The sequence below is a fragment of the Pseudalkalibacillus berkeleyi genome (assembly GCF_021608225.1).
Lineage (GTDB): Bacteria > Bacillota > Bacilli > Bacillales > Fictibacillaceae > Pseudalkalibacillus > Pseudalkalibacillus berkeleyi.
Genome location: NZ_JAKIJS010000002.1, coordinates 115,343 through 172,519 on the forward strand (window position 1 = coordinate 115,343; position 57,177 = coordinate 172,519).

Annotated in this window: 65 protein-coding genes, 1 riboswitch and 1 other annotated feature (2 of these 67 only partly in view); of the genes, 48 read left to right on the forward strand and 17 right to left on the reverse strand. The window is 39.6% G+C overall.

The window, feature by feature from the left end:
• The 3 genes in view from L2716_RS16025 to thiE are tightly spaced (at most 15 nt apart) and all read left to right on the forward strand, a layout consistent with a single transcriptional unit that may run on beyond the window.
• Window positions 1-663, forward strand: partial view of a thiazole biosynthesis adenylyltransferase ThiF gene (locus L2716_RS16025; protein WP_236338011.1) — the 3' portion only. 357 nt of this gene lie to the left of the window's left edge; only the last 663 of its 1,020 coding nucleotides appear in the window; its start codon lies beyond the left edge, outside the window; the stop codon is at window positions 661-663.
• A gap of 15 nt (window positions 664-678) precedes the next feature.
• Window positions 679-1,488, forward strand: a complete 810-nt coding sequence (thiD, locus tag L2716_RS16030) for a bifunctional hydroxymethylpyrimidine kinase/phosphomethylpyrimidine kinase (RefSeq protein WP_236338012.1) — start codon at window positions 679-681, stop codon at window positions 1,486-1,488.
• Window positions 1,485-2,159 (forward strand): thiamine phosphate synthase, encoded by a 675-nt coding sequence (gene thiE, locus L2716_RS16035; protein ID WP_236338013.1) that lies wholly within the window; start codon window positions 1,485-1,487, stop codon window positions 2,157-2,159. Before thiD ends, thiE begins: the two co-directional genes overlap by 4 nt.
• Window positions 2,160-2,274: 115 nt before the next feature.
• Here thiE and rarD read toward each other — a convergent pair whose 3' ends face one another.
• Both rarD and L2716_RS16045 read right to left on the reverse strand, forming a co-directional pair.
• Window positions 2,275-3,216: an EamA family transporter RarD gene (rarD, locus tag L2716_RS16040; RefSeq protein WP_236338014.1), complete on the reverse strand. Its 942-nt coding sequence runs from the start codon at window positions 3,214-3,216 to the stop codon at window positions 2,275-2,277.
• 85 nt (window positions 3,217-3,301) lie between these two features.
• On the reverse strand, window positions 3,302-4,048 hold the full coding sequence (locus tag L2716_RS16045) for a YwaF family protein (RefSeq protein ID WP_236338015.1): 747 nt from the start codon (window positions 4,046-4,048) through the stop codon (window positions 3,302-3,304).
• A gap of 98 nt (window positions 4,049-4,146) precedes the next feature.
• Between L2716_RS16045 and L2716_RS16050 the strand changes: the two genes are divergently transcribed.
• The 10 genes from L2716_RS16050 to L2716_RS16095 all read left to right on the forward strand — a co-directional run bounded on the left by L2716_RS16050 (window position 4,147) and on the right by L2716_RS16095 (window position 10,293).
• Window positions 4,147-4,557 (forward strand): hypothetical protein, encoded by a 411-nt coding sequence (locus tag L2716_RS16050; RefSeq protein WP_236338016.1) that lies wholly within the window; start codon window positions 4,147-4,149, stop codon window positions 4,555-4,557.
• 50 nt (window positions 4,558-4,607) lie between these two features.
• Window positions 4,608-5,123, forward strand: a complete 516-nt coding sequence (locus L2716_RS16055) for an LURP-one-related family protein (protein WP_236338017.1) — start codon at window positions 4,608-4,610, stop codon at window positions 5,121-5,123.
• Between the two features lie 98 nt (window positions 5,124-5,221).
• Complete coding sequence (locus tag L2716_RS16060) at window positions 5,222-5,644, forward strand: pyridoxamine 5'-phosphate oxidase family protein (protein ID WP_236338018.1); 423 nt, start codon at window positions 5,222-5,224, stop codon at window positions 5,642-5,644.
• Window positions 5,645-5,764: 120 nt separating this feature from the next.
• Window positions 5,765-6,136 (forward strand): DnaJ family domain-containing protein, encoded by a 372-nt coding sequence (locus L2716_RS16065; RefSeq protein WP_236338019.1) that lies wholly within the window; start codon window positions 5,765-5,767, stop codon window positions 6,134-6,136.
• A 10-nt stretch (window positions 6,137-6,146) separates the two neighbouring features.
• Window positions 6,147-6,929 (forward strand): carbon-nitrogen hydrolase family protein, encoded by a 783-nt coding sequence (locus L2716_RS16070; protein ID WP_236338020.1) that lies wholly within the window; start codon window positions 6,147-6,149, stop codon window positions 6,927-6,929.
• A gap of 71 nt (window positions 6,930-7,000) precedes the next feature.
• Complete coding sequence (locus tag L2716_RS16075) at window positions 7,001-7,246, forward strand: hypothetical protein (protein WP_236338021.1); 246 nt, start codon at window positions 7,001-7,003, stop codon at window positions 7,244-7,246.
• 83 nt (window positions 7,247-7,329) lie between these two features.
• Window positions 7,330-7,607 (forward strand) — a binding site (T-box leader).
• A 50-nt stretch (window positions 7,608-7,657) separates the two neighbouring features.
• Window positions 7,658-9,280 carry a methionine--tRNA ligase gene (gene metG / locus L2716_RS16080; protein WP_236338022.1) on the forward strand — a complete coding sequence of 541 codons (1,623 nt, stop codon included), beginning with the start codon at window positions 7,658-7,660 and terminating at the stop codon, window positions 9,278-9,280.
• 6 nt (window positions 9,281-9,286) lie between these two features.
• Window positions 9,287-9,655 (forward strand): HAD-IIIA family hydrolase, encoded by a 369-nt coding sequence (locus tag L2716_RS16085; protein WP_329610145.1) that lies wholly within the window; start codon window positions 9,287-9,289, stop codon window positions 9,653-9,655.
• A gap of 97 nt (window positions 9,656-9,752) precedes the next feature.
• Window positions 9,753-9,986: a helix-turn-helix transcriptional regulator gene (locus tag L2716_RS16090; protein WP_236338023.1), complete on the forward strand. Its 234-nt coding sequence runs from the start codon at window positions 9,753-9,755 to the stop codon at window positions 9,984-9,986.
• A 19-nt stretch (window positions 9,987-10,005) separates the two neighbouring features.
• On the forward strand, window positions 10,006-10,293 hold the full coding sequence (locus tag L2716_RS16095) for a DUF3796 domain-containing protein (protein WP_236338024.1): 288 nt from the start codon (window positions 10,006-10,008) through the stop codon (window positions 10,291-10,293).
• On the opposite strand, the gene L2716_RS16100 is transcribed toward L2716_RS16095, so the two are convergent.
• Entirely contained in the window at window positions 10,277-10,507 is a 231-nt protein-coding gene (locus L2716_RS16100) for a hypothetical protein (protein ID WP_236338025.1), read from the reverse strand. The two genes, L2716_RS16095 and L2716_RS16100, sit on opposite strands and share 17 nt — an antisense overlap.
• A gap of 564 nt (window positions 10,508-11,071) precedes the next feature.
• Here L2716_RS16100 and L2716_RS16105 point away from each other — a divergent pair.
• From L2716_RS16105 to L2716_RS16125, 5 genes are all read left to right on the forward strand, one after another.
• Window positions 11,072-11,848, forward strand: a complete 777-nt coding sequence (locus tag L2716_RS16105) for an alpha/beta fold hydrolase (RefSeq protein ID WP_236338026.1) — start codon at window positions 11,072-11,074, stop codon at window positions 11,846-11,848.
• A complete protein-coding gene (locus tag L2716_RS16110; protein WP_236338027.1) occupies window positions 11,841-13,430 on the forward strand; it encodes a UDP-N-acetylmuramoyl-tripeptide--D-alanyl-D-alanine ligase in 1,590 nt (529 codons plus the stop codon). The genes L2716_RS16105 and L2716_RS16110 overlap by 8 nt, the downstream gene beginning before the upstream one ends.
• A gap of 12 nt (window positions 13,431-13,442) precedes the next feature.
• Window positions 13,443-14,663, forward strand: a complete 1,221-nt coding sequence (locus tag L2716_RS16115) for a D-alanine--D-alanine ligase family protein (RefSeq protein WP_236338028.1) — start codon at window positions 13,443-13,445, stop codon at window positions 14,661-14,663.
• 205 nt (window positions 14,664-14,868) lie between these two features.
• On the forward strand, window positions 14,869-15,591 hold the full coding sequence (locus L2716_RS16120; protein ID WP_236338029.1) for a M15 family metallopeptidase: 723 nt from the start codon (window positions 14,869-14,871) through the stop codon (window positions 15,589-15,591).
• A 227-nt stretch (window positions 15,592-15,818) separates the two neighbouring features.
• Window positions 15,819-17,933, forward strand: a complete 2,115-nt coding sequence (locus tag L2716_RS16125; protein WP_236338030.1) for a peptidoglycan D,D-transpeptidase FtsI family protein — start codon at window positions 15,819-15,821, stop codon at window positions 17,931-17,933.
• A gap of 39 nt (window positions 17,934-17,972) precedes the next feature.
• Here the strand turns inward: L2716_RS16125 and L2716_RS16130 are convergent, their stop codons facing one another.
• The gene (locus tag L2716_RS16130) at window positions 17,973-18,236 is read right to left on the reverse strand and encodes a hypothetical protein (protein ID WP_236338031.1); all 264 of its coding nucleotides are present in this window, start codon (window positions 18,234-18,236) and stop codon (window positions 17,973-17,975) included.
• Between the two features lie 268 nt (window positions 18,237-18,504).
• On the opposite strand from L2716_RS16130, the gene L2716_RS16135 reads away from it, so the two are divergent.
• Entirely contained in the window at window positions 18,505-19,818 is a 1,314-nt protein-coding gene (locus L2716_RS16135) for a lysine N(6)-hydroxylase/L-ornithine N(5)-oxygenase family protein (RefSeq protein WP_236338106.1), read from the forward strand.
• Window positions 19,819-19,843: 25 nt separating this feature from the next.
• Here L2716_RS16135 and L2716_RS16140 read toward each other — a convergent pair whose 3' ends face one another.
• Window positions 19,844-20,215, reverse strand: a complete 372-nt coding sequence (locus L2716_RS16140; protein ID WP_236338032.1) for a cytochrome-c oxidase — start codon at window positions 20,213-20,215, stop codon at window positions 19,844-19,846.
• A 178-nt stretch (window positions 20,216-20,393) separates the two neighbouring features.
• Here L2716_RS16140 and L2716_RS16145 point away from each other — a divergent pair, with 178 nt between their 5' ends.
• Entirely contained in the window at window positions 20,394-20,864 is a 471-nt protein-coding gene (locus L2716_RS16145) for a redoxin domain-containing protein (RefSeq protein WP_236338033.1), read from the forward strand.
• A 33-nt stretch (window positions 20,865-20,897) separates the two neighbouring features.
• The gene (locus L2716_RS16150) at window positions 20,898-21,491 is read left to right on the forward strand and encodes an HD domain-containing protein (protein ID WP_329610144.1); all 594 of its coding nucleotides are present in this window, start codon (window positions 20,898-20,900) and stop codon (window positions 21,489-21,491) included.
• Window positions 21,492-22,220: 729 nt separating this feature from the next.
• Here L2716_RS16150 and L2716_RS16155 read toward each other — a convergent pair.
• From L2716_RS16155 to L2716_RS16170, 4 genes are all read right to left on the reverse strand, one after another.
• Window positions 22,221-23,171 (reverse strand): metal ABC transporter substrate-binding protein, encoded by a 951-nt coding sequence (locus L2716_RS16155; RefSeq protein ID WP_236338034.1) that lies wholly within the window; start codon window positions 23,169-23,171, stop codon window positions 22,221-22,223.
• Window positions 23,172-23,189: 18 nt separating this feature from the next.
• On the reverse strand, window positions 23,190-24,047 hold the full coding sequence (locus L2716_RS16160) for a metal ABC transporter permease (RefSeq protein ID WP_236338035.1): 858 nt from the start codon (window positions 24,045-24,047) through the stop codon (window positions 23,190-23,192).
• Window positions 24,044-24,793 (reverse strand): metal ABC transporter ATP-binding protein, encoded by a 750-nt coding sequence (locus tag L2716_RS16165; RefSeq protein WP_236338036.1) that lies wholly within the window; start codon window positions 24,791-24,793, stop codon window positions 24,044-24,046. Before L2716_RS16165 ends, L2716_RS16160 begins: the two co-directional genes overlap by 4 nt.
• A gap of 468 nt (window positions 24,794-25,261) precedes the next feature.
• On the reverse strand, window positions 25,262-27,031 hold the full coding sequence (locus tag L2716_RS16170) for a metallophosphoesterase family protein (protein ID WP_236338037.1): 1,770 nt from the start codon (window positions 27,029-27,031) through the stop codon (window positions 25,262-25,264).
• Window positions 27,032-27,268: 237 nt separating this feature from the next.
• Between L2716_RS16170 and L2716_RS16175 the strand changes: the two genes are divergently transcribed.
• The 13 genes from L2716_RS16175 (at window position 27,269) to L2716_RS16235 (ending at window position 37,493) form a co-directional block, all read left to right on the forward strand.
• Window positions 27,269-27,793, forward strand: a complete 525-nt coding sequence (locus L2716_RS16175; protein WP_236338038.1) for a GNAT family N-acetyltransferase — start codon at window positions 27,269-27,271, stop codon at window positions 27,791-27,793.
• A gap of 320 nt (window positions 27,794-28,113) precedes the next feature.
• Window positions 28,114-28,202, forward strand: a riboswitch (cyclic di-GMP riboswitch).
• Between the two features lie 89 nt (window positions 28,203-28,291).
• On the forward strand, window positions 28,292-28,654 hold the full coding sequence (locus L2716_RS16180; RefSeq protein WP_236338039.1) for a DUF192 domain-containing protein: 363 nt from the start codon (window positions 28,292-28,294) through the stop codon (window positions 28,652-28,654).
• The gene (locus L2716_RS16185; protein WP_236338040.1) at window positions 28,651-28,839 is read left to right on the forward strand and encodes a Flp family type IVb pilin; all 189 of its coding nucleotides are present in this window, start codon (window positions 28,651-28,653) and stop codon (window positions 28,837-28,839) included. Before L2716_RS16180 ends, L2716_RS16185 begins: the two co-directional genes overlap by 4 nt.
• A gap of 70 nt (window positions 28,840-28,909) precedes the next feature.
• Complete coding sequence (locus L2716_RS16190; RefSeq protein WP_236338041.1) at window positions 28,910-29,425, forward strand: A24 family peptidase; 516 nt, start codon at window positions 28,910-28,912, stop codon at window positions 29,423-29,425.
• Window positions 29,422-29,805: a TadE/TadG family type IV pilus assembly protein gene (locus L2716_RS16195; RefSeq protein ID WP_236338042.1), complete on the forward strand. Its 384-nt coding sequence runs from the start codon at window positions 29,422-29,424 to the stop codon at window positions 29,803-29,805. Before L2716_RS16190 ends, L2716_RS16195 begins: the two co-directional genes overlap by 4 nt.
• 14 nt (window positions 29,806-29,819) lie before the next feature.
• Window positions 29,820-30,746 (forward strand): pilus assembly protein TadG-related protein, encoded by a 927-nt coding sequence (locus L2716_RS16200; protein ID WP_236338043.1) that lies wholly within the window; start codon window positions 29,820-29,822, stop codon window positions 30,744-30,746.
• Window positions 30,747-30,752: 6 nt separating this feature from the next.
• A complete protein-coding gene (cpaB, locus tag L2716_RS16205) occupies window positions 30,753-31,436 on the forward strand; it encodes a Flp pilus assembly protein CpaB (RefSeq protein ID WP_236338044.1) in 684 nt (227 codons plus the stop codon).
• Window positions 31,426-32,268: a CpaE/TadZ family protein gene (locus L2716_RS16210; protein ID WP_236338045.1), complete on the forward strand. Its 843-nt coding sequence runs from the start codon at window positions 31,426-31,428 to the stop codon at window positions 32,266-32,268. Before cpaB ends, L2716_RS16210 begins: the two co-directional genes overlap by 11 nt.
• 11 nt (window positions 32,269-32,279) lie before the next feature.
• The gene (locus tag L2716_RS16215) at window positions 32,280-33,719 is read left to right on the forward strand and encodes a TadA family conjugal transfer-associated ATPase (protein WP_236338046.1); all 1,440 of its coding nucleotides are present in this window, start codon (window positions 32,280-32,282) and stop codon (window positions 33,717-33,719) included.
• Entirely contained in the window at window positions 33,716-34,678 is a 963-nt protein-coding gene (locus L2716_RS16220; protein ID WP_236338047.1) for a type II secretion system F family protein, read from the forward strand. The genes L2716_RS16215 and L2716_RS16220 overlap by 4 nt, the downstream gene beginning before the upstream one ends.
• Before the next feature lie 150 nt (window positions 34,679-34,828).
• Entirely contained in the window at window positions 34,829-35,599 is a 771-nt protein-coding gene (locus L2716_RS16225; protein WP_236338048.1) for a type II secretion system F family protein, read from the forward strand.
• Window positions 35,600-36,039: 440 nt separating this feature from the next.
• Complete coding sequence (gene rsgA / locus L2716_RS16230; RefSeq protein ID WP_236338049.1) at window positions 36,040-37,089, forward strand: ribosome small subunit-dependent GTPase A; 1,050 nt, start codon at window positions 36,040-36,042, stop codon at window positions 37,087-37,089.
• Window positions 37,090-37,091: 2 nt separating this feature from the next.
• Window positions 37,092-37,493: a secondary thiamine-phosphate synthase enzyme YjbQ gene (locus tag L2716_RS16235; protein ID WP_236338050.1), complete on the forward strand. Its 402-nt coding sequence runs from the start codon at window positions 37,092-37,094 to the stop codon at window positions 37,491-37,493.
• A gap of 107 nt (window positions 37,494-37,600) precedes the next feature.
• On the opposite strand, the gene L2716_RS16240 is transcribed toward L2716_RS16235, so the two are convergent.
• Entirely contained in the window at window positions 37,601-37,858 is a 258-nt protein-coding gene (locus L2716_RS16240; protein WP_236338051.1) for a GlsB/YeaQ/YmgE family stress response membrane protein, read from the reverse strand.
• 164 nt (window positions 37,859-38,022) lie between these two features.
• Here L2716_RS16240 and L2716_RS16245 point away from each other — a divergent pair, with 164 nt between their 5' ends.
• From L2716_RS16245 to L2716_RS16260, 4 genes are all read left to right on the forward strand, one after another.
• Complete coding sequence (locus L2716_RS16245; RefSeq protein WP_236338052.1) at window positions 38,023-38,490, forward strand: YtxH domain-containing protein; 468 nt, start codon at window positions 38,023-38,025, stop codon at window positions 38,488-38,490.
• 29 nt (window positions 38,491-38,519) lie between these two features.
• Window positions 38,520-39,350 carry a YihY/virulence factor BrkB family protein gene (locus L2716_RS16250; protein WP_236338053.1) on the forward strand — a complete coding sequence of 277 codons (831 nt, stop codon included), beginning with the start codon at window positions 38,520-38,522 and terminating at the stop codon, window positions 39,348-39,350.
• Between the two features lie 314 nt (window positions 39,351-39,664).
• Entirely contained in the window at window positions 39,665-41,281 is a 1,617-nt protein-coding gene (locus L2716_RS16255; protein WP_236338054.1) for an acetolactate synthase large subunit, read from the forward strand.
• Between the two features lie 270 nt (window positions 41,282-41,551).
• Window positions 41,552-42,028, forward strand: a complete 477-nt coding sequence (locus tag L2716_RS16260) for a VanZ family protein (RefSeq protein ID WP_236338055.1) — start codon at window positions 41,552-41,554, stop codon at window positions 42,026-42,028.
• Between the two features lie 158 nt (window positions 42,029-42,186).
• On the opposite strand, the gene L2716_RS16265 is transcribed toward L2716_RS16260, so the two are convergent.
• On the reverse strand, window positions 42,187-42,627 hold the full coding sequence (locus L2716_RS16265) for a redoxin domain-containing protein (protein ID WP_236338056.1): 441 nt from the start codon (window positions 42,625-42,627) through the stop codon (window positions 42,187-42,189).
• 302 nt (window positions 42,628-42,929) lie between these two features.
• Window positions 42,930-44,099, reverse strand: a complete 1,170-nt coding sequence (locus L2716_RS16270; protein ID WP_236338057.1) for an MFS transporter — start codon at window positions 44,097-44,099, stop codon at window positions 42,930-42,932.
• Between the two features lie 171 nt (window positions 44,100-44,270).
• On the opposite strand from L2716_RS16270, the gene L2716_RS16275 reads away from it, so the two are divergent.
• The 5 genes from L2716_RS16275 to L2716_RS16295 all read left to right on the forward strand — a co-directional run bounded on the left by L2716_RS16275 (window position 44,271) and on the right by L2716_RS16295 (window position 48,298).
• Complete coding sequence (locus L2716_RS16275) at window positions 44,271-44,657, forward strand: OsmC family protein (protein ID WP_236338058.1); 387 nt, start codon at window positions 44,271-44,273, stop codon at window positions 44,655-44,657.
• Window positions 44,642-45,253, forward strand: a complete 612-nt coding sequence (locus L2716_RS16280; protein ID WP_236338059.1) for a YitT family protein — start codon at window positions 44,642-44,644, stop codon at window positions 45,251-45,253. Before L2716_RS16275 ends, L2716_RS16280 begins: the two co-directional genes overlap by 16 nt.
• Before the next feature lie 38 nt (window positions 45,254-45,291).
• Window positions 45,292-46,647, forward strand: coding sequence for an MATE family efflux transporter (locus tag L2716_RS16285; protein WP_236338060.1), 1,356 nt, complete (start codon window positions 45,292-45,294; stop codon window positions 46,645-46,647).
• 59 nt (window positions 46,648-46,706) lie between these two features.
• Entirely contained in the window at window positions 46,707-47,309 is a 603-nt protein-coding gene (locus tag L2716_RS16290; protein ID WP_236338061.1) for an abortive infection system antitoxin AbiGi family protein, read from the forward strand.
• Window positions 47,310-47,503: 194 nt separating this feature from the next.
• Complete coding sequence (locus tag L2716_RS16295) at window positions 47,504-48,298, forward strand: YfkD famly protein (RefSeq protein ID WP_236338062.1); 795 nt, start codon at window positions 47,504-47,506, stop codon at window positions 48,296-48,298.
• A gap of 102 nt (window positions 48,299-48,400) precedes the next feature.
• On the opposite strand, the gene L2716_RS16300 is transcribed toward L2716_RS16295, so the two are convergent.
• Entirely contained in the window at window positions 48,401-48,718 is a 318-nt protein-coding gene (locus tag L2716_RS16300) for a winged helix-turn-helix transcriptional regulator (RefSeq protein ID WP_236338063.1), read from the reverse strand.
• Between the two features lie 176 nt (window positions 48,719-48,894).
• Between L2716_RS16300 and L2716_RS16305 the strand changes: the two genes are divergently transcribed.
• From L2716_RS16305 to rlmD, 4 genes are all read left to right on the forward strand, one after another.
• Complete coding sequence (locus L2716_RS16305) at window positions 48,895-49,083, forward strand: SE1561 family protein (protein ID WP_236338064.1); 189 nt, start codon at window positions 48,895-48,897, stop codon at window positions 49,081-49,083.
• A 148-nt stretch (window positions 49,084-49,231) separates the two neighbouring features.
• Window positions 49,232-50,779 (forward strand): fumarate hydratase, encoded by a 1,548-nt coding sequence (locus tag L2716_RS16310; protein WP_236338065.1) that lies wholly within the window; start codon window positions 49,232-49,234, stop codon window positions 50,777-50,779.
• Window positions 50,780-51,093: 314 nt separating this feature from the next.
• The gene (gene pdaA / locus L2716_RS16315) at window positions 51,094-51,879 is read left to right on the forward strand and encodes a delta-lactam-biosynthetic de-N-acetylase (RefSeq protein ID WP_236338108.1); all 786 of its coding nucleotides are present in this window, start codon (window positions 51,094-51,096) and stop codon (window positions 51,877-51,879) included.
• Window positions 51,880-51,969: 90 nt separating this feature from the next.
• Window positions 51,970-53,349, forward strand: a complete 1,380-nt coding sequence (gene rlmD / locus L2716_RS16320; protein WP_236338109.1) for a 23S rRNA (uracil(1939)-C(5))-methyltransferase RlmD — start codon at window positions 51,970-51,972, stop codon at window positions 53,347-53,349.
• Between the two features lie 320 nt (window positions 53,350-53,669).
• Here the strand turns inward: rlmD and L2716_RS16325 are convergent, their stop codons facing one another.
• The 4 genes from L2716_RS16325 to L2716_RS16340 form a co-directional block, all read right to left on the reverse strand.
• Window positions 53,670-53,828 carry a YfhD family protein gene (locus tag L2716_RS16325; protein WP_236338066.1) on the reverse strand — a complete coding sequence of 53 codons (159 nt, stop codon included), beginning with the start codon at window positions 53,826-53,828 and terminating at the stop codon, window positions 53,670-53,672.
• 239 nt (window positions 53,829-54,067) lie between these two features.
• Window positions 54,068-54,628, reverse strand: a complete 561-nt coding sequence (locus tag L2716_RS16330; RefSeq protein WP_236338067.1) for a GNAT family N-acetyltransferase — start codon at window positions 54,626-54,628, stop codon at window positions 54,068-54,070.
• A 315-nt stretch (window positions 54,629-54,943) separates the two neighbouring features.
• Window positions 54,944-56,068, reverse strand: a complete 1,125-nt coding sequence (locus tag L2716_RS16335; protein ID WP_236338068.1) for an amidohydrolase — start codon at window positions 56,066-56,068, stop codon at window positions 54,944-54,946.
• Between the two features lie 14 nt (window positions 56,069-56,082).
• Window positions 56,083-56,985 (reverse strand): TIGR01777 family oxidoreductase, encoded by a 903-nt coding sequence (locus L2716_RS16340; protein ID WP_236338069.1) that lies wholly within the window; start codon window positions 56,983-56,985, stop codon window positions 56,083-56,085.
• A gap of 110 nt (window positions 56,986-57,095) precedes the next feature.
• On the opposite strand from L2716_RS16340, the gene recX reads away from it, so the two are divergent.
• A protein-coding gene (gene recX, locus L2716_RS16345; RefSeq protein ID WP_236338070.1) for a recombination regulator RecX crosses the window boundary here: on the forward strand, window positions 57,096-57,177 show its 5' end (the start). The gene runs 734 nt beyond the window's last position; the window shows 82 of its 816 coding nt (coding positions 1-82); its start codon is at window positions 57,096-57,098; the stop codon falls past the right edge of the window.

Consider the following 57,177-nt stretch of genomic DNA (forward strand, 5'->3'; position numbering starts at 1 on the left):
ATTCTTGATGCAACAGATAACTTCGACACAAGGATGATGATCAACGATATTTCTCAAAAGCATGAGATTCCCTGGATCTACGGGGCTTGTGTCAGCAGTTATGGCATTAGTTTTACGATTTTTCCAGGGGAGACACCTTGTCTGAATTGCTTACTTGAAAGTGTTCCGATCGGTGGTTTGACGTGTGACACGGCTGGCATCATTAGTCCGACTGTTCAGATGGTCGTTGCGTACCAAGCAGCAGAGGCGTTGAAAATTTTAGTGGAGGATTGGTCGGCACTAAGAAAGAAGTTAGTATCATTCGACCTTTGGAGCAATCAGCACACTGCAATTAATGTCACGAAGGCGAAGAAGGAATCGTGTTTGTCATGTGGTGAAAATCCGACGTATCCCAATTTGTCCTTTGAAAATCAGATGAAAACGGCAGTCTTATGTGGAAGAGACACGGTGCAAATTAGACCACCAGAACGACGAGACTGGAACCTTGAGGAAGTAGCGGATCGGTTATCTACGCAAGGCGGAGAGGTTGAACGTAATCCGTTTCTTCTCTCCTTTACGATTGGCGAAAAGAGGATGGTCTTGTTCAGAGATGGTCGAGCTTTGATTCATGGTACGAAAGACATTTCGGAAGCAAAAACGATGTACCATCGATATCTAGGATAAAGGAGATGGAAGACCATGATCTACAAATCTTTAACGATTGCTGGTTCGGATAGTGGTGGCGGTGCTGGTATTCAGGCCGATTTAAAGACGTTTCAAGAGCTCGAAGTGTACGGGATGTCGGTTATTACCGCTGTTACCGCTCAAAATACCCTCGGTGTACAGGCTGTTTATCCGATGACTGTTGAAGCGGTAGAGGAACAATTGCATTCGATCGCGGCGGATCTCCAACCCGATTCGGTGAAAACAGGCATGTTATACAGTGCTGAAATTATTGAAAAAGTCGCCGAATTCGTTGAGAAGAATGCTTGGATTAAATTGATTGTTGATCCCGTAATGATTGCAAAAGGTGGAGCTTCACTTTTACAAGATGACGCCATTCATGCGGTAAAAACGAAATTGATGCCACTTGCTTATGTGATTACACCCAATATTCCAGAAGCAGAAGTACTTACTGACATGAAAATTGAAACGACAGATGATCGTATGCTCGCTGCCAAAAAGCTATATGCGATGGGGGCTGCGAACGTTGTCATTAAAGGTGGCCATTCAAACGATCAAGATGTCGTCTTAGACCTTCTATATGATGGCGAGCAATTTTTCGAATATAAAAGCCCTAGAAAAAGAACGAACAATACGCATGGAACAGGATGTACATTTGCTGCTGTCCTAACTGCAGAAATTGCAAAAGGACGTACGCTTGATGACGCTGTACGAATGGCGAAGAAATTCATCACAGCAGCAATCGATGAGCATTTAGAAATCGGATCAGGACACGGACCGACCAATCACTGGGCATTCCGGATGGCAGGGCTTTCAATCCGATGAATGTGAACGAAGCATTGAAGCTTTATTTGGTGATGGGGAGCACGAACTGTCCTCGGCCAGCTACTGACATTGTAAAAGAAGCGATTGAGGGAGGCATAACACTCTTTCAATATCGAGAAAAAGGAGAAGGGTGCCTTAAAGGTGATGCGAGACATGCGCTTGCAACTGACTTGATGAACCTTTGTCACGGTGCAGGTATCCCGTTTATTGTAAATGATGATGTCCAACTCGCATTAGATGTTGATGCCGACGGGGTACATATCGGGCAAGATGATGGTTCAATTGAAGAAGTACGTCGAAGAATTGGTTCAAAGTGGTTAGGGGTATCTACTCATAATGTGGAAGAAGCAAGACTCGCTGTTCAAGCTGGTGCAGACTACATTGGCGTAGGACCGATGTTCATGACGAAAACGAAAGCGGACATTCAAGAAGTCCAGGGACCAAGTGTCATTCGTATGATTCGGGATTATGGTATTGACATACCCATCGTTGGAATCGGTGGAATCGATGTTTCCAATATGCATGAAGTGATGGTTGCCGGAGCAGATGGTGTTGCTGTCATTTCTGCGATCAGCCAAGCTGAGAACCCTAGAGCATCAGCCCATGCGTTTAAAACTAGATTACGTAGTTCTAAACAAACTTGTACAAAACATACAATAAACCATTCATGAGTAACTCCTAGAGAGGGCTGTAACGAACGATGTTGCAGCTCTTTTTTTATGCGTAGAAGTACCAATAATTAAAAGCCGGTTATCCCTTCATAGGGGGACCGGCTTTCGCTATAGATTAGTGGTTGTATGATTTTGTTTTTGAAAGTCTAGGTTCAAATCGTGCTAATAGTTTCGTGTTTCCAAGTGTGAAAATCGCTAATGCAATCCAGATGAATATGAACGAAGTGAGATGCACTTGTGAGAATGTTTCGTGATATAAGAATACACCGATAAAGAGCATGATTGTCGGGGCAAAGTATTGTAGAAACCCAATCATCGATAGCGAAATCCGATTTGCTCCGGTTGCGAATAACAACAATGGAATGGCAGTCACGATACCTGCTCCTAACAAGATCATGGAAGTACTTGGATCCGATAAAACGAAAGAATTCGTACCATCTTTGACTAGGAAACTTACATATAACAACGCAATTGGCGTAATCAGCATGGTCTCAATTGTCAATCCAGTCAATGCACCAAGTGCCGTCATCTTTTTCAACAATCCATAAAGACCGAAGCTGAGTGCTAATGCAATCGCGACCCATGGAACATCACCGAAGTGTATCGTTAAGTTCAAGACACCGATTGTTGCTAGGATAAACGAAACGATTTGCCAAAATGAAAGGCGTTCTTTTAAAACGATTATGCCTAAGAGGACACTGACGAGTGGGTTAATATAATAACCTAAACTCGCTTCAACGACATGGTTGTTATTGACCGCCCAAATATAGGTGTACCAGTTGATCGTGATGAATATAGCAGCTAAGGTCAAACCAACTAATTTCTTTTGATTGGAGATTAAATCCTTCAACTCTTGGACGAACTTCTTTGTTCTTCGTAAAACCAACAAAACAATTAACATGAAAGCGAAAGACCAAATCATGCGGTGTGCAAGGATCTCCTCGGAAGGTACATAATCGATCAGCTTCCAATATAAAGGTAAAATCCCCCATAGTATGTAGGCTCCAGCTCCTGCGGCAATACCAGCAGCATGATCTTTCTTTTCTATTTCAGTCATGATAAAGGACCTCGATTCTTGATGGAAATTCCATTCAGCTAGAACAATTTTAGTCCCATTCCTTCTAAATGACAATAAAGAAGTCTTACAAATTGAAATCATTTTTTCGTTCGTGTTTTATATGCAAATTCTTAAGTAAAAATGGTACGTAGGTCAAGAAGAATGCAGTGATTGTTACAATCTCCAATTTAATTAAATACGAGTAACCAGTGCCGAACAGACTTAGTAATGTATTTGATGAAGGTGGACCTTCAAGGAACATATAATTGGAACCAATTGATTGATTGACGAATGATATTGGTAAAGCGATAAGATTGATGAACATAAATGCGATTAGAATTGATTTGAACTTTGGGCGAAATTTTTCAACGATAATGTAAAAGAAAACAACGCTAACTAAAGATATATGATGGATGAAAAATTGGAAGAAGCGATAATGCGGACTATTGTACAATAAATCTGGCGTAATAATCGCTAACAATGGCGGTAGTAAGGCGATAAAGTAAACAAGCTGGAACCTAGAAGGAGTTGGTTTCAGTAAGAAATAAAGCACAACGAATGAGCTAATTGAACAGAGCTGAAGAGGGAGCTGAAATCGAGGATCCCATACTGCATGGACGACACTCCAAATTTGATAGCTTGCCTCGGAAAGGATGAGTACAGAAAAGAAGCCCCATCTAATCATGTAACGCACCTTCCCATTACTTCTCAATGATTGCCTAAACACTATGAAAGTTAATATGACTAAGAACATGAGCGCAATCATAAAAAGATGAGACATGGAAAAGATAATGAAATTCTTTTGATGCTCTGGCTGGAATACTGAATTCATTTCGACCACTCCGATTTTAACTACCTACTAGTTTAATAGATCAAGATTCGTTATAATACTTCCATAATTTAGTATAAAACTGAATTGAGGGTGATGAGATGCTCGAATTAAGTGGGGAATATAAAGGACTCGTTATCATGCTTATATTTATTTTAATTCCAGTCTTATTTTTGAAGACGATTAATAAATATTTGAAAGCTGTGATTTATGTATACTTTACGGTTGTAACGGTTGTCTTCATACAAGGACGAGAAAAGATTCATGACAAGTATTATGATGTACCTGTTCCCGATCTCTACTGGGACAAAAACTCAAAATGGGTAGGAGATGTATCCTATTACTATTTTATACCAGTAGCAATACTTTTTTCGTACATCTTTTATAAATGGTTTCAGAGCACGAAAAGTCCATTATCGAAGGTGGTTTGGACAATCACTTTTATCATTGTTATATGTCTGTTCTTCATCTTTACATTTATTTTTAATTTTGGATACGGTTATAGACCTTAAGTGTGAAACTTTATAGGATTTAGACCGTAAGATTGGTTAGAGGTGATGGGATGAAATCGAATGCGATCTATTTTTCTGATAATTTCTTTTCCGCTGGTAAAACATCGATCTACGATGAAAACAAAGGTGAACTCGGTACGCTTGATTTGAAAAGTGCTTTTTCATCAAGCTTAAGTGTGTGGGATGCTTCAAATAATCTTGTCGTTGAGGGTCGTTTTCGCTTTTTTACAAGAAAATGGTTTGTCACAAATGCAACTGGACATGAACTGGGAACGTTGCGGCAAAAATGGTCGTTCTTTACGAAAAAATATGAGTATGAAACAAATGGTCGTGGCACATATTTGATCATTTCTGAAGGCTTTTCTAAGGAATACAGAGTTTTGAATCAAAACGAACAGATCGTTGCTCATTTTGAAAAAAAGAGTAATTTCTTTCAATCTGATGCATACAAACTGACCAATAATTCCGATGAACTGTCGAATGAAGAATTAGTTGCAATGGTTATGGGGATCACAATGATCATTAAACAAAATCATTCCGCCGCCAGTTCGCCTGCAGCGACATAGTTATTATATGAAGACGAATATTTAGATACTGTCCGTTTATTTTCAGCCTCTTATAGGTATATTACTATACAGGTTAGTTAAAAAGGAGCTGAAATTTCATGGCAGAGAAAGATCTTAAAGATAAAATTCTGAATGTGTTAGATAAAAGTAAATTCGGCACACTTGCTACAGTTAAGAACAACAAACCGCACTCACGTTATATGACCTATCATCATGACGATTTAACGCTTTATACACCAACTGATAAAGACACGCATAAAACAGAAGAAATCGAAGAAAATCCAAATGTACATATCCTACTCGGATACAATGGGGATGGCTTAAAAGATGCCTTTGTTGAAGTAGAAGGTACAGCTACTATTAAAAGTGATCAAGATCTAAAAGATAAACTTTGGTCAAAGAATATGGAGAAATGGTTTGATGGACCTAACGATCCTAATTATATTGTACTTGAAATCAAGCCGACTCTATACAGATTGATGAACAGCGATTCAAAAACACCACAAGTTTTAAAAGTATAGAATCACTAAATTTATACAGTATTAAACCACTTTCACTTGGAAGTGGTTTTCGTATTTTGTCACATTAGAGACAGTCATTTTCTGGTAAAATTATAGTAACAATTAAAATGAGGTGATGGGATGGATTTTTCTGCAGGTATGGCGGAAGAGAAAATCCGCGCAGCTTTACGTAGGGGAGAGTTTGATAACTTACCTGGAAAAGGGAAGCCGTTACCAAAAGATGATTTAGCAGGTGTGCCAGATGAACTACGCATCGGGTACAAAATCCTTAAAAATTCCGGATTTGTTCCACCAGAAGTCCAGTTGAAAAAAGACATCGTCACACTTGAAGAACTGATTGCCTATTGTAAAGATGAACACGAGCGGTCAGAGCTGAATAAAAGACTGAATGAAAAAGTCATCCGATTCAATCATTTGATGGAAAAACGTAAAATCAACCAAAGCTCAGCATTCAAATCTTATGAGAATAAAATATATCGGAAATTGTACTGAGGAGATTGAAATGATTTTAAATGTGAATATAGGGCAAATGCCAATACAATTAGACATGAAAGCGAACCTTTCTCATATCCTTAATATGATGGGACAGATTGAAGAAGGAGAGCTGCTCATTTTGCCAGAGGCGGCTTTATCAGGGTATGACCATGACCTTCGATTTCTAGACCAAATCGATGTCAATCAACTACAAGATTCACTTGATCACCTTACTGAACAAGTGAAAATGAGGAAAGTCCATCTCATATTTGGCAGTAGTTTACGTGAAAATGAAAAGTGGATTAATGCAGGTATTTATTTGTCCCCGGATGGAAATATGGAGGTTTATCGTAAAGTAAACCTAGCAACTCACGAAAGAAACGCATTCACGGCGGGCTCTCAACTGCCTATCTTTAACATGGAGACTAATCAAGGGGTAGTACGTTTTGGCATACAACTATGTAGGGAAATCCGGTTTCCTGAGCAGTGGAAGTTCCTGAGTATGGAAGGCGCACAATTCATCGCTTATCTTACAAATGTCATTTCAGTTGACAGTTTACCAGTTTGGAAAAGTCATTTGATCAGTAGGGCTGCAGAAAACCAACGATTCATCCTAGGCTCTAACGTTGCTGACCTTAATCAAGGCTGTCCTTCTATAGTGGTCTCTCCAAAAGGAGATGTATTAGAAGAAATAATTTCTGATAAGGTCGCATTGAAACGCGTACAAATTGATTTGTCATCGGTATCCAATTGGTATTTAGACCAGAGTAGGACGGATGTTGTCAAAATTAAGAGCGATATTACAAGATAAATAAAGGGATTTCGACATGAATAGGGAATAGTAGTATTAGCTTGCAAATCCTTTGTTAGGTGGTGACGAGAATGAGGCTTGTCAAACACTTAAATGATTTTCAACACATCAAGCGACAAGGAACTGGGTACTTCATTGTATTGGGACATAATCACAATAAAATTCACTCTGTCCAGTGTGCTTGGATTAAAGAAGAAAGCTTTATGCAGAAAGTCATCACGAACAACGGAAAGAATAGCAGCTACTATTGGGTCCAATTTTGGAATTCTACACAATCAACATTTAATGAAAAACCATGTCAAAAATGTATGTCCTAACAAATCACCTCCTATTATGGGAGGTTTTTTATTTAGTATGTTTACATTTGTTCCAAAATCTGTAATACTATCATAAATCATATAACCAAGTAATGATGAGGAAAGTAGATCTATAAGACATTCTACTAGAGAGCTTCGATATGCTGAAAAGAAGCGGATATCTTTGGATTGAAAATGGCCTCTGAACTTCACTTTGAACGTGTTTATTGGCACTAGTAAGGTGTGACGGGAGTTGGCATCCGTTAAAAATGTCAGAGTATAAGAGTGTGATTATCATTCACTCCGTACTTCATGAGGCTGACCGTGTGAACGTTCAGTAAAGTAAGGTGGTACCACGAGATAACCAATCCTCGTCCTTAGACAATTGTCTTAGGGCGGGGATTTTTTTATTTTACAAAAGGAGGCATTCACATGAGTGTTTTTATCGGAGGTGCATGGCCTTATGCGAACGGGTCATTGCATTTAGGTCATTTAGCTAGTTTATTGCCAGGAGATATATTGGCGAGGTATTACCGGCTTAAAGGTGAGGATGTGCTATATGTTTCAGGGAGTGATTGCAACGGTACTCCGATTGCCTTAAGAGCAAAAAATGAAGGTGTAGAAGCAAAGGTCATTACCGACAGATATCACACAGAATTCAAGGAGAGCTTTGACAGGCTAGGATTCACTTATGATCAGTATGTTCGAACGGATCATCCAGACCACCATAAAGAAGTGCAACATATTTTCAAATTACTAGTAGGTAATGGGCATTGTTACAAGAAGAAAATTAAACAAAGCTATTGTTCGACAGATGAACAATTCCTACCAGATCGTTATGTAGAAGGGGTATGCCCTGTCTGTGGAAGTCATTCAAGAGGCGATCAATGTGAAAACTGTTCAACAATCCTAGATCCAGTTGATCTAATTGATCCTATTTGCAAACTATGTGGAAACACGCCAGTGATCAAGGAAACAGAGCATTACTACTTCAACTTGAAAAACTTCCAATCAGGACTGAATGAATACTTAGCAGAAGCTGATCATGCTGGAAAGTGGCGGACGAATGCAATTCAAATGACTAAGCGCTATTTAACAGAAGGTCTGAGGGATCGTGCAGCGACTAGAGATATAGAATTAGGCGTACCAGTGCCAATGGAAGGATTTGAAGGTAAAAAAATATACGTTTGGATTGAAGCGGTAAGTGGATATTTAACTGCTAGTATGAAATGGGCAGAGGAACATGAAAAAGATTGGCGAGATTACTGGAATGACTCCACAAAATCTTATTATGTTCACGGGAAAGACAACATCCCTTTTCATTCGATTATTTGGCCAGCGATATTAAAAGGTGTCGGAGGTCTTAAATTACCGGATCATATCATATCTAGTGAGTATTTAACTGTTGAGAAAAAGAAGCTTTCAACGAGTCGAAACTGGGCCGTATGGGTACCCGATCTATTAGAAAATTATCATCCAGATTCTATTCGATATTACCTAGCCATTAATGGGCCCGAACAACGTGACGCAGATTTTTCTTGGCGAGAATTTATATATAGCCACAATAGTGAGCTGTTAGGGGCGTATGGTAACTTTGTGAACCGGACGCTGAAATTTGTAGAGAAATCATACGGTAGTTGCATCCCTGAAGCTAAACCTGATGAATTTGCGATACAAAAAGTGAAAGACACATATACAGTAGCTGGAAAAGCAATTGAAAAAGGAGAGTTCAAGTATGCGCTTGAGGCGATTTTCGATTTGGTCCGTTCGAGCAATAAGTATTTTGACGAACGGCAGCCATGGAAACAGGTGAATGAAGCACCGGATCAATGTGCTATTACACTCAATACGTGTACACAAATTATCGCCAATCTCGGAAACTTATTGTCACCCTTTCTGCCATTTTCCGCAGAAAAAATCCAGGAGCAGCTCGCATTCAAACCAAATTGGTCATTTATTGAGTTAGAACCAAAGCAAATTAAAGAGGTAAAACCTTTATTTGACCGAATTGATATTCATAGAATTGAAGGAGAACGAGCGAAGTTAGGAGAGTGATTCAAAATCAATGTAGCTTTCTTTGACCGTGATGGAACGATCATAGAGGATTATCCTGATGAACAATGGTCGCATGTTTCCCACCCTCAATTCAAGGATGGTGCGATTGAAACACTCCAAGAAGTTCAGTCTAAAGGTTATGAAATAATCATCATAACCAATCAATATTTGATCAATGAAGGATTCATAACTTTTGAGCGATACGAGAGTATTACAAAACAAATGATAGATGTACTACAACGAAATGGTATACACATTAAAGATATCTTTTACTGTCCACATCGACGAGACGAGGGATGCAACTGTTTGAAACCGAACACTGGAATGGTTGATCAAGAGGTTAAACAGATTAACAAAATCCTCCGTATTATTTAATGTATATAAAGGTGGCTCAGAATTTTATGTAATATATTTTTGACAATTTGATAAAAATATATTACGATTATCTCAAGCTAAGAAATGAGGGGTGAAAATGAAAAAGAAAGGCAGTCTTGAAAATCGGTTACATGTTTGTCGTGCTGAACGGAAATTATCACAGGGGGACCTGGCCAAGAAGGTTGGGGTAAGTAGACAAACCATTTCCTCTTTGGAAGCGAACCGTTACAATCCATCACTAATTTTAGCGTTTGAACTCGCTCGTGTTCTTGACACTGATATCACAGAACTCTTCACTTATTATCAAGATCAAGAAGATGGGAATCCGTAAATCTATCAGGGGGTAAAAAATGATTTCAATCTTTAGTACAATTGCGACATTTATGTTAGCTTTCTCTATATTCTATGTTGGCAGCTTTGTAGCAACAGAAGGGAAAGATGAAAGAGGTCAACAAATAATGGGGAAAGCAAGTATCTATACATATATCCTTGTCACTGTTGGCTTTGTTGCTATAGTTATAGTAGAAGCGATGATGACATTATCTTTAGAACAATTCATGGAAGTATTGGGCATTGTATATGGACTACTGGCGACCGTTCACGCTTTCTTAATATATCGATTCAAAAAACAATACTAAGGTGAAAAGGAAAAATTAAAAGGCCATTATCATGATCGAAATTCCGGTCAGATAATCGGCCTTTATGTTTGTTCTGATTCAATTTGTCTTTCTTCGTTTTCGTCTTACGTGTTTGTAAATCCATTAATGCGTAGTCGCTTCTGTTCCATTCAGGGTTGCGTCTGCCTTCACGTTCAAGCTTTCTACGCTTCTTCCAAGCTTTGCTTTTGCTCACTTTCATCACTCCTTAGACTGTTTCTATATATTTTATCAATAAAATCAAGAAATGGCACGATTGCTATGAAGGAATATCGCCATTTCGCGTAATAATCTCGACATTTCGAGGTATAATCCGGACATTTCACGAAAGTATCTGGCCATTTCGAGGTATAATCCGGACATTTCACGAAAGTATCTGGCCATTTCGAGGTATAATCTGATCATTTCCCAACATAATCTGACCATTTTAGTTCGATCTTACTATCCCCAGTATGCCAAACCACTAAGAGGTGCTACTTTTTCATAAGGTGACTACTTAAAAAATCAGCTGATTACGAACATTATAGAATGTAATTGGCAAATTTGGTTTGATTGTGCCACTTTTAGGCTATTGAAATATATTGAGATAGAGGCGAAAATTCACCCTTGTAGATGTCATTAGAAGCATCAGTTGTGATAATATAAATAAGATGACGATAAAGTAAAATTAAACGAAAATAAACCTATAGCATTATTCCGTTATTAGAAAAAGGTAACGGTTATAAATAAATTTATTTGATACTAAGGAGCGTTATTATAGATGAAGATTGATATTGGAGGCGTTAGTGTTAACTACCGTGTTTCAGGAGAGGGTAGAAGTATTCTGCTATTGCACGGTTGGGGAACAAGCTTGAAAAGCTTTGAGCCTGTTCATAATAATTTAGAAAAACACTTTAAAGTGTATTCCATTGATTTTCCTGGGTTCGGGGAAAGCGAAGAGCCTCCTGAACCGTGGGATGTTGAAGCTTATACGAATATGCTTCGAAAATTTATTACTGATTTGAACATAGAAGATCCAATACTAGTTGGACATTCTTTTGGCGGAAGAGTGTCCATTCGTTATGCGGCGCATCATCCTGTCCATAAAATTATCTTAGTAGACAGTGCCGGTGTAAAACCGAAGCGTAAATTAAGCTATTATTACAAAGTATATACGTATAAGACGTTTAAAAAACTTCTAAACTTGCCAGGATTGAAAGGCCATAAAGAAGAAATTCTTACTAAGGTAAAAGGTAAATTAGGTTCTGCCGACTATAAAAACGTGTCTGGGGTTATGCAGCAGACAATGGTCAAAGTCGTCAATGAAGACCTACAACGTTTCATGCCTGAAATTAAAGCACCTACACTCCTCGTATGGGGAGAGAACGATACGGCAACACCTGTTGGAGATGCGGAGATTATGGAAAAAGCAATTCCGAATGCAGGACTCGTCGTCTTAAAAGGTGTCGGTCATTATTCTTACTTAGAAAAGTTAAATGAATTTCTAGTCATTATTGATAACTTCCTTGAAAAGGATAAGGAGTGGAAAGATGCTTAGTCTCTTATTTATCATTGGGGTGGTCTTTTGGGGGCTTTATACTTGGTCCCGATTGCGTAAGGCAATCCATATGTTACAGCAGAACTCATACCGAAATGAGCGTTATGTGAAGTGGATGAAAGAAAATCGCAAACGCGTTTTCAAAAAGCGTGATTTTATCCCACTCATAACGGCGCTTATTGCTTTTGTGAACTTCTTGGATAATGTTGCTATCCTACTATTCATCGCCCTTTACTTAATCTTGTATCTGCTCAGAGAAACAGGGAAAGAGAAGAAGAAGCTTGTCGTTACAGCTCGTGTAAGACGATTAATGGGGACGACTGTCATTCTTGTTGCATTAATTGCAGGCTTAAGCTATTATTTTGAACTCATTTATCAAGTAGAACTTGTACCATTACTCTTCACATATGTTGCTTTAACGATTGTTTCTTATTATGTCGTGTTGCTTGCAAATACAATTAACTCACCAATTGAGAAGAAGATTGCACAAGGCTATTTTAACGATGCAGAACGAATCATTAACGAGTCGAAAAATACTGAGGTAATTGGGATTACAGGAAGCTACGGGAAAACAAGTGTGAAGCATATTCTAAACACGATTTTGTCTTCCCACTCGAATGTTCTTATGACACCTGAGAGCTATAACACAAAGCTTGGTGTTACTATTACCGTCCGTAATATGCTACGTCCGTTCCATAATTTCTTTATTGCAGAAATGGGAGCGAAGCAAGAAAATGATATTCAAGAGATTTGTGACCTCGTCCACCAAAAGTATGGTATTTTGACAGCGATTGGTGAACAACATTTAGAAACATTCAAATCGCTTGATAACATTAAGAAAACGAAATATGAATTAATCGATAGCCTTCCTGATGATGGGATTGGATTTTTAAATAAAGACGATAAGAACATCATGTCAAGAAAGCCACAAACAAATGCACGTATCGTCTATTACGGCATTTATGCAGTTGACCTAGATTACAAAGCTGAGAACATTCGTGTTTCTAACAAAGGTACTTCCTTTACTGTTGTAAAGAAGGATGGTACTACCATTGAGATTCAAACTAAGTTACTGGGTGAACACAACATATATAATATTTTATCAGCAGTTGCTACGGCTTCTGAGCTTGGTGTTCCAGAAAAGAAGATCTCTGTTGCTGCAAAGAAAATCCAACCGGTTGAACACCGTATGGAGATCAAGAAACATTCAGCTAATATTACGATTATTGATGATGCGTTCAACTCCAATCCAGTTGGATCGAAAATGGCGCTAGAAGTTCTCGGACAAATGGACGGCTATAAAGTACTCATTACTCCAGGTATGATTGAACTTGGTGAAGAGGAGTACAATTTAAACAAGAAGCTCGGACAACACGCGACAAGTGTTTGTGATTACATTATTCTTGTAGGTAAAAAGCAGACTATTCCATTGCAGGATGGTTTGAAAGAAGAGCAATATCCAGAGAGTCAATATTATGTTGCTCAAAACTTAGATGATGCAATTGCGAAAATGAATGAGATTGCAAAAGAGAAAACGGTCGTGCTTATTGAGAACGACCTTCCAGATACATTTAATGAATAGGGGTTGGAGTAAATGAAGGTTAATGTTGGTGTCTTTTTTGGCGGCGTATCCGTCGAACACGAAGTATCTGTCATATCCGCCTTACAAGCGATCAATGCAATGGACCAGGATCAGTATGAGCCGATTCCGATCTATATTAGTAAAAATAAAAATTGGTATACAGGTGAAGCTTTACTTGATATCGAGAATTATAAAAACGTAGACGATCTACTAAAACAATGTGAGCGAATTATCATTACAACGAATGAACAAGGGCGACCCGTCATCAACCGTCATACAACGGGCATGTTCGGTAAAAAATTTATTACGAACATCGATGTTGCGTTCCCTGTTATTCACGGTACGTATGGGGAAGACGGAATTCTACAAGGTTTCTTCGAACTGAATAGCATTCCATATGTAGGCTGTGACGTATTCTCGTCTGCGGTCGGAATGGATAAAGTCATGATGAAGCAAATTTTACGTGACTCAGGTGTGCCGATACTCGATTACCACTGGTTCTACTCCACAAAGTGGTTGAACGATCAAGATGCACTTGTAGAGAAGATTGAACAAGAGCTTAACTATCCTGTAATTGTTAAACCTGCAAACCTTGGATCTAGTGTCGGAATTAGTAAAGCGACAAACAGAGAAGAGCTTGAGGAAGCGGTTGAACTTGCGATGGAATTTGCGACAAAAATTGTCGTTGAAAAGATGGTTACGAACTTGAAAGAGGTTAACTGTTCGGTCCTTGGAGACTATGAGGAAGCAGAGAGTTCTGTTTGTGAAGAAGTGCTTAGTAGTACGGACATTCTTACGTATCAAGATAAGTATCAATCCGGTGGAGGCAATTCTAAAGGCGGTGGAGCTTCTAAAGGTATGGAAAGCACCAACCGCAAGATTCCTGCTGACATGTCTGATGAAATGACTTCTCAAGTACAACAATTGGCGAAAGATACATTCCAAATTCTTGGTTGTGCAGGTGTGTCTCGAATTGATTTCTTAATCGATCAGAATTCGGACGCTGTCTATGTGAATGAAATCAATACGATTCCTGGATCTCTATCATTCTATCTTTGGGAGCCGACAGGCAAGTCATTCCAACAGTTAACTTCAGATATGATTCAAATTGCGCTGAAAAGACAACGCGAACGTGAATCGCTGACGTTCTCTGTAGATTCCAATCTTTTCGCACTCCATAGCGGTGGTGCAAAAGGCGGAGGCACAAAGAGTAAATTAGGATCTAATTCATAGTTCGCAATTTAACAATGACACTTTTAAGGGATATGCCCAATGACGGGCTGTCCCTTTTTAAATTGCGCTTAAAGTGATAATCTTGTAGTAACTACCACAATATGGTTTCACCAACAAAATCCTCATATGCTGCTCGAATACTTTATTGATTGAACTTCTGTTTTGTCTTAGAAGACTAATAAGCTTTTAGAATGGAGGCTTTTCAATGAACCGAAACGACAATCCTTTACCGCATGTCCACCCATTACAGGATTGGAAGAAAATTCCGATTCATGAAAATAAGGAAGAATTAGTTTCTATGCAAAGTATCGACTCTGGCTTACTACTCGTGAAACCTCAATATCATGAAAAGGGAATCGTAGGGGCATTGAATGATTGCTATGTCCGTAGAGAAGTAGCGATCATGTTGGTTGAAGCAGCACGGAAACTCCCCAACGGATATAAACTGATGATATGGGATGGGTGGCGACCTTTTTCGGTTCAAAGCCAGCTCTATGACGCATACGTGAATCAGCTGTCTAATGATTTTCCAGAATTTTCAGAAGAACGGTTGATTGAAAGTGCTCGTCAATTTGTATCTTATCCAAATGAAGATGAAGAGTCCCCAGCACCTCACTTTACTGGTGGGGCTGTTGATGTGACAATCGTGGACTCTAACGGTGATCAGCTTCAAATGGGAACCGAATTTGATGAATTTACAAATAGCGCATGGACCAAATTTTATGAAGAGAAGAATAACACCGAAGATTTGACTGAAGATGAAGAAACATTTATGAAAAATCGCAGACTTCTCCAACATGTCATGACGACATCTGGATTCACGAACTACCCAGCTGAATGGTGGCATTTTGACCATGGAAACCAATGGTGGGCGAAACAAAGCAATGAACCAGTAGCTAAATATGGATTAGTAAAACTAGAAACTTAACGCACTAAACAGAAGTTGAATGTGGGCGACCCAACAGGCAATCCCACATTCTTTGCGTAAAAATATGCATACATAAGAAGAATGTAGATGTACAAAAAAATAGACCCAAATTTGTTAGAAACTGCTCCTAAAGAGCAGTTTCTTTTATTGTGTTTTTATGAAATAATTGGAATAGATACCAACATCTTCGTGGGGTTAGGCATCATGAGCAAAAGGGGAGAAGTATTATGGATAACATGGAGCAAAAGAAAAATAGGAAGAGGTTTCTTCCAGCGAGGTTGAATCTACTATTCTTAGTCGTGTTTCTGTTATTCACTGTACTTATCATTCGGTTAGGGTTTATACAAATTGTCAACGGTGAGCATTTTCGAACACAATCTGAGCTCACAAAGAACATTGTAGCATCAGTCCAAACCGAAAGAGGAAAAATGTTCGATCGCAATGGACAGCTAATCGTCTCTAATATCCCTTCATTTGCTTTAACTTATATACGTGTGCAAGGAACAGGACATGAGGAACATATGCGATATGCTGAAAAGCTTGCCCCATTAATTTCAATGCCAGTTGATAAGATCACAACACGAGATCGAGAAGATTTCTGGATTGTAAAAAAAGGGATTCAAAAAGCTTACGAACTTAAACTAACAAAAGAAGAGCGAGATCCAGAAGATGAAGATAAGAAAATAGAAGATAAAGAATTATATAAAATGGTTTTAGATCGTATAACGGATGAAGATCTGAAGGAAGTAGGCGTGTTTCACGCTGAAACCAATGAAGATCTAGAAGTTGATCAACTCACATCAATAGAAGAATCAAGGAACTTAGAAATCCTTGCTATAAAAAGAGAGCTAGACAAATCTACTAACCTTGAAGTTAGTTTTATTAAAAAAGACCTGACAGAAATCGAGATGGCTGTCATTGGGGAGCACCTTGGCGAACTCGAAGGACGTTTCGGAATATCCTCCACAGCAGAACGAACGTACCCAGAAGGAAATGAATTCTTTTTTGGTAAGATTAAAGACATTCCAGCTGAATCAATCGATCATTTTCTGCTGAGAGGTTATGCGAGAAATGATCAAGTCGGAACGACGCATTTGGAAAAGCAATATGAAGGCATTTTGAGTGGAAAAGACAAAACGTATACCTTTACAACGACGAAGTCTGGGCAGCCAATTGGTTCTCCAATTGTTACACCTGGTAGTAGAGGACATGATCTTGTTCTTTCAATTGATATGAAATTACAAAAAGAAATCGCGGATATATTGGATAAGAGTATTCTAAAAGCTCGAAAAGATGGACCGGTAACGAGTGCATATGTTGTTATGATGGAGCCAAACTCAGGCGAAGTTCTTGCGATGGTTGGTCGAAAGCTCGATGGCGGAAAATTTAAGGATGATTCGTACAAAACCCTACAAAGCGCATTTGAAATGGGATCTACAGTAAAGGGTGCAACCGTCCTTGCTATCCATCAGATGGGAGCTGCTCCTTATATTAACGATAAGATGATTGATCTACCCAGTTCCGGTAACTTTCGTTCTTATACCCAAAATATTGGTACTGTAAATGATATTCATGCTCTAGAACAATCATCCAATATTTATATGGGTATTGGGGTTGGTACGCATGCAGGATTTTCATTTGCTAATGCTGGTGGAACATACAAAGCCCGTGTAACATATGGCACAAAATTTGAGAAAACGTTTCAAAAGCTCAGGGATGTGTACAGTTCTGTTGGATTAGGTGTGAAAACGGGTATAGACTTACCAGATGAAGCACTAGGGTTTATAGGAAATATTCCATATGACTCACCAGGGAACTTGTTGCATTATTCTATTGGCCAGTTTGATACGTACACTCCAATTCAAATGGCTCAGTATGCATCAGTAATAGCTAATGGGGGATACAGAGTACAACCCCATTTATTAAAAGAAGTTCGTTATTCAACGGGTACGGATGAGCTTGGGTCATTAGTTTCTAAATTTGACACAAACGTCATAAATCGTGTTGACAATACTGATGAAGAAATTAAACGAGTTCAAGATGGATTTTACTTGGTTACACATGGAGCTAGGGGAACTGCCAAACAATTAAGTGGTACGAAAATAGCAGGAAAGACTGGTACAGCACAGATTAAAGGTCCAGGTAAATATAATTTAACCTTTATTGGATATGCACCTTACGATAATCCAGAAGTTGCATTCTCTGTAGTACTTCCTAACGCAAGTGGTGGTGCCGTCAATAAAGATATCGCCGGAGACATTGTAGATGCTTACTATAATCGCGATCAGCTTGACGTTGAAGATAGTACTGACGAGGACCAGGAACAACCTGAAAACGAGTAATAAAAAAATCGACACTCCAAAGGTGTCGATTTTTTATGTTCAAAAGTACTTTATGAAAATTCGTCCGAATTCGATGATTATGAAGTAAGGGACACCGAAAATGACAATCAAACTGATAGACAAAGTTTTTACCCAGCCATTTTTACTTAATATTGCCAAAGTTAATGCTACGCCTAGTCCGAGGATCGTAACCAATCTCATAGCTAATACTTCACTTGAATAAGTCACCCAGTAAGTAATAAAGTATCCAATGACAAAGCAGACAATAATCAATGAAAATAGTCCAAAGTACTTTTTGATCATACTCATCCTTTCCGTTCTGTTTATTACAAATATTAACATATTAAATGAATTGTTTGTGGTTTTGTTTAAGGATACTGAAATCGGTGAATTTAAAGAGAAGGAGTAAAATATTGTCTCGACAATATTTTTAATTCGTCAATCAAACATTTGTTTAATCGACCTAATCGTAGTTGTATCAAGGGATTTGCAATTCAATCAAACATTTGTTTAAGCAATTGAAAAAAGTGTCGAACATAGTAAAGGATGTGGTTCAGTGAATGAATGTAAAATGTACGATGTAATTGGCGTAGGGATTGGTCCGTTTAATTTGGGGCTTGCTGCATTAGCGGATCAAGTGGATGGAATGGATGCACTTTTCTTTGATCAGAGCGCGAAATTTGAATGGCATCCAGGTATGTTAATTGAAGGTAGTGATTTACAAGTTCCTTTTCTTGCGGATCTCGTTACTTTAGCAGATCCAACGAATCCTCATTCTTTTTTAAATTATCTACATGCTAACAATCGGCTATATAAATTTTACTTCTTCAATCGTTTTGATATACCAAGACGTGAATATAGTGATTATGCAGCATGGGTTGCATCACGATTAGATAATTGTTCATTTGGAAAACGTGTCATAGATGTTAAGTACAACGCTCAAGAGTCAGAAGCCTATTATGAGGTAGTTGTACATGATATTGAAACGCAAGCTGTTGAACACTTTTTTTCAAAGCATATCGTGATGGGTACGGGAAGTGTTCCACTCGTTCCAATGGAAACAGAAGGGTGTTCGACTGAAGATGTATTTCATTCGAGTCAGTTCAGGTTTTATGAAGAGGAAGCAAAGCGATCGAATTCCATTACCGTCATTGGTTCAGGGCAAAGCGCTGCTGAAGTTTTCTATGAGCTTTTGGCAGATCAACATCAATATCGATATGACCTAACATGGTATACCCGATCTGTTGGCTTTCTGCAATTAGAATCAGCGAAGCTTGGACAGGAAGTGTTCTCACCTGATTATGTGTCGTACTTTCATGAGCTTTCGTTTGAAGATCGGAAGAATGCATTATCAACACTAGGGCAACTTCGGAAAGGGATCGATCCTGAGACGCTGAAGAAAATTTATGATCTGCTATATCACCGCTCTGTCGATCAACAAACGAGAAATGTAACGATTCAACCATTAACAGAAGTGCAGAAAATACAAAATGCTGAAAATGAGTCAGGATATCAGCTTTCTTGCCATCAATGGCAAAAAGGAGAATCATTTCGCCATCATTCTGAAAAAGTCGTGCTCGCTACGGGTTATAAGCCGCATATTCCTAAGTGGTTCGAGAAGTTCAACGACCAGATAGAGTGGGAGGATGAGAAGCGCTACAAAGTTTCAATAGATTATCGTTTGCAATTTAAAAACCAACGTAACAATCATATTTTTACACTAACGAATTTAGAGCATTCCCATGGGGCTGGAGCGACGAATCTTGGACTTTCTGTTTATCGCAACCAACAAATCATTAATACAATTTGTGGTGAAGAGGTTTATCCAATTACGCAAGAGACGGTGTTCCAGCAGTTTGAGGAAAATGAAAAGGCTGACCTATAGCAGTCAACCTTTTGTACTGTAACTATTATCCTTCTGCTTTGACATTTTTCAAAACATTGATGACGAATAGTAATACGCTAACAACTGTGATCGTCGCGCCTACCGCAATTGCGGGTTCGTATTGATCATGTCCATAAACGAAAAGCGCTAGCCCTAGCATCATGATTGGGAGTCCGATGTTGTGTCCCCAGAAATGAATTTTTGCTAATGTAGTTTCTGCGGCTTTCGGAAATAAATGATAAATGATTCCAGCCAAAGTGAGCGATGTCCAGCCTAATAGGTTCAAATGGGCATGAACTGGCATGAGTTCAAAGGCATGTTCCATTGACATGTACATTCCCATTATGACTCCGATTGCAAAATATACTGCTGAAATTTTGATTAACTTAATACTCATAGTGTTTCATCTCCTTAAGTTTAATCAATATGCGTTCATTCATATATACGATGTGATGAAAATTTTTAGCACACTTGTCTTATACAATTGGTGACTAGCTTGCATATCTTATGATTAGTGGACAAGGTTTTAAGAGATACTTTAGACATGATTCTAATTAATAAGGAGGTATCCCGTAGTGGCACAACAACTAGAGATTGGACAAGTTGCACCAGATTTCAATCTGTCCTCAACGAAAGGTGAAAAGATTCGTTTATCAGATTTTAAAGGTGAGAAGCATGTCATGGTTGCATTTTACCCGCTAGATTTCACACCTGGATGAATTAAAGAAATCACCTCTTGGAAAGAGGATTTCAACAGATTTTATGAAAATGACACTGAGGTCTTGGCGATCAGTGTTGACCATATTTATGCACATAACGTTTTCGCAGCAAGCTTAGGTACATTACCTTATCCGCTTTTATCCGATTGGTACAAGACAACAGCGAAGGATTATGGTGTATTAAATGAAGAAAATTTAACCGCAAAACGGTCAGTATTTATCATTGATAAGGAAGGCATCATCCAGTATATAAATACTGAGTTTGATGCGAATGACCGTGAACAGTACCTTGAAGTATTCAAGCGTTGTGAAGGACTTTGTGTATAATAGAGTGAGATATAATTAGAGGGGGACTTACTCTTGGAGATCCAACGATTGCAACAACAAATGGGGTTCTTGTTAGAAATTGATCAGTTGAAAAATATATTGAGACAGACGCATGTAACTGATAGCTCTAGAAGAGAAAATGATGCAGAACACTCTTGGCATTTAGCTGTCATGGCGATTGTTCTTGAGGAGTATGCGAATGAAAAGAATATCAATATTTTGCATGTCGTTAAAATGCTCCTGATTCATGACTTAGTTGAGATCGATGCTGGAGATACATTTGCATATGATGAAAAAGGATATGAAGATAAAGAGGAAAGAGAAGAAGAGGCTGCAGAACGAATTTTCTCTATCTTACCTGAAGATCAAGCTGATATGATTTATGCTTTATGGAGAGAGTTTGAAGATAGGGAGACGGCTGAAGCAAGATTTGCTGCTGCACTTGATCGCCTTCATCCAATGCTCTTGAATCATCAGACGAAAGGGATCACATGGCAAAAGCACGATATTCGTAAAGAGCAAGTGCTGAGCCGTAACAAGACAATTGCTGAAGGATCAGAGGATCTGTGGGAATATGCCCAAGCAGTAATAGAAGATGCCGTTGAAAACGGTTATTTAAAAGCATAATGTATTTGAGGTATAGAGATGGGCTGATAATCGAGTCCACCTCTTCTTTTTGTTGAATGAACTTGGAGATTAGTAAGGTATTATTGTATGGAAGGTCACATTGAGATGCTTACTGTCCGCGGTAGAGTGAGAAATGAGAAATGGCGGATAGAAAGAGGTGCTTACTGTCCGCGGTAGAGTGAGAAATGAGAAATGGCGGATAGAAAGAGGGGTTTACTGTCCGCGGTGGAGGGAGAAAGCCAAAATGGCGGATAGAAAGAGGTGCTTACTGTCCGCGGTAGAGTGAGAAATGAGAAATGGCGGATAGAAAGAGGTGCTTACTGTCCACGGTAGAGTGAGAAATGAGAAATGGCGGATAGAAAGGGGTGCTTACTGTCCGCGGTAGAGTGAGAAAGACAATACGGCGGATAGAAAGGGGTGTTTACTGTCCGCGGTAGAGTGAGAAATGAGAAATGGCGGATAGAAAGGGGTGTTTACTGTCCGCGGTAGGGAGAGAAATAAGAAATGGCGGATAGAAAGAGGGGCTTTACCGGTGTTATGCATAGCAAACAAAAAAAGTGATGATCCCAGGTTCTGAGATCATCACTTAATGTCAGGTCACATAGATGTAATGTCTAGCTACAGCACCCAGTCACTTGGATCACTTCAGTCCTCCAGCGGCGGCAACAGCCTCCTCATCGGACTTCCAGTGACCTTCTTGACTATACAGGGCGCTTGCGCTTTTCAAACTTACTTAGAATGCTTTTCTAGCTGTTCTCTAATCGTATTGATGTTCCACTCCATCATTTTGATGTAAGAGTCTCCGTCTTCACCTGGAGCCCCGATAGAGTCTGTAAAGACTTTACCACCGATTGGGATACCTGTTTCACGTGATACGGTTTCCATACTACGTGCATCAATACTCGTTTCTAGGAATAGAACTTTGACGTCTTTTTCACGAATTAAGTCTACAACTTGGCGGACTTGGTCAGGTGTACCTTGGTTTTCAGCGTTAATTTCCCAGATGTATCCTGATTGGATGTCATAAGCTGCACTGAAGTATTTGAAAGCACCTTCACTCGTAATGAGGAAGCGGTCTTCTTTCGGAATTTTGCTAAAGCTCGTTTTTGCTTCTTCATGTAACTTTTCTAGCTTTGAAATATATTCTTCAGCGTTTTTCTCATACGTTTCTTTGTTATCAGGGTCAGCTTCAATCAGACCATCACGGATGTTTTCTACATACTTAATGCCGTTTGCGATGTCCAACCATGCGTGAGGATCCTCTTCACCTTCTTTACCTTTTGTTGTTAAGTATTTTGGATCTACGCCTTCACTTAGACGAAAGACAGGAGCATCTTCTCCATCTTTTCCAGTCGTACCGAGAAGCTTTTCAAACCATGAGTTACCTGCTTCAAGGTTCAATCCGTTATAAAATACTGCGTCAGCGTCAGCTGTCTTCTTAACGTCTTCTGGAAGTGGATCATATTCATGTGGGTTCGCTCCGATTTTAACCATACTGTGAACCTCAACTTTGTCTCCACCTACATTTTTGACCATATCGTATAAAATGGAATAAGTCGTAACGACCTTAAGCTTTTCTCCATCTTTCTTTCCACCTTCTGCTTCGCTATCGCCACTACAAGCAGCTAACAGCAATGCCATTAAAACCCCTACAAATAATAAATATGCTTTTTTCAACATTTTGTTGTTCCCCTCTCCCTAGCTTGCTATTGAAGCTCTTTTTCTAGATTTAATTAGTTTTCTCACAAAACCATGTTTCGGTGAGAATAAGAATACTGCGACAAATAAGATTGTAGATGTGAGTACGATTGTAGCTCCGGATGGAAGGTTATACATAAAGCTGTAATACAAACCGACGACTGAAGCAATCGTTCCAAATCCTGCTGCTAGATAAATCATGACCCATAATCGATCTGTCAAAAGATAGGCTGTTGCTGCAGGTGTAATCAACATCGCAACAACAAGGACAATTCCTACTGTTTGAAGTGAAGCGACTGTAACCATTGTCAGCAAGGTCATTAATAAGTAATGGATGACTCTAGTCGATAACCCGTATGCTTGAGCCATTGTTGCGTCGAATGAAGTGACGAGTAATTCTTTATAAAAGAAGTAGACACCTGCAATAACAAGAATCCCGATTGCGAGCGTAACCCACATGTCAGATGGGCGAACGGCAAGCACATTACCAAACAAGATATGATACAAGTCAGTACTACTCTTCATAAAGGTGATTAAAATAATCCCTGCCGCGAAGGCGGATGTAAATAAAATCCCGATTGCGGTATCGTTTTTCAATCGACTGTTTTGACTGACAAAACCAATTCCGATCGCAGTTAAAACACCTGTAAATACGGCTCCGAAGAAGAAGTTGATCCCTAGCATGTAGGATATTGCAACACCTGGCAATACAGCGTGTGAAATCGCATCACCCATAAGAGCCATACCTCTCAGGATGATGAAGCATCCAATTACGCCACAAATGATGCCGACCATCACGGATGTAATTAATGCTTTTTGAAGAAATTCGTACTGTATGATCGCTTCTATAAAGTTCATGCTTGGTTCACTCCCATATTGTCACTCATAAATGCAAGAGGATTACCGTAAGCTCTCTGTATGGTTTGCGCTTCTAAGACTTGATGAACTTCACCTTTTGCAATTAACTCTTTGTTTAATAAGATCAATTCGTCGAAGTACTCGTTGGCTTTACTCAAGTCATGGTGTACAACGAGAATTGTTTTGCCCTCTTTCTGCATTTCCTTCAGAATGTGGATGATTGTATTTTCACTGGAAAGATCAACGCCAACAAACGGTTCATCCAAAAAGAACACATCAGCTTTTTGTGCAAGTGCGCGAGCTAAGAAAACTCTTTGCTGCTGTCCGCCAGAAAGCTCTCCGATTTGTCGTTTGCTGAATTCCTCCATACCTACGCGCTTCAAGCACTCGTATGCCCATTCCCGTTGTTCCTTCTTCGGTCTTTTGAAAACACCAAGATGTGGATAAGTCCCGATTAATACAGCATCAAGAACGAGTATTGGAAAGTCCCAGTCAATATCATTCCGTTGTGGAACGTATGCGATTTTCTTCCGTACTTTTTTGACTGGTTTTTCTAGAATTTCAACCTTACCTGTCTCAGACGGTATAAGGTCCATCAATGCTTTTATAAGTGTTGATTTTCCTGCGCCGTTCGGACCGATAATGCCAACTAAGCTTCCTTGTTCCACTTGGAACGATATATTGGTTAATGCAACGTTACCAAGATAGGATACGTTTAAATTATTTACATTAAGTACATTTGGCACTCTTATTCACTCCTCTCACGTGCGTATAACTAACAAGATTCACCTTATAAACAAAAGTTGTACATGCGCAACATTTATTTAAAAAATAAATGACCATATTAGTAACAGTCATAATATATGCCCAGTTATAAAAATGTTTCCTATAGACAAAACTTAAATCATTCTTATGGTTTTGTCAATAAGAAATAGACTGTCCCTTTATAAAAAAGAATATGGAATTATCATTTTTGGTTTACCCGATTAGAAGAAGGGATATGCATTGAGGGAATAAAATAAATAACTCCTGCAACAGGTGTGCAGGAGTTTTAACTATATAAATGTGTTCCGTTTGAATAGTGATATTTGCACAATAAAGTTGATATATGCACGATAATTGAATTATTTGCACGATAAATTTGATATATGCACGATAATCGAATTATTTGCACGATAAATTTGATTTATGCACGATTGAATCAGTTACGTCTCTTATTTAATTTCTATTTCTTTCGTGCTGTTTGCAGGTACAGTGATTACCACTTCCACATATTGCCGATCACCAGATCTCACATTTTGCTTCACAGTACCTTCTGACACATCATAATCACCTTTTACAAGGTAGATGGGGATTGTCACTGTCATTGCTTTATTCAATCGGTTATGAATGGTTACGGTTTGTTGAGTTGAATGACCGTCATTTGGATTCTTATATTCAGACTCTAGCGACATTACACCACTTTCAGTATCTCCGTTCTCATAAACGGGTACAGATCGCCCAGGTTCTTCATAGTTATATGATGTTACATTACCATTTTTAACTTGAAAGGGTCTGAATCCTACCCATGGTTTCCCGCTTAGTTCGATGGCGGTTGTCGTCGTATATAGGATTCCATCTTTCTCAGTGACATCGTCAATGTGAGTATGTCCATGCAAACTGAGATTGACGTTATTTTGTTTCATGACATCAATCAATTCATGTGCATTTTCACCATGCCATTGTTGGTCATACTGGATGCCTAACTTCTCCCCGAGTGTCAATGTTTCAATGCTTTGTGGATTGTGTTGTTCATCATATTGCTTCCAATATTTCTGTACATCTGGATCATCCTGTGGCCAAATATCACGGTCTCGCCAAAGTGGGTTGTGGTGTGAAAACAGTCCTTTGATTTGATCTGGTTGAGCTGTTTTCTCGTTTTCTTCAAGATCTTTTTTCACCCACTCAAGCTGTTCTTGGCGAATTTGTCCACCCCATGTCGGCACAGATACCGTCCCGTGACCGCTACGGTCAAATTTATGCCAATCAAATGAGTTATATCCGATAAAGTGAGCGTAAGGACCGTAATCAAAAGAAAAATATTGAGGTCCAAAATATTGCTCCCAATACTTTGCTCCATCAGCTAATGTCGCGTCTTGTGCATAGTAGTCGTGGTTACCAGGTACTAGATAAACGGGAACATCTAGCTTTTGAAGCATCTCATAGGTTTCATCATATTCATAAATGTATTCTTGTGGATTCATTTGCCCGTACATAAGGTCTCCTGTTACAACGACGAAATCAGGGTTCTTCAAGTTTACTTCTTTAATGGCTTTTTGAAGATATAACCAACGCTTCTTTGGATCGGGATCCCACATTCCTGCTTCTTTAAGACGTCCAGGGCTGACAGTGGAAGGATCGTCTTGATTTCCAAGGTTTCGCGGAGAACCAATGTGTGTATCCGTTAGATGTAAAAACGTGAAATCCTTATTGAACTTGTCTAGTACTTTGACGGAGTGAGGCTGTTGATCTGTTTTCCGTTGACCGTTTGCTGTATAAGTTACTTCAAGGTCGTATAACTCTTCAGGTACATTTTTAGGGATTTGAACGGTTACATCATAAATCTTAGAACTGTTTTTCCAATGTGAACTTCCTTCTGTAACCTTTTGCACTGGTAATTCGTATGTTTCTGTAAGCGCAGAATGATTAGTCGGCTTGAGTTTTACAGCCCAACCAGCTGCTTCTTTTCCTTGGCTATCAATTTTTATGGTAAGTGATTGATTTTTCTCCTTTATAGCTGGAGTAGAAAAGAGTGGATAAATGATATCGTTGACTTTCGGATCTACAGAAATGTTAGGAACTTCATCTAAATAATTGGTTGTATTACCGATACCGCCATCTTGTTTTCCAATTATACTTATCGGTCCTTCTGAAGCTCCTGCTGACAGAGGCACGACCATAAATGTTGTAAGAATGACAGCAATGATTTTAAAAAGGTGATTCACTTAAGTTTCCTCCTTTAAGTAATTTCACAAACGATCTTAACAAACCACTGTTAAAGTAGCGTAAATTTTTAATGACAAAATAAATTTAAAAACATTGATTAGACAAAAGGAATCTCCGCATTCTGATAAAGATAGTACCTCTAGTGGAGGATAATGCATGGCGTTTACCGAATTGAAGAAACAGGATTGGAAACTCAATTGTAGCTTGTACATTAACGAGTAGAGAGGGGAACGTACATGATTGAAATTCGCAAGCTCGGACCTGATGAAGCAGAGGCTTATTACAAATTACGATTAGAAGGTTTAGAGAAGTTTCCAGAAGCGTTTGCTTCTTCTTATGAAGAAGAGGTTACCCGTACCATAAATGATGTGAAACATAATATGGAGAAAGAAGATCGGTTCACTGCTGGCGCTTATTATGGGAATGAGCTCGTCGGAATTGGGACATTCTTTCAACATACGAAGAAGAAATTGAAACATAAAGGTGAAATTGTAGGCGTTTATGTGAGTCAACATGTGCAGAGAAATGGTATTGGATTTAAGCTTTTACAATATTTAGTTGATGAAGCAAGTAGTATCGAAGGCATCGAACAAATCCTTTTGACGGTCATGAGTGAAAATCGATCGGCAATCAGGTCTTATGAAAAGCTCGGATTTCAATCATACGGAGTTGAAGAGCACTCCTTGAAGATTGAAGGATATTATTATGATGAGATTTTAATGAAATTAAATTTAAGCAAAAAAGACGAAACGTCCTCTTAATACAAGAGGACGTTCTTTTGTGTGTAGGTATATAGTATGTGGGGGTGACCATTTACCCTTTATAAGAAATAATATCGGTTGCAAACTAAAAACTTTTAACTAGAAGGTAACGAAACAGGTGCAAAGTCCCGTTAAATCTATTATTATCAACATAAAAGTTTTAATTTACACAGACTATAGTCGTGTAAAAATTTTACACATAGTTCTATATATTCACTAAATATTCTGACAAATACACGTATTTTGCAGGATGTTTCAAAGTTCGACTTTTCGTATGATGAAGTTACAATATATCGGATTCAACGACAAACCATACTGAATCTCGATAAAGGCAAAACTGGTGAAAGCCAGCGGCGCAAAACTAAAGGGGCTAAGGTGCATCATTGCACTAAGCTAGCCAGTTACCGAAAGAATTACAGGGTGTTTTGCCGTTTATTTTTGGTACCCTCCTTTCGGTAAAGGCAGGGTATTTTCTGTTGGAAAGAAGGAGGTGTTCTATTGGAGCTCATTAACCTGACAACCGGAGCTATCATTTCGGATCAAGTCATTCCGGCCTATTCATTCTTTAAGCGATTAAAAGGACTTATGTTTACTTCATCATTTCCGGAAGGTTGTGCAGTTCATATAAAACCCTGTCGGTCGATCCATACGTATTTCATGAATTTCGAGATTGACGTTCTGTATTTGAGTGAATCGAATGAAGTCATTGCATTAGATCGGTACATTCATCCAGGACAAATCGGTAAACATCATGAAGGAACTGCATCTGTCATTGAGTTACCTGCAGGTACGATTCATAAGACAAAGCTGAAAAAAGGACACTTCGTCCAAATCCAAAATTTAAAGGAGCGAGTATCATGATGAACAAATTAAAAGGTTTGATCGTAGAAGAGCAAGGACAAGGGATGACTGAATACGGACTAGTACTAGGTTTGATTGCAGTAGCTGCAGTTGGATCATTGGCATTATTAAGAGAAGAGATCGTGACAATGTTCAAGGATGTTGTTTCTTTAGTAAAAGGTAGAGAGGATACGACAACTGGTTAATATTTGAGCAGTAGGCCTTACGTTAGAAGCGTAGGGCCATTTTTTCAACAAAAGTTGAGGGGTTTGGATCATGTTATTTAATACAATCTTACTCATCGTCTTGCTTATTTGCGTCATTACAGATGTTAGAAAGCGGCTGATTTATAATAAGGTGATTTTTCCTGCACTTATTCTTTCATTCCTATTGCACTTTATTATGAACGGTTGGTCTGGCTTAGGTACATCTGCACTTGGTTTCTTAATCGGATTTGTAATCTTGTTGATACCGTATTTCTTGGGTGGAATGGGAGCAGGAGACGTGAAGCTTCTAGCGTTGGTTGGAGCGATCAAAGGCCCAATATTCGTATTAAACACATCCATTTATATGGCGCTAGTAGGTGGATTGATTGCAATCGGTATCCTTCTTTTTAGTGGAGGAGCGATCAAGCGTTTCAAGTACTACGTCAATTGGCTGTATGCAAAGAAAAGTGGTTTGCAGATTCCGTTAGCACTTACGAAGGATTCAATGAAAGCTACTTATCCCTATGGGGTTGCAATTGCAGGCGGTGCCATCCTTAGCTTCATTGGGAAGGCGTGGATTTTATGATCAAGAGTGAGAGAGGGCAGTCTCTCGTAGAAATGGCACTGGCTCTACCGGTATTATTGATCATTTTGATGGGGATCTTTGATGTCGGAAGAATCATGTATACATATATGCACTTAGAGCTAGCGACACAAGAAACAGTTCGGCTAGGTGGTTTAGGAAGAGATGATGCGGCCATCACTGAATTTGCAAGGGATTATGTACATATTGGAGACCCTGATCTTTTAGAGGTATCGATAACACCCGGTGACACAACAAGAAAATCTGGTGACTATATTCGTGTCTCGCTTCAATATCCAGTAGAATACGTCACGCCTTTCATATCAAATATATTGCCGTCACCTGTCTTGTTAAAAACCGATTCCACTATACGCGTGGAGTGAGGAGGGCCATTTCAATGCTAAAACGTAGAAATCCGATGAATGAGGAGTCAGGTAGTACGATCGTTTTGGTAGGTTTAGCTATGGTCGCCTTACTTGCAATCATGGGACTTGTGATTGATGGTGGGTCGTTATATATGACAAAGAGTCACTTGCAAAAGGTTGCGAATGCTTCTGTTTTATCTGGCGCACAAGAACTAACCGTAAGCGAAAGTGAAGTACGTCAGATTGTAGAGGACATTCTTAAAGATCATGCTGAGATTGAAAGTTTAGAGACAATGAATATTAAGTTGAACGATGAGGTTCGTGTCCAATTATCTAAGGACGTACCTCTCCATTTTTCAAACTTATTCGGATTGGAATCAACACCGGTTAAAGTAAAAGCTGCTGCATCCATTATGTCCATGTCTGAGGCCGTTGGTGCCGCACCGCTTGGAATAGATGATTCTATACCACTGGAGTTTTATAGACCCTATCAATTAAAGGTTGGTCCCCATGATAATGAATCTGGTGTGTTTGGAATACTCGCTTTAGGCGGTACGGGTGCTAAAACGTATGAAGAGAATCTGAGAAATGGATATCAAAGTCCGATTAAAATCGGAGATATCATCGATACACAAACCGGTAATATCGCAGGGAAAACACGTTCCGTCATTAATGAACTCGTAAACGCTTGTACAGTAACAGAGGAGGAAATGAAAGCAGGAGCTAACCCACGCGATTGTGAAAGAATCCTTCTCGTACCCGTATATGAACCTTATGATGCGGATCAAAATCAAATGAAATCAATCAAAGTAACAGGTTTTGCTTATTTCTACATAATGGAGCCAATGGATCAGAAAAGCACTGAAATATTTGGAATGTTCATTAAGAGAGCTGGTACAGGTTTCGTGGATGAAACGATGGAAGATAACGGGGCATATGGGATTAGACTAACAGAGTAGGTGAACATGTTGAGATCAAAACTCGTATTGGTATTGGCGATCGTCATGGGGCTGATTACAACGGTATTATTCTTTAATTACATGAAGCAATTTGATTCTGAAACGGTCGCTAGTCAAACGAAGAAAGAGGTTGTAATAGCCTCTACGGAAATCAAACGGAACGTTCCGATCACGAAAGAGATGTTGGAAACGAAGTTACTTCCTGAAGAAGGAGTTCATACAAATGCTGTTCTAAAAATGGATGAGGCGATCGGCCAATATTCCACAGCAGATATCGCACTTGGAGAGTCTTTACTTACTAATCATTTACAAAATGTGAAAGAAGAGACGTTATTCGTTTCTAGAAAAGTTCGAGAGGGTTTTAGGGCTGTTTCAGTAGGATTGAACCTCCCTCAATCAGTCACTAATTTAATAGAACCAGGAGATCAAGTAGATGTAATCGGAACTAAGAAAATTGGAGATGAACAAGTATCAGAATTTGTTGTCCAAAATGTCACGGTACTAGCTGTTGGTAGACGTCTAGTCGAGACGACAGAAGGAGAACCTTATGTTGAATTCACATCTGCAACGCTAGAAGTCATGCCGAATGAGTCTGTGCGGCTCGTGAATGCTTCAGAATCAGGTACGGTTCATATTGTATTAAGGACCCGTGTTAAGCCTGATAAGGAGGCTGTTAAGGATGACAAGTAAAGTTGAAGAGCAAAATGAAATAAAGAAGCCGAAGCGTCGTGGCGAAATGATCACGATTTGCAGTGCGAAAGGTGGAGTTGGCCGTACAGTGATGACGGTCAACTTAGCCGTTGCTTTATGCAAAAAGAATATGAAAATCGCGATTCTCGACGGTGATTACATGTTCGGAGATGTCGGGCTCGCTATGGACCTCCAATCTGCTTTTACAATTAAAAATGTAATTGAAGATATAGATGATTTGGATGAAGTGACACTAGCAAGTTATTTCAGTAAGCATGAAAGTGGTGTGCGTGTCCTAGCCGCTCCTGACCGACCGGAATATTCTGAGCTAGTAACGAAAGACAATATTCAACAAATACTAGACTTGATGCTCGAGGCGTTTGACTACGTGATCGTGGATACGAATGTCGGCCTTCATGATCAGACCCTTCCTTTAGTTGAAAAAGCGGATCAAATTCTTATGCTAACGAATTTAGAAATGGCAACATTGAAAAATACAAAGTTAATGTTAGAAACGTTGGAAACATTGGATTTGAGAGAAAAAGTGAATACTATCATCAATCGATCGACTATGGAGAGTGTGATTTCTGCATCAGATGTACCTGATATTTTAGGAGATTACGAACCCCACTACATACCCAACGATTTTCAGGTTGCATCCCAATCATTGAACATCGGAATTCCTTTCGTCGTCAATCAAGGAAAGACAGAGCTTGCGAAATCCATTTTTAAGATGGCCGAACAGCTTACATCGAGACGTGAAATCAAAGTGTACGGCACAGAACAGCCATCCTTTCTTTCGAAAATTTTTCAAAGGTCTAAACGGAGTTAGGTGGGAATGAAATGAGTCTATTAGAAAAGGTACAAGCAAAGAATCAAGAGAAGGTTCAACATGTTGAAAAGGATGCGCCAAGCACGCATGAGCAACCTGTTCAGAAAGCAGATATCATGACTAGCTTCCGCCCTCAAAAGAATGCCAATGCAGGGCAAAAAGAAGAGTCTGATAAGAAACAAGAAAAGATGAACAAGCATTTAGAACTAAAAAATAGATTACATAAGAAAATCCTTGAAGAAATGAATGATAATGAGGACATCGATGAGCTCATTCCTAAATTGGATGGGATGGCAATCGAAATCATAAAAGATGATGAATTGTTCCGTGGCGCAATCGACCGCAAAAAAGTTGTTCAGGAACTCATCCATGATTTGACAGGGTTCGGTCCGATCAATCCACTTTTAATAGATCCAGATGTGACAGAGGTCATGGTGAATGGACCTGACATGGTCTATATCGAGAAAAATGGAAAACTGCTGTTATCGGGTGTCAGGTTTAGAGATGATGACCACGTAATGAATGTAATCGAAAAAATCGTTGCGCCTATTGGAAGAAGAATTGATGAAAGCTCTCCAATGGTTGATGCAAGACTACCTGACGGATCGCGTGTAAATGCTATCATACCTCCGCTATCTCTAATAGGACCTACGATTACGATTCGTAAATTTTCTAAAGACCCTTTCACAATTGATAACTTGATCAGCTTCGGAACGATGACAAAAGAAATGGCTACCTTCATTGAGGCGTGTGTCAAAGCAAGATTGAACATATTTGTATCAGGAGGAACAGGTTCAGGAAAAACGACAACCTTAAATGTCCTGTCTTCGTTTATTTTTGAAGATGAACGGATTGTAACCATTGAAGATGCAGCCGAACTTCAACTAGGGCAGCCTCATGTTATTTCTCTTGAATCAAGACCTCCAAATATTGAAGGGAAAGGTTCGATTACAATCCGTGATCTCGTTCGGAACTCCTTACGGATGAGACCAGACAGAATCGTGATTGGAGAAGTACGTGGTGCAGAGGCACTTGATATGCTACAAGCGATGAACACCGGACATGATGGATCACTAGCGACTGGGCACTCGAACAGTCCGAGAGATATGATTTCAAGACTTGAGACAATGGTCTTATTAGCAGGCGTAGAGCTACCTGTAAAAGCGATCCGAGAACAAATATCTGGTGCCATTGATGTGATCATACAGCAATCAAGGCTAAAAGATGGTACGAGAAAGATTACTAAAATTACAGAAGTCCAGGGACTTGAAGGTGACGTCATCATTCTTCAGGATATTTTTGAATTCCAGCAAGATGGCATTGATGCAGACGGGAAAATCATTGGACGGCTTGTCCCTACAGGTGTTAGACCGAAGTTCTATGATTTACTTGAAAGATCTGGGTTAGACATTCCTCCGAGTGTATTCATAGCTGAGGAGGAATGGGGATGATGCATACGTATTTAGTCCTGATGGTTTCCATTAGCTCTTTCTTATTCTTTTATGCAATTTTACAAGTAACGTTGTTATCAAATAAACGATTGAATAAACGAATGAACTACTATTTGTCAACGGGTGACCACTCTAAATTAGACAAACGGAAATTCAACCTTTTGCTACAAATGCAGCTATATAAACAAAGGGTGCGTTCAAAGGTTTCGAAAAAGAAGAACCGAAAACTCGGGCACATGTTAAGAAGAGCAGGCGTCCCTTTAAAGACGGAGGAGTTCATTTTATTTCGTTGGATCTCAACCTTACTCGCAGCTTCCTTTCTGTACTTGCTTTTCGGTAAAATATTGATGTTGTTCATCGGAGCTGCTTTCGGTTACTTCTATCCATATATGTGGATTAAGAAAAAAGAGAAGAAAAGGATACAAAAGTTTAATGATGGTTTAGCCGATATGATTTCGACTGTCGTAGGCTCACTACGTGCAGGATTTAGTTTTCCGCAAGCATTAAAGACTGTAGTAGAAGAATCTGATGATCCGATTAGCACAGAAATCGGATATGTGTTAAAGGAAATGCAGTATGGAAGTTCGCTTGAGGATGCACTGAATGAGCTTCACGAAAGGATGCCGAGTGAAGATTTAGAGCTCATGATCCAAGCGATCTTAATCCAGAGGCAGGTCGGTGGTAATTTAGCGACTGTCTTAGATAAAATCGTACAAACCATCCGTGATCGTACCAAAATTCAGCGACAAATTGTAACACTCACTGCGCAAGGAAAATTATCTGGAATCGTAATTGGTCTTTTACCGATTATTTTAGCCGTATTGCTCTATTTGATCGAGCCAGATTATATTGGAACCTTATTTACAAATGTAATTGGTATGGCCATGCTTGGAGCTGGTTTAGTTTCAGGTGTAATTGGATTCATATTGATTCGAAAAGTAACCACAATCGAGGTGTAACAGATGATTTATGTGAGCTTTTTTGCTTCAGTTACGTTATTTCTATATTCATTCTATGTATTTCGGAGCGAACGGAAGCAATTGCTGAAGAGAAGGTTATCCTCGTTTGTCGGCAATAAAAGCTCCGATTCTTATCCTTCCCAAGAATCGATGGCAACACCTTTAGTGAAGCGTATTTTATATCCTTTATGGAGGGAATTCCGTAAAGGATTCAATAAAAAAATGGATGGAGATAAACAGGCCAAACTTGGAGTGAAGCTGCTGCAAGCTGGGAATCCATTCGGCATGACTCTATTTGAATATAGGTTAATCCAACTATTGCTCGTTCTTGTCCTTCCTGTTATAGCAGGTGGATGGGGGTTTTTGATGGGATTCTCATTCGGAGGCATTCTATTCTCGGGTATATTAGCGCTCATTATTTCGATTGTACTCCCACCTTATTATATAAAAAGTAAAATACATGCACGATCGAAATCCGCGTTGAAAGAACTCCCAGATGTATTAGACTTGCTGACTGTTAGCCTTGAAGCGGGATTAGGGTTTGATGGAGCGCTAAGTAAAGTAGTTTTGAAAAAAGAAGGCGTATTATCAACTGAATTTCATCGTTGCCTTGAGGAAATACGTTTAGGTAAAACTCGACGTGATTCACTTCGAGGTGTAAGGGAAAGGTTAGTCGTTGATGAACTGAATATTCTAATCAGTAGCATTTTGCAAGCTGAGAAATTAGGAATGGGTCTTGTGAATGTCCTCAGAGTACAGTCTGAAGAAGTCCGGGACCAGCGGAAGCAACGGGCTGAACAAGAAGCGATGAAAGCACCTGTGAAAATGTTATTCCCACTCGTTCTCTTCATTTTTCCAAGTCTATTTATCGTCTTACTCGGGCCAGCAATTATCCAGTTCATAGAAAGTTTTAACAAATAAGGTTTACAATCATGTAAGCGGTAGCATATAATGGTAACAAATTACTGCACTTTAAAGGAGGTCATGTTTTATGTATAACGTTAACCGATATTCCCAGTCATTAATTGTATATAAAGCACAGCCCTCTATGGTGAGCGGACGTTAATTCATTTCATTTCTGATATTTGAGTGATCGACTAAACCATGGGCTGTGCAACATCGCCTATGGTTTTTTATTATTATTTATTACAGCGACCATCGGTTTATTTACCGGTGGTCTTTTCTTATTACTTTAGAAGAACTGCGAATTCGCTTTTCGAGATGTCTAGCTGCATCACACAGCTTCTTGGATCACTTCAGTCCCCTTCCGGCGGCCACAGCCTCCTCAGTGGACTTCCAGTGCCCATCGAAGCTCCCGGTGTGATTTCGCTTTTCTTTACACAAAAATGGAGGAATTGAATTTGAATTTGAAACAATTAGGTTTTACAGAAGAAAGAATCGAACAAACAAAAGCATGGAATGAAAAAGATTATGAGCCTGCACGTATTGCACAAGAACATAAAGGGATGTATACGTTGTTATCGGCATATGGAGAAATTCGCGGGACTATATCTGGAAAGATGAATTTCGAAGCAATGAGTCGTGAAGACTATCCAGCAGTTGGCGATTGGGTCATGTGTCAGGTGCGTGCATCGGAAGGCACTGCAACCATTCATGGTGTTCTACCGAGGACGAGTAAGTTCTCGAGAAAAATTGCTGGGACTACAACTGAAGAACAGATTATCGCTACGAACATCGACACTGTTTTCCTTGTGAACGCCATGAATAAGGATTTAAATTTACGCAGAATTGAACGTTATTTGTTAATGGCATGGGAGAGTGGCGCAAATCCTGTCATTGTTTTAAGTAAATCAGACTTGTGTGAAAATGTCGCTGAGCGGGTAAATGAAGTAGAAACCGTTGCCTTAGGTGTACCGATCATTGTGATCAGCGCACAGACGGGGGAAGGATTGGTTGAGTTAAACCCTTATTTGGAAGATGGAAAAACGGTTGCATTACTCGGATCCTCAGGAGCGGGGAAATCTACTCTTGTCAATTGTCTCTATGGTGAGGAAGTTCAAAAAGTGAAGGAAATTCGAGAAGGCGACGACAAAGGCGTCCATACGACAACCCATCGTGAATTATTCTTACTCCCTTCAGGAGGATCCTTGATTGACACACCAGGAATGAGGGAGCTCCAATTGTGGAATACAGAGGATGGCCTTTCTGAAAGCTTCCAAGATATTGAATCCCTTGCTGAAGCATGTAAATTCCGTGATTGTCAGCATGAGGACGAGCCAGGATGTGCTGTCCAAGGAGCAATTCAAACTGGCGACCTGACTACCGACCGTTTTACATCTTTTAAGAAGCTTCAAAGGGAACTTGCCTATCTGGAGCGTAAAAATGATCAAAAAGCTCAATTACAAGAGAAAAAGAAATGGAAGACGATCTCAAAAAGTATGAGGAGGTAAGTATGCTTTATAAACAATCCATACAAACGAATCATCGTGATGAAATGCTCGACATCACTTCGCATGTGAAGGAGTCAATAAGAAAGAGTGGAGTGCCAAATGGCGTTGCTTATGTATATTGTGCACATACGACAGCTGGCATTACGATTAATGAAAATGCAGATCCTGATGTAAAGCATGACATGTTGATGAAACTTGACGAAGTCTATCCTTGGAATCATGTGAAATATAAGCATGCCGAAGGAAATTCTGCCTCACATTTGAAGGCAAGTACAGTTGGAAGCTCCCAAGTCTTGATCATTGAAAACGGAGACGTGATTCTCGGCACTTGGCAAGGGGTCTACTTCTGTGAGTTTGATGGTCCGAGAACAAGGAACTATTATGTAAAAGTACTTGAAGGATGATTTTAAGAAGAAGGAGACCGAAGAGGGAGCCCCTAGACGGTCTCCTTTTCATATTCCGACAAACATAAAAAAATCCATCCTGCTGAAGCGGGATGGATTTCTAATTATTAATGGCGTGTTTTACGCATACTCTTCATGATGAAGCTGATGATCAAGATGACTAATATGGCTCCAATTAATGCAGGGATGATTGCCATTCCTCCAAGAGAAGGACCCCATGATCCTAGGAGTGCTGTACCTAGCCATGCGCCAACAATTCCTGCGATAATATTACCTATGATTCCACCTGGCACATCTCTACCTATGATCAGACCTGCTAACCAACCGATAATTCCACCAATAATTAATGTCCAAATTAAGCCCATTTCTATTCCTCCTTATTTTCACTGATTTTTTTTGATTGCCAATTAAAGTTATTTTTGTGATACCCGTCATTTAATATACATAAACAATTTCAAGTAAATGTTTTGGTTTTTTAAGAACAGGGGAAGTTAAATATTATTACAAATTAAAAAAGGAGCGATATTACATGACACAATCCGTTCAAACACCCAATCAACAAGCACAAAGGCAACCTACACAAATACATGCTCAACAGGAAAAAGAAAGCAGTTTCTTATTGAAAGGAATCGTAATTGGTGCGGTCGTTGGTGGGCTTGCAGCATTAATTGATAAAAATACACGTAAAAATGTTCAAGAACGTTCTATAAAGTTAAAGGATCAAACCTCATCTCTATATAAAACAGTCCGAGAAGAACCCAATGTCATTATGAATTCTGTTAAGCATACAATGGAAACAACCTCTAAAGCTTTGAACGAGCTTTCAAGAGAGGTAAAAGAAGTTGTTGGGAAGATCGATGAAGTCCGACAAAATTCATTAGAGACCTATTCAAGTGTTCGTGAAGTAGGTGGGGAATTGAAAGACGTATCCAGTAAATTGAAAGAAGCAGGAAAAGAGATCACAGATATTGAATATGGGGAGAATGATAAGTCGTAAACTGTATTTGGAAAGGGGTGATTGTGCAAGTGAGAAGATTTAGACAACCTTCCAAAAAAGTCTTCTGGAAAGACCTTATTCAACGGATAAAGGAGGATGGAGTGACAGACTTATCTGCACAATTAGCTTATTATTTCCTGTTGTCACTCTTTCCTTTTCTAATTGTTGCAATTACGGTCGTCACCGCACTCATCGATGAAAGCCAGTTATATACGATGCTTGATCAATATGGCCCGCCAGAATTGATGAATATCATTCAAGATAATTCTGAACTGATAGGTGGCCAAGGTGGTGCAATCCTTTCAATTGGTATTATAGGTACACTTTGGACGGCATCAAATGGGATGAATGCTGTCATAAGGGCGTTAAATCAAGCTTATGACGTTGATGAAAGCAGGAATTTCATCGTCGCTAGAGCAGTTGCGATTTCATTAACTATCGGAATGCTGTTGATCATCTTTGTAGCAATGGCGTTACCGGTATTTGGACAAATGATCGGAAACCTGTTCTTTTACATAGGGATTCCTCATTATGAAGAAGTTTGGAACGTACTGCGCTGGGTATTAAGTACAGTAATTATTGCTGGGGTCATCACAATCATCTATTTTGTAGCACCGAACAAAAAGCTAACCATTCGAGATGTATGGGTCGGAGCAGTGGTTGCCACTGTTGGTTGGCAGCTCGTATCATTGGCATTTTCCTACTATGTAAACAATTTCGCGAACTATAGTGCTACTTATGGGAGTCTTGGTGGTGTTATTGTCTTAATGCTTTGGTTCTATGTGTCAGGGTTAATGCTAATTATTGGTGGGGAAGTGAATGCAACCTTCAAACACTTAGAAGAGAACCCGCAGACATAATTTAGGTCGAATAGTACGCCCTAAACCAGAAGAAACTATAACTACTCTTCTGTAATGGGGGTATGATTGATGAGTAACAATAAGCAGAACCACAATGTGAAAAATCACAAGAAACAGACAAGTGATAATAAACACAAGACGAGTAGTTCAGCGAATAAGAAAAATCAATTTCATTAGACTTAAGAGGGTGCCTCGTACTGCGAGGGATCCTTTTCTCATTCTTTTTACATATTCACGTTTGAATACCCATGGTGAAAAGGAATTCTTATATTAGACCTACTTATTGTTCGTTGATAAAAATCGGAGGGATGCATGTGAGAGTATCTGAACTGTTTGTGAAATGTTTAGAAAATGAAGGTGTAGAATATATCTTTGGTGTTCCGGGTGAAGAGAATATCGATTTTCTCGATGCGCTTAAGGAATCAGACATTGAATTCATAACAACCAGGCATGAAACTGGGGCAGCCTTTATGGCTGGGTATTATGGAAAGTTAACTGGGAAGCCTGGCGTTTGTCTTGCTACTCTCGGTCCAGGAGCTACAAATTTGTTAACAGGTGTCGCAAGTGCAAATATGGATCACTCACCGTTAATCGCCATTACAGGCCAAGCAGGTATGAATCGTCAGCATAAACAATCCCATCAGTATTACGACCTAGTATCCATGTTCAAACCAGTCACAAAGTGGAACACATCTATTAGAGATCAAAATATAGTTCCAGAAGTTGTCCGGAAAGCTTTTCAAACTGCAACGAGCGAAAAACCTGGGGCTGTCCACATTGAACTACCAGAAGATATTTCAGCGTTGAAATTAGATGAAGGGAAGCCAATACAAGCTCCTCAAAATCAAACGCAGTCCAGAGCTTCAAATCCAAGTATTCAACATGTTTCTGAATTATTGAATCAAGCGAAGCAACCTATTATTGTAGCTGGAAATGGGGTTACGAGACAACATGCATCAGATGCGTTACTAGCGTTTGTAGAAAAGCTTAAAGCACCTATTACAAGTACGTTTATGGGGAAGGGTGCAATAACTTGGGAGCATCCTCAAAACCTTCAAACGATCGGTCTGCAAGAAAATGACCCGGTTGTGCGTGCGATAGAGGAATGTGACATAATCATCGCCGTTGGATTTGACATGACAGAATTTCCGCCATCTGCTTGGAATCCTGAAGGTAAGAAACCGATTATTCATATTGATACGGCACCTGCAGAAATCGATGCCGCATATCCTGTTAAAGAGAGTCTAGTTGGGGATATTTCGACCAACTTGTTTTTGCTAACCGAAAAAATAGAGCAAAGGGAATCGATGAATGAATTTTACAAAGAACTACGGGAAGAGCTGATCAATGAATTACACGCAAACAATGAACAATTAGATTACCCGATGAAACCTCAAAAGATCGTGTCTGATTTAAGGGAAGTAATGGGTGAAGATGACATTCTGATTTCTGACGTTGGTTCACATAAAATGTGGATTGCTCGACATTATCATTGTATTAACCCCGATACTTGTTTAATTTCAAATGGATTTGCCTCCATGGGTGTAGCGGTACCTGGAGCAATTGGTGCAAAGTTAGCAAAACCACATCAAAACGTAGTTGCTGTTGCTGGAGATGGTGGTTTTGTCATGACGGCACAAGAGTTAGAAACCATGGTACGATTAAATTTGCCGATCGTAGTCGTCGTTTTGACGGACAACCGATATGGATTAATCGAAAAGAAACAAATGAATGAATTTGAGCGTAGCTCGAATATTACTTTCGAAAATCCTGATTTTATCCAGCTTGCGAAAGCATATGGTGTTGAAGGACTTAAAGTTCTTCGTGCTGAAGAATTTAAACCAATCATGGAAGAAGCATTGAAAATGGGAAAACCAGTCCTCGTAGATTGTCCAATTGACTATAAAGAAAACTTCCGAATATCGGAATGACTTGTCGTGCCAACGGTCGTCAATAAATCGAAGCGTCCGAAACATTAAGGAACAGGGGGGATCTCATAGAGATGCCCTCCTTTTGTAGGAATCTTATAGGATAAACGACCAAATCATATAATCGTCATGAAGTTGAAATTGGAAATCATAGACTAGTACAGATAGGCAGAATCCTATGATACACTGAATGGGTATTCAAGTGAATGCCTGCAAAATTGGGATTTATAGGGTGTATTTGACACTCGTCACATGGAAAAGGAGCACAGCGACATGGAAATTAATAATGCACCAGGACAACACAGACAAATACGTTCTAGGTGGAAATGGATAGGCGTAATCCTATTCATCGCTTATTTTGCTGTGCTGATCTATTCAACGTTATTTACTTTTAATTATTATATATATGGGAAGTCATTTAATCTTGTCCTGTTCGACAGTATTAGGTTGATGTGGAGAAGCGGAAACTATTGGCTGATTTTTAAGAATGTCATTGGGAATTTTCTATTGTTCATGCCATTAGGATTTCTATTACCATTGATCTCTCGAAAATTAGCCCGATTTCGAAGAATGTTTTTCATTTCATTTGGAATGAGTGCGGTGATCGAGTTGGTCCAATTCAATTATGCAAATCGTATCTTTGATATTGATGATATATTCTTGAATGGACTTGGAGGACTAGTAGGCTTAATACTATATAAAGTACTAGCCTTTTTCTATCGACTAATAGAACGGAACAGGAGAAAATAAATAGTAGTGAAGAGACGGAATCCTTTGTGAGGATTCCGTTTTTTCGTCTTTAAGCGAGTTCAAAAGTTCCCCGATTGCGCCCCAAGACCACCGAAATGGTCCTCCAAACTAAAAAGGAGCGGCCATATGGCCACTCCTTACCGCTCATTTAATGAGTTTTATTTTCCGAGTACGCGATTTACACGTTTCGTTAGCATTTTCATGCCATCTCCGCCTGCTTGGAAGTGGCGCAATTTTCCTTCTGCATCAAATACATAATAAGCTGGAACATATTGATTTTCATAAGCGTCTGTTAATGTGTGCTTGTTGTCCACGAAAATTGGTTGTGTAATCTCGTGCTCAGCAGCTACTTCCTTAATTTGATCTACATCAAGGTCCTTTTCGGAACGAGGCATATGCACGGCAATTACATTTAACTCGTCTTTATAGTCGTCACGAAATTGGTTGATGTTCGGCATTGCATCTTTACAAAGCTGACAGCTTACAGACCAGAAATGTACAAGTGTTGGTTTGTCACCAACGAGCTGATCCTTTGAAACTTCACCGTTTAACCATTCCGTTGCACCTTCAAATTCTGGCATCTCTGTGCGTAATCTCATGTCTTATCGACTCCTTTAACGACTGTATTGTTTACAATAATTATTATCTAATTATGATTTTAAAAGTTTAGCCTCTCTACGTCAATAAATCTGACTCGCATATAGTATACCTTTGCTCATTCTACGTTAAACGTATGGAGAGGTAGCTCTCCCTGATACGAATTGTTCTTGAATTCAATTTTACCTTACTACCCCTTGATACTTTATGAACTAGAGAAAATTTTTGTCTAGGTAACAATCCCGTGCACGGTCATAAAAAGAGCGCTGGGATACGATTTGTAATGCTTAGCATGAGTGTTCTCCTATTCGGTCATAGCAACTTCAGATCCTTTACGAGGTTGGAAGAAGGAGACACCAATAAAGAGTAAGAGCATCATTCCGCCAATTGTGTAAAAGATACTACCTTCTTCTAGTACTTGAATCGCAAGTCCTCCAATTAAAGGACCGAAAATGCTTCCGAGACTAAAGCAAATTCCTGCTAATATGTTTCCGGCAGGCAGTAATTCTTTTGGTAAGAGATCAGCCATAAAGGTGATACCCATTGAAAATAATGATCCTAGGAAAAGTCCTGCAATGATAAACATAACGGTTAAGTAAATAAGTGATCCATTCAGCGTCATTAATATAAAACTAATGCCACCGATTAATAATGACGTCACAAGAATCGGTTTTCGCCCTAATTTATCGCTTAAGAGTCCCAAAGGTACTTGAAAAATGAGTGCGCCAATTGCAAATGCAGGTAGCAAAATTGAAACAGCGTCTACACCTAAGCCTTGTCTGACCGCATAGACAGGAAAATTACTATGAACAGTCGTTTCGATAAAACCGTAGCCAAACGTCCCGAGCAGTCCTGGCCAAGACAATTTGAATACTTTTCCGTAACGTTGCCAAGTGCTTTGAACGTCAGTCGTGACAATGTTTTCCGGGTATTCATGCTCTATTCTTATGAGCAAAAACAGTGCCAGAACACATAAAATGGATGCGACAACGAACGGTAATGCTGTGTTCACTTCGATTAACTTTGTCATGACAGGTCCGACCCCGAACCCAAGACCGAAGGATACCCCATATATAGAAATGTTTTTACCTCGATTTCCTTCAACGCTAATCGACGTTAGCCAAACTTGGGTTGCAAAATGAAAGATGTGGTCTCCAATTCCAATGATCAAACGAAGGATAAACCAAAACCAAATTGCTTGCCATAAAGGGAAGACGAGTAAAGAGACACCAGTAAGTGCGATTCCTGTCACAATCATACGTTTATAACCAAATTTATGTAATGGCTTTTCAATAAAAGGTGAAATGACAAGAATACCAATGTAAAAAGCGGACGCACTTAAACCATTGATACTAGATGATACGCCTGCATTTTCAAGTAAAATAGCCAGTAATGGAAGCAACATTCCTTGTGCAAATCCTGATACGAAGACGACAGAAATCAGCACATTGAAGCGATAACGAGCGGTGCGCATAACTTGTACTTCCTTTCATTAATTGATACATTTTACTATATCTTGACGAAGTTATACTTGTAGTGTTTTCATAGAGAAATTCTTCATCCATTAGTGCTAGTTCAAAAAGGCCATTTTCACCGGAATTTTTGAACATCCATTATTATAACAGTTCCGAGGAGTGAAAACAGAGTGGAATTTAAAATGACAGAAGGCGGATTTACAACAGAATTTGAGTACGGAAACTTAGATATTTCAGGTAACGAAGAACATGGATTTCGACCATACCAGCTTCTCGTATCATCAGTAGCCGTATGTAGTGGTGGCGTATTAAGAAAAGTATTGGAAAAGATGCGTTATTCATTTGATGACATCAAGGTCACTGCGGATATAAAACGTAATGAGGAAGAGGCGAACCGAGTTGAAAGAATTAAGCTCACATTTCATATTAAAACGGAACAATGGGACGAGAATAAAATAGAAAAAGCAATGAGTTTAACGCGGAAGAATTGTTCGATGGTACAATCCGTTCAAAATAGTATAGAGGTTGTGGAAGAAGCAGAATGGGTCAAACCGTAAAAACTTTATTAACACTGACACTTGGCGCGCTCATTCAAGGGATCGGGATGGGCCTGTTTTTGTTTCCACACCATATTCCATCTGGCGGAGCAGCAGGCATTGCAGTCATTAATGAATTTTTCTGGAATATACCGCACGGCTGGTCGCTTTGGCTCGTGAACGTCCCATTACTTTTCGCGGCCGTTAAATTCCTAGGAGCTGGTTCTGCTGGGAAGACGGTTTTTGCGGTTACAGTGACGTCGATAACCGTGGATGTAATAGGGTTGGTGCTATCGGCACCGATTTCAGTGCCTTGGATTGATTTGCTCTTTGGAGCCTGCTTATTCGGTATAGGTGTAGGCATCCTTTTTAAAAACGGGGCATCTTCAGGCGGCATGGCGATACTGGCACAGATATTCGCGAAGATGTTTAATCGTCCACCTGGACAAGTGATGTTCTGGATTAACGGTGTGATTTTTCTCATTACTGCATTTGTCGTTGGTTGGTGGATTTTTCTATTTGCAATATGTACACAATGGATTGGGACGAAAGTTTTGGATATCGTTTACAAAGAGCAACTAACAATTGTGAAGCTACGTAAGGCACTCCACATATAAGGAGTGCTTTCGCATTTTTTGAAAGGAGGGTGGAGAAGTTGGCTCAACAAATGGATTTTACAAAAGGTTCAGTATCTAAACAGATGATATTCTTCTCCGTCCCCATCTTTCTAACCAACATTCTGCAAACTTCTTTTCAATTTATTGATAGCGTCTGGGTCGGGAACTTACTCGGGTCATCTGCTTTAGGTGCAATCTCGATCTCTGCGACGCTCATCTTTACGATTCTTTCATTTATAATTGGTGTAAATAGCGCTTCATTAACGGTCCTTTCGCAAAAGAAGGGCGCAGATGATACGCAAGGATTGAAAGAGTCGCTCAACGCTTTTGTATTTGTTTTAGGCATATTGGCAGTGAGTCTTGGGCTTATCGGTTTCTTTTTATCTGGCTGGCTACTGAATTTACTAGGAACGCCTGCTGAAATCTATCCGCTTGCAAAATCGTATTTACAAGTGAATTTTCTCGGTATCTTATTCTTGTTTGGCTATAATTTTATCGGCACAGTTTTGCGTGCGCTTGGTGATAGTAAGACACCGATCCGGTTTGTGCTTATGGCTGTGATTTTAAATACGATACTCGATCCGATATTCATTAGTTGGTTCGATATGGGAATCGTAGGTGCAGCTTATGCAACCATTATTTCACAAGGGTTTGCTTTTGTTTATGGACTTGTTTACTCCGTATGGAAAGCTGGCGTACCATTTGTTAAGCCTTATGTACCGCCTCGTTTTTACTTTGTGACTTTGTTTAAACTTGGAGTACCAGCTGGCCTCCAAATGATGGCGATATCTGGTGGAATTGCAGCAATCATGGGGATCGTCGCTCATTATGGTGCGGATGTTGTGGCTGGATTTGGAGCTGCGCAGCGTATAGACAGTATCATCATGCTACCTGCTTTTACATTAGGCTCAGCTGTCAATAGTATGGCGGGTCAAAATATCGGCATTCGAGCCTGGGACAGAGTAGATGCGATATCAAGAAACGGGATTCTCATGATCTTAGGTGTTTCCTTTGCAATCAGTACAGTTGCATTCCTTTCAGCAGAGAACTTAATCCAATTATTTGTAGATGATATAGAGACAATTGAGTTCGGGGCGACCTATCTCAAAACTGTGGCCTTCTTCTATCCATTCCTCGGTATTAACTTTGTGTTGAACGGAATTGTTAGGGCGGCAGGAGCCATGGTTCAAGTCTTGATTTTAAATTTAATTTCATTTTGGGTATTGCGTGTGCCGCTGACTTATTTATTTGCCAAGTGGCTCGGTGAATCAGGTATCGCTTATGGAATTGGATCGAGCTTCATTATTAGTAGTATCATCGCTTATGGATATTATAAGTTCGGAAAATGGCGTGAGATTGAAATCTTCAATGAAGAATCTAATCAACACACATAAATGGAAGAGAGATGCGCACCCTTTCTGTTAGGAAGTACTAACAGAGGGGTGTTTTTTGCATGCAAAGATACTATTCCCGAATCTATTGGCACTTTACAGGTTCACCAAAGGATGGTCATCTGGAAGCTCATAGTCCTGACGAGCTATTAAAAGTTAGCAAACCAAAATCTGATGAAGAATCCATCTATATTTTGTTGTCAATCTTAGAATCGTCTAGCCTTATAGCCTCTAGTTCGGAGCAAGTAGGACGCCATAAGACAGGCAACTTCTGCAGTACGACAGATATTCCGTTTAAGGATCTTGTTAATCATTCGCGATATTATGGAAAAGCTGCAATCGGTTTTAAAGCTGCCATTATTCATGAGCATTTTCTGCCGGTCTGTTACGTACCCGTTAACCATACTTTACTCAATGAAAAGTTAGAACAAAAGCACCCATTAATCGATTTTGTGAAAGTCACTGATTTTCATCCTCCTGAAGGTCACACGTTTTATAGAGAGAAAGAGTGGCGGAAGATTGGAGATTTTAAATTTAGCAAAACGGATGTCGCAGCAATCGTTGTACCCGATCAATCGGTGAAAAAACTTCAAACCTACTTAAGAGAACATCAGTATCCTGAAAATATTTCCGTTTGTTCTTGGCAGTTAGTTGAAGAAGCCTAAGAAGTTCAAATCATTGCTTCGACAGGTTTTTCAACCCTTCAAATAAACATTTGTTTAAAAGTGAAAAACTTGAAAACCGTTGGTGTATAAGGGTTTGGAGATTCAATCAAACGCTTGTTTGACATTATGCAAAATTTGGCATGTAGATTTTGGCCAGTCTAGAAAAAAATAAGAGAAAGAAAGGAGCATGTCCGATGAGAAAGTTGGGTATTATGATTGCTTGTATCGGGTTGTTGTTATGGCCAGATCAGGTGTTTTCAGCAGACAAGTCAAAGCAAGCAACAGAAAAAGTATCGATCCCGAATTCCACAGTATCGATTTCAAAAGAAAATTCTTATCCGAATGCAACGCAGGACCTTCCAGATTTGCAACCAAGTGAGCTAACTCGTGATATGTTTTCAACTACCGATGTCAAGATTGATAACCCGGAACTTATCCGCCTATTTAACGAATCTCATATTTCACCTACGAAAACAGCGATAGGTTATCGAGCTAATATTTATTTAGGACAATGGCCATTGAGCTATGAATCATCAGAAACGAATGTGAACTGGGAGTACCATAAAGTGAATGTGAATCAATTGAATAATAGAGGTGGGAATGCGGTCCAACAATTGAGATTCGTTCAAGAAAATGAACAAAAGGTTTCAGGTGGATTGACTGCAAAAGTGGCAAATAGTGATGACGTACAAAAAATGATGATGATCAAAGCCTCTGAAAAGACGCAATTACCTTTGTCATTCACAACAGTAATTGGTAGAGGAACGAAGAAAGACAATGTTTATAACATCCCACCGAAAAAGGTTGGCTTATTATCAGGATACGTACCAGCAGTGAATGAAAAAGGTCGCGTAACATACGGTGAAGTATACATTGTACTAAAAGGAAGCAAAAAGCGTATTGAAGTGAAAAATGTAACACATCAAGGAATTGGCGCATGGATTCCGGTACAAGACTACATTACGTTACGATTCAATATGACGAACTAAAAAATGAGGCTTCGCTAAGGAGTCAGAGGGACTGACATACTTGTCAGCCCCTTTCTTTATGAAAAATAAAAAAGTGAACGGTTCGACCGTTCACTTTAAAGCCTATAGCTCTATCCAGTTATCACTCCACCGCTGTATTTCACCAATCACTTCTTTCAATGAGTTACCTTTATCGGTAAGTGTATATTCGATGCGTACGGGTGTTTCAGGATATACGTCACGTTTAACGATTCCAACAGATTCTAATTCTTTCATTCGTTCTGTTAGCATCCGATCACTCATATCTGGAATTTGCTTCTTAATATCTTTAAATCGTTTCGGTCCAGACATCAATACGCGAATAATGAGACCTGTCCACTTTTTTCCGATAATATCAATTGCTGCTTCATATTTAGGGCACATGTTTTCGAAGTTGTTCATCTTTCTTCACCTCGATTTTTAAGAGTACAAAAAGGTTTCTTATAATAATTGATTCTTTACAATAAGTGTAAAGTTTAGACTTACTTTTGTAAAGCAATACCAAAATAGCGATCTCTCCAACAAAGTGTGAAAATCTGTTATGATATTATAGTGAATTGGAAAGGGGTATTCAAACAATGGGTAATGCCATCAATGATAAGTCAACGCAAATGAATTACATTCAGAATCGTATTGATATGCTTCTGAAGGTGTTAGACACGATTGATCCAGAAACAGCTGGGGTCGAAGAAATCGACCGATTAATTGAAATGCTTGATGAACTTGAAGATAAATGTAAACAATTTCGACACGATTGGGAAGAATAGTTTAATCGTTTAAAATGGATTTGTTATACTGAAAGCGAGATCTATGAAAGAATGATTACGCTTACACTGAACTGATTTAATGATGAGTGAACTGTCTCATGTAGATTGTTTCTCGTGAGCAAATTTTTAATAAAGGGGTCATCGGGGAATGGAAAAGCTGAAAGAAAGCATGTATCAACTTATTGTTGAAACATCAACGAACTTACCAAAAGACGTTCGACGCGCGATTGCTAAAGCGAAAGCACAAGAAAATGCTGGCACAAGAGCTGCAATGTCACTCGATACGATCAGTGAAAATATTTTGAAGGCGGATGAAAACGTTTCTCCGATTTGTCAGGATACAGGTCTTCCAACTTTTAAAATTAAAACGCCGGTTGGTGTCAACCAGTTAAAAATTAAAGAAGCAATCATTGAAGCCATTAAGGAAGCGACTGCTGATACAAAGCTAAGACCCAATTCAGTCGACTCACTGACAGGCGCAAACAGTGGTGATAACTTAGGACCTGGAACACCCGTCATCAAATTCGAGCAATGGGAAGAAGATTACATTGATGCTCGCCTCATTTTAAAAGGTGGCGGATGCGAAAACAAAAACATCCAATACAGTCTCCCTACTGAACTTGAAGGTTTGGGTCGTGCTGGACGTGACTTGGACGGAATTCGGAAGTGTGTGATGCACTCGGTGTACCAAGCACAAGGACAAGGTTGTAGCGCTGGTGTAATCGGTGTTGGAATCGGAGGAGACCGTACTTCTGGTTATGAACTTGCGAAAGAGCAGTTGTTCAGAACATTGGAAGACACGAATCCGAATGAAGACCTGCGCAAGCTAGAAGAGTATGTCATGGATAACGCCAATACACTTGGTATCGGAACGATGGGCTTTGGCGGAGAGACGACCTTATTAGGCTGTAAAATTGGCGTAATGAACCGAATTCCAGCAAGCTTTTTCGTATCTGTTGCCTACAATTGTTGGGCTTACCGTCGTCTCGGAATCAAGCTAGATCCGAATACAGGTGACATCATGGATTGGATGTACCAAGAAGGCGAGAAGATCGACTTTAAACAAGAAATGGAGAAAGCTGCAGCTTCATTAGATGAAGTGACAGATGAAGTGAGAGAAGTCGTGTTAGAAGCACCGATTACTGAGGAGAAAATCCGCGAGCTACATGTAGGTGACGTTGTCCGAATTAACGGTACTATGCACACAGGACGTGACGCAATCCATAAACATTTGATGAGTAACGATGCGCCAATCGATTTGAACGGCCAAATTATCTATCATTGTGGACCTGTCATGATGAAGGATGCAAATGGAGAGTATCATGTAAAAGCAGCTGGACCAACGACGAGTATTCGTGAAGAACCTTACCAAGGGGACATCATGAAGAAGTTCGGAATACGTGCCGTTATCGGAAAAGGCGGTATGGGGCCGAAAACATTAAAAGCACTAGAAGAGCATGGTGGCGTCTACTTAAATGCAATCGGCGGTGCAGCACAATATTACGCCGAATGTATTAAGAAAGTGGACGGTGTCGACTTGATGGAATTTGGAATTCCAGAAGCGATGTGGCACTTACAAGTGGAAGGATTCACTGCAGTTGTGACGATGGACTCACATGGCAACAGCTTGCACCGTGACGTAGAGAAATCTTCTCTTGAAAAATTGTCCCAATTCAAAGATCCAGTATTTAAATAATGATTCGAAAATGCGGAAACCGGGGAAATCCCCGGTTTTTTCTTTATGGAATGAGATTGTTTTAAGGGTGAATTCAGTTTATCGTGCAAAACTGGGGATTTATCGTGCAAAACTCAAGTTTTATCGTGCAAAACTTTGAATTTATCGTGCAAAACTTAAGTTTTATCGATCAAAACTCAAGATTTATCGAGCATCGCCTTTTTCATCCCGTTCTTCGACTTCAGTTGGTAATCGATTCCTCGTATGGATAGGATATGAGGATTTAAACTAATAATAAGGTCATGTGAAGGAGTCGATATTTTGTGGTAAGAAAAATGTTGGTCTATATGCTCGTTTTCAGCTTCTTTTTATCTGTTCCGGTTTCTGGCCAAGCTTATTCAAATGAGAAACATAATTGGTTTTTCAAGAGAAGTAAGGACCATCAACCTGCGACAACGGAACCTGAATTTATTGAGCTTCTCAATAAATATAATGGCTATTTTATTGGAGATACAAGTGATAAAAACCTATATCTCACATTTGATAATGGATATGAAAATGGTTATACCAAAAAGGTACTAGACGTATTAAAGGAGAAAAAGGTGCCCGCAGCTTTCTTTGTTACAGGACATTATTTAGAAGGTCAAGCACCTCTCATCAAGCGAATGGTAAAAGAAGGGCACATCGTCGGGAATCATTCCTGGCATCATCCTGATATGACGACCATTAGCGAGACACGTTTGAAAGAAGAACTGTCTAAAGTAAAAGTGAAATATGAAGCGATGACTGGTCGGAAGGACATGGTGTATTTGCGACCGCCTCGAGGGATTTTCAGTGAACGGACGCTCGCACTTTCTGAAAAAGAAGGCTATATCAACGTCTTCTGGTCACTCGCTTACATGGATTGGGTAACTGACAAACAACGAGGTGCAGATTATGCTTACAATAGCATCATGAAACAAGTCCATCCCGGCTCGATCATGCTACTGCATTCTGTGTCTAAAGATAATGCTGATGCCCTTGCTAGGGTGATCGATGACTTAAGGAAGCAAGGCTATACTTTTAAAAGCTTAGATGACCTCGTAGCAAATGATCGAATCCCTAATCCGATTACAAAGTAAGTGCATGAATAAGGACAGCCCAAGCCGGTTGTCCTTTTCTAATTAAACCGTGATATAATGAATCCGACTTAAAAAGGACGGAGTGTAATGATGAAAGCAAATGAAACACAGCTCAGAGTAGGGGATACAATTCGTGTCCAAATCAAAAGACTTGGGATTAATGGTGAAGGTGTTGGGTTTTATAATAAAAAAGTGACGTTTGTGACGGGTGCGCTTCCAGGTGAAATCGTCATTGCAAAAGTCATTAAACCATTGCCGAACCGCATTGAAGCAGAAACAGTAACAATTCAACAACAATCAGAGGACAGGGTGAAGCCACCATGTCCGATTTATGATGAGTGTGGCGGTTGTCAGTTGCAGCATTTGAGCTATGCTGCTCAGTTGCGTGAGAAGCAGGATATCGTTCGACAGGCATTTGATCGGTATACAGACTATGACGCCCATCACCTGCCACTTAAGGCTACGATTGGAATGGAGGACCCATGGAACTATAGGAACAAAAGCCAATTCCAAGTCGCAAAGAAAGGGACTAGTGTCCTTGCAGGATTGTATGGAATTGGCTCACACAAATTAATTGATCTGACCAATTGTATGGTACAGCATCCTAAGACGACACAAGTCACAAACACCGTTAAAACGATTCTCGAGGATTTGAACATCCCGATTTATAATGAGAAAAAGCGAACAGGCATCGTTCGAACGATTGTCACTCGGGTTAGCTTTGAAACAGAAAATGTGCAACTTGTATTGATCACGACTCAAAGGGATATTCCGAAAAAAGATATCCTTTTAGCAAAAATTCAAGAAGAACTACCTGAAGTTAAATCAATTTTGCAAAACGTGAACGGAAAGAAAACCTCTGTCATATTTGGAGATGAGACGATTCATTTGGAAGGGGATCATACGATACAAGAGACACTTGGTGACTTGTCATTTGAATTAAGTGCAAGGGCATTTTTCCAACTCAATCCGGTTCAAACGGTTAAGCTGTATAACGAAGTTCGACGTGCTGCGAAATTAACTGGTGAAGAAAAAGTCGTGGATGCTTATTGTGGTGTAGGGACGATCGGGCTTTGGCTTGCAAAAAGAGCTGGAGAAATCCGAGGCATGGACGTTATAGAGGATTCGATCGAAGATGCAGAAGAAAATGCAGCTAAGCATGGTATTACAAATGCTAGATACTGGACGGGAAAAGCGGAACAATTACTTCCTAAATGGTTGAAGGAAGGATGGAAGCCAGATGTCATCGTTGTCGATCCGCCAAGAACAGGATGTGATATGACATTCTTGCAAACGGTGAAAGACATCAAACCGAAGAAAATGGTGTATGTATCGTGTAATCCATCCACACTCGCAAAGGATATTTCATACTTATCGAAGCACGGATTTAAGATCGAACGACTACAGCCTGTTGATATGTTTCCACATACTTCTCACGTTGAAGTCGTCGCAACATTAGTAAGAAAGTAAAGAAGTTGCGTCGATGCTGTGTCTAGCTTCAGCAAACCAGTCACTTGAATCACTTCAGCCCTCTTGAGGCAGCGACAGCCTCCTCTTCGGACTTCCAGTGATCTTCGTGACTGAGTGCGCGCTTGCGCTTTTCATTATCCCCAACATATCCACATTACGGGATTGTAAAGAATTTGTTAAGATCAAGTTATCCAAGATTTTGTCCACAATATCCACAGCTCGGTGGATAAGTTATTCACATATTCACATTTGTCCACAACATATGTAAAGGAGACTTGCCGGGGAAGGTGACAAGTCTCCTTGTTTAAGTCTTGCAGAGGTTACTTACGTCGAGCGCGACGTTCAGCCGCTTTTGCTCTTTCCTGAGCCTGCAGATCCTCAGAGTCGGCAAGCTCTTGGGAAAATTCGACGTCACGGCCATCAGGAGCCATGTTTTGTTTGTTCTTTGCTTGTTTGCGCGAACGATTGTCTTTTCCCATGAGTAAACCCTCCTTAGACGATAAGTGAGAGGATGACCTCTCGTTTATTATGATGTACAATCTCCTGAGAACTATAAGAGGAAAGAATGGGTAATCATGTGAAAAAGTGGACCAAAATCATTTTATCCACATGTGTATAACTTGCAAAAAAGTATGGGATAGTTTATCGATGCTCTCATAACAAAAAAATGCCTGGTCCCAAAGTGTTTGGGCAGGCATTTGAAAACGAATATCGTATGTTATGCTTCTAAAATCGTATCCTCAACCGGTGTTTGCGCGATTTCGCGGACAGTGTGCATATAATAACTGTCTCGCTCGACTTGAAACAAGTTATAAACGTCGCCATCTGCATTCAACTGTTGATAAATATCCGGACGTGTTTCATTCGCTAACGAAACATAAGGAATCTTCAAAGCTGCACGTTCTGAGCGTATGTTCGTTTTGCGAATTCGCATAAAAATGGTTTGGATATCTTTTTCAAAAAAGAGTTCATTGAAAAAGGCTTCCTTAGCGGGGTGGTTATAGCCTTTACCGTGATAGGGTTTACCGATCCAAGTGCCAAGAAATCCGCATCCAGACTCGATATCAAATAAATTGATCGTTCCGATTGGGCTACCCCATTCATCTAAGATCGTTCGTGAGATCAGCTCTCCATTTTCCTCTGCTTCAATCGTTTGCTTCGTTAAGAATAAAAATTCTTCAACTGAATTGGCCTTATGACGCACAAAAGGAAAGACCGCTGGATCCACCATTAACTCATAAAGAACATGACAGTCAGAAAGTTCACGTTTCTTTAACATGATTTACATCCTCCCAAAGAGGGCAGAGCGATTTCCTACCCTCGAATTAAAATTTCTAATTCGGGGTGGGAATCGAACCCACTAAGACCAGATGTACTGGTGGCGCACCAATTGCCTTCCCTTAGCTTTTTTAAATTATATTTTCATCATTATCATAATCGATTTTCTACAAAAAAGAAATAAACATTTTTTGTCATAATCCATCTATTTTTGGAGACTGAAAAATACGCTAAAAGCCTCTTGTACTAAGGCTTATTTATGCTTGTTTTTCATACTCAATATTCTATGTGCTACAAAGGAAAAAGTGATTTAAAATTAGTACGATTTTTGATAAACGATTTGTCCGTCAATCATCGTTAGATTTGGTATCGCTGAAAATTGAAATGGATGGTCATTCCATAGCGTAATGTCCGCATCCTTTCCGACCTCTAGACTACCAACTTGATGATTAATACCTAAATTGACTGCTGGGTTAATTGTAATGCCTCGGAGTGCTTGATCTACAGATAGTCCTTCTCGAATGGCAATTGCAGCACATACATTCAAGTATTGGATAGGTACATATGGATGATCCGTTGTGATGGATACAGCAATGCCGTGGTCATTCAAAACTTTATACGTCTGCCAAGTTTTGTTCTTTAACTCAATCTTAGATTTCCGAGTGAGTGTCGGACCTACAGAAACTTGAAGGTCTCGACCTTCCAACTCTGATGCAATTAAATGCCCTTCTGTACAATGTTCAATACGCAAATCTAGATTGAATTCGTCTGCAAAACGGACAGCTGATAATATATCATCAGCACGGTGAGCGTGAATACGAACAGGCATTTCTCGTTTCAAGACTGAAAGTATGGGTGCAGTCCTTAAACATTCGGGATTGTCTGTATTGAGCGCTTTGTAAAATTCCTCACGCAACATTCCCATGATTCCCATTCGTGTGATGGAGTCGTTATGACGCCCGCTATGAATTCGTTTCGGATTTTCTCCAAGTGCAATTTTCAAACCCGCTTTTTCTTTGATAATCATTTTTTCAATATTTTTTCCGTAAGTCTTAATAACAGCAGTTTGACCGCCAATTACATTTGCACTCCCCGGCATGACATGAGCGGTAGTAATTCCAAATTTAATGGCGTCGTTAAAACCTATATCTAAAGGATGTACACCATCGATCGCTCGAATGTGTGGCGTTAAAGGATCATTTGTTTCATTAGCATCATTACCGGCCCACCCAGTACCTTCGTCATACAGTCCTAAATGGGTATGAACATCAATAAAACCAGGGAGGAGATGCATGCCTGTTGCATCAATGACTTCTGTTCCTTCGTCGATTTGAATCCCGCGTTCGAGGCTTATGATTTTACCGTTTTCAACGAGTAGGTCACCTTGAAACGTTTCAGCTGTGACAGGATATAATGTGGCATTCTTAAATAATGTTTTCATGTGTTTCCCTCTTTCTAATTGTCAAAAATCGCTGCTAAGGCAGATGATAATGTTGGGTACATAAACTTGTACTGGTGATCTAATGCTTTTCGGGGAACTACCTTTTGCCCTTCTAATATGAGCGTACTCATTTCACCTAATCCGATCTGTAAAACAAAAGCCGGAAGAGGGAGCCAATGTGGTCGATTCAATGTTTTCGCTAGAATTTTTCCGAAGTCATCCATCTGAACAGGGTGAGGGGATGTTGCGTTGACAGCACCTTCCAAAGAATCATCGTTCAGTGCGTGGTCAATCATCCCAACTACGTCGTTAATATGTATCCACGAGTACCACTGCTTACCAGAGCCAATTGGTCCACCAACATACAGTTTATAAGGAAGCGTCATTCTCGGGAGCGCGCCTTCATTTTTGGCTAAAATCAACCCAAATCGAGTCCGGACAACTCTCACTCCGTTTTGTTCAGCTTTCATGGCTTCCTTTTCCCATTCAGCAGTCACATGGGCGAGAAAATCATCTCCAGAGGTGCTCGTATGTTCATCGAATGTCTTCGATTTCGAAGTCCCATAATAACCGATGGCTGATGCGTTGATTAATACTTTGGGTTTAGATTCCATGCGCTCTATGATCTTTAAAATTTCACGTGTTGCATGTATTCGACTAGATAATATCTTTTCCTTCTTTTCGTCTGTCCATCGGCCATTGATCGTTTCTCCGGCTAGATTGATGAATGCATCTATCCCTGATAGTGTTGGGAGCTCACCATTGTCATGCATCCATTCAATATATGTAACGTTTTCTTTTTCAGGTTTTCCAGTAGGGTTACGGGTGAGGACATATACATGATGGTTCTGCTTTATGAACTGGTCTGTCAAAGCTGCTCCGACAAAACCTGTCCCACCAGAAATGGCAATTTTCATTCCAATTCCTCCTCTACGCGGTTATTAACAATATTCTGCCTTTATGAATGTTTTCCCTTTATTAAAGTAGATAATCCGTTGATATGATAAAATATGAGCGAGGTGATCCAATGAAAATAACAAAGATCACAGTGCAGAAGAAAAACAAAAGTCGATTTAACGTATTTATAGATCGGGGTAACGGAGAAGAGT

Bases quoted from the DNA above. Each gene is read 5' to 3' on its own strand.
- thiD (WP_236338012.1), top strand. From the start codon at position 679: ATGATCTACAAATCTTTAACGATTGCTGGTTCGGATAGTGGTGGCGGT.
- thiE (WP_236338013.1), top strand. From the start codon at position 1,485: ATGAATGTGAACGAAGCATTGAAGCTTTATTTGGTGATGGGGAGCACG.
- rarD (WP_236338014.1), bottom strand. From the start codon at position 3,216: ATGACTGAAATAGAAAAGAAAGATCATGCTGCTGGTATTGCCGCAGGA.
- L2716_RS16045 (WP_236338015.1), bottom strand. From the start codon at position 4,048: ATGAATTCAGTATTCCAGCCAGAGCATCAAAAGAATTTCATTATCTTT.
- L2716_RS16050 (WP_236338016.1), top strand. From the start codon at position 4,147: ATGCTCGAATTAAGTGGGGAATATAAAGGACTCGTTATCATGCTTATA.
- L2716_RS16055 (WP_236338017.1), top strand. From the start codon at position 4,608: ATGAAATCGAATGCGATCTATTTTTCTGATAATTTCTTTTCCGCTGGT.
- L2716_RS16060 (WP_236338018.1), top strand. From the start codon at position 5,222: ATGGCAGAGAAAGATCTTAAAGATAAAATTCTGAATGTGTTAGATAAA.
- L2716_RS16065 (WP_236338019.1), top strand. From the start codon at position 5,765: ATGGATTTTTCTGCAGGTATGGCGGAAGAGAAAATCCGCGCAGCTTTA.
- L2716_RS16070 (WP_236338020.1), top strand. From the start codon at position 6,147: ATGATTTTAAATGTGAATATAGGGCAAATGCCAATACAATTAGACATG.
- L2716_RS16075 (WP_236338021.1), top strand. From the start codon at position 7,001: ATGAGGCTTGTCAAACACTTAAATGATTTTCAACACATCAAGCGACAA.
- metG (WP_236338022.1), top strand. From the start codon at position 7,658: ATGAGTGTTTTTATCGGAGGTGCATGGCCTTATGCGAACGGGTCATTG.
- L2716_RS16090 (WP_236338023.1), top strand. From the start codon at position 9,753: ATGAAAAAGAAAGGCAGTCTTGAAAATCGGTTACATGTTTGTCGTGCT.
- L2716_RS16095 (WP_236338024.1), top strand. From the start codon at position 10,006: ATGATTTCAATCTTTAGTACAATTGCGACATTTATGTTAGCTTTCTCT.
- L2716_RS16105 (WP_236338026.1), top strand. From the start codon at position 11,072: ATGAAGATTGATATTGGAGGCGTTAGTGTTAACTACCGTGTTTCAGGA.
- L2716_RS16110 (WP_236338027.1), top strand. From the start codon at position 11,841: ATGCTTAGTCTCTTATTTATCATTGGGGTGGTCTTTTGGGGGCTTTAT.
- L2716_RS16115 (WP_236338028.1), top strand. From the start codon at position 13,443: ATGAAGGTTAATGTTGGTGTCTTTTTTGGCGGCGTATCCGTCGAACAC.
- L2716_RS16120 (WP_236338029.1), top strand. From the start codon at position 14,869: ATGAACCGAAACGACAATCCTTTACCGCATGTCCACCCATTACAGGAT.
- L2716_RS16125 (WP_236338030.1), top strand. From the start codon at position 15,819: ATGGATAACATGGAGCAAAAGAAAAATAGGAAGAGGTTTCTTCCAGCG.
- L2716_RS16130 (WP_236338031.1), bottom strand. From the start codon at position 18,236: ATGATCAAAAAGTACTTTGGACTATTTTCATTGATTATTGTCTGCTTT.
- L2716_RS16135 (WP_236338106.1), top strand. From the start codon at position 18,505: ATGTACGATGTAATTGGCGTAGGGATTGGTCCGTTTAATTTGGGGCTT.
- L2716_RS16140 (WP_236338032.1), bottom strand. From the start codon at position 20,215: ATGAGTATTAAGTTAATCAAAATTTCAGCAGTATATTTTGCAATCGGA.
- L2716_RS16155 (WP_236338034.1), bottom strand. From the start codon at position 23,171: ATGTTGAAAAAAGCATATTTATTATTTGTAGGGGTTTTAATGGCATTG.
- L2716_RS16160 (WP_236338035.1), bottom strand. From the start codon at position 24,047: ATGAACTTTATAGAAGCGATCATACAGTACGAATTTCTTCAAAAAGCA.
- L2716_RS16175 (WP_236338038.1), top strand. From the start codon at position 27,269: ATGATTGAAATTCGCAAGCTCGGACCTGATGAAGCAGAGGCTTATTAC.
- L2716_RS16185 (WP_236338040.1), top strand. From the start codon at position 28,651: ATGATGAACAAATTAAAAGGTTTGATCGTAGAAGAGCAAGGACAAGGG.
- L2716_RS16190 (WP_236338041.1), top strand. From the start codon at position 28,910: ATGTTATTTAATACAATCTTACTCATCGTCTTGCTTATTTGCGTCATT.
- L2716_RS16195 (WP_236338042.1), top strand. From the start codon at position 29,422: ATGATCAAGAGTGAGAGAGGGCAGTCTCTCGTAGAAATGGCACTGGCT.
- L2716_RS16200 (WP_236338043.1), top strand. From the start codon at position 29,820: ATGCTAAAACGTAGAAATCCGATGAATGAGGAGTCAGGTAGTACGATC.
- cpaB (WP_236338044.1), top strand. From the start codon at position 30,753: ATGTTGAGATCAAAACTCGTATTGGTATTGGCGATCGTCATGGGGCTG.
- L2716_RS16210 (WP_236338045.1), top strand. From the start codon at position 31,426: ATGACAAGTAAAGTTGAAGAGCAAAATGAAATAAAGAAGCCGAAGCGT.
- L2716_RS16215 (WP_236338046.1), top strand. From the start codon at position 32,280: ATGAGTCTATTAGAAAAGGTACAAGCAAAGAATCAAGAGAAGGTTCAA.
- L2716_RS16220 (WP_236338047.1), top strand. From the start codon at position 33,716: ATGATGCATACGTATTTAGTCCTGATGGTTTCCATTAGCTCTTTCTTA.
- L2716_RS16225 (WP_236338048.1), top strand. From the start codon at position 34,829: ATGGCAACACCTTTAGTGAAGCGTATTTTATATCCTTTATGGAGGGAA.
- L2716_RS16235 (WP_236338050.1), top strand. From the start codon at position 37,092: ATGCTTTATAAACAATCCATACAAACGAATCATCGTGATGAAATGCTC.
- L2716_RS16240 (WP_236338051.1), bottom strand. From the start codon at position 37,858: ATGGGCTTAATTTGGACATTAATTATTGGTGGAATTATCGGTTGGTTA.
- L2716_RS16245 (WP_236338052.1), top strand. From the start codon at position 38,023: ATGACACAATCCGTTCAAACACCCAATCAACAAGCACAAAGGCAACCT.
- L2716_RS16260 (WP_236338055.1), top strand. From the start codon at position 41,552: ATGGAAATTAATAATGCACCAGGACAACACAGACAAATACGTTCTAGG.
- L2716_RS16265 (WP_236338056.1), bottom strand. From the start codon at position 42,627: ATGAGATTACGCACAGAGATGCCAGAATTTGAAGGTGCAACGGAATGG.
- L2716_RS16270 (WP_236338057.1), bottom strand. From the start codon at position 44,099: ATGCGCACCGCTCGTTATCGCTTCAATGTGCTGATTTCTGTCGTCTTC.
- L2716_RS16280 (WP_236338059.1), top strand. From the start codon at position 44,642: ATGGGTCAAACCGTAAAAACTTTATTAACACTGACACTTGGCGCGCTC.
- L2716_RS16290 (WP_236338061.1), top strand. From the start codon at position 46,707: ATGCAAAGATACTATTCCCGAATCTATTGGCACTTTACAGGTTCACCA.
- L2716_RS16295 (WP_236338062.1), top strand. From the start codon at position 47,504: ATGAGAAAGTTGGGTATTATGATTGCTTGTATCGGGTTGTTGTTATGG.
- L2716_RS16300 (WP_236338063.1), bottom strand. From the start codon at position 48,718: ATGAACAACTTCGAAAACATGTGCCCTAAATATGAAGCAGCAATTGAT.
- L2716_RS16305 (WP_236338064.1), top strand. From the start codon at position 48,895: ATGGGTAATGCCATCAATGATAAGTCAACGCAAATGAATTACATTCAG.
- L2716_RS16310 (WP_236338065.1), top strand. From the start codon at position 49,232: ATGGAAAAGCTGAAAGAAAGCATGTATCAACTTATTGTTGAAACATCA.
- pdaA (WP_236338108.1), top strand. From the start codon at position 51,094: ATGTTGGTCTATATGCTCGTTTTCAGCTTCTTTTTATCTGTTCCGGTT.
- rlmD (WP_236338109.1), top strand. From the start codon at position 51,970: ATGAAAGCAAATGAAACACAGCTCAGAGTAGGGGATACAATTCGTGTC.
- L2716_RS16325 (WP_236338066.1), bottom strand. From the start codon at position 53,828: ATGGGAAAAGACAATCGTTCGCGCAAACAAGCAAAGAACAAACAAAAC.
- L2716_RS16330 (WP_236338067.1), bottom strand. From the start codon at position 54,628: ATGTTAAAGAAACGTGAACTTTCTGACTGTCATGTTCTTTATGAGTTA.
- L2716_RS16335 (WP_236338068.1), bottom strand. From the start codon at position 56,068: ATGAAAACATTATTTAAGAATGCCACATTATATCCTGTCACAGCTGAA.
- L2716_RS16340 (WP_236338069.1), bottom strand. From the start codon at position 56,985: ATGAAAATTGCCATTTCTGGTGGGACAGGTTTTGTCGGAGCAGCTTTG.